Below are 56,974 nucleotides of genomic sequence, written 5' to 3' on the forward strand. Positions count from 1 at the left end.
GACGAAGGAACAGGTCTGGGCCTGCCCATCGTCAAGAAGATCATCGAAGAACATGGCGGAGCGCTGTCCCTAGAAGACGCGCCCGTATTCGACGGACAGGACCATTTCGGCGCGATGGCCGTGATCCGTTTGCCAGGGGCAGAATTTTCCCCAGCTGTCGCGCCACAAAAGCAGACAATTAAAACCAACAAACTGAAAGCAGGCCAAAGATGAGCGACATTCTGATCGTAGATGACGAACGCGATATTCGCGAACTGGTGTCCGACATTCTCGAGGACGAAGGCTATTCAACCCGGCGGGCCGGAAACTCGGACGAGTGTATGGCGGCCATCAATTCCGAGCCACCGGGACTGTTGATTCTGGATATCTGGCTGAAAGACAGCCGCATGGATGGGATCGACATCTTGAAGGCGGTCAAACGCGACAACCCCGATGTGCCGGTGGTGATCATTTCGGGTCACGGCAACATCGAAATCGCCGTGGCGGCGATCAAACAGGGGGCTTATGATTTTATCGAGAAGCCCTTTAACATTGATCAGTTGATGGTGGTGATCCGCCGCGCGATGGAAACCTCGCGCCTGCGTCGCGAGAACGCCTCGCTCAAGCGGAAAGAGGTCAGCAATTCGGATATGATCGGTAAGTCCGCCTCGTTCCGCGCGATGCAGGGGCAGTTGGACAAGGTGACGAAATCGAACGGGCGCGTGATGCTGAGCGGCCCCGCCGGGTCCGGTAAGGAAATCGCCGCACGCTACATTCACGCCCATTCCAACCGCGCCAATGCGCCTTTCGTGACGGTGAATTGCGCGGGGGTTGAACCGGAACGGATGGAAGAGGTTCTGTTCGGGCGGGAATCGGCGGAACGTGGCGTTGAATCCGGCCTGCTGGAAGAAGCCCATGGCGGCGTGATCTATTTTGATGAGGTCGCGGATATGCCACTGGGTACCCAGTCGAAAATCCTGCGGGTACTGGTCGATCAGCAATTCCAGCGGGTTGGTGGCACCGACAAGGTCCGCGTTGATCTGCGCGTGATATCCTCGACCAACCGGGATCTTGAGGCCGAAATCAGCGCAGACCGCTTTCGCGAAGAACTGTATCACCGCCTGAATGTCGTTCCGATCGACGTGCCCTCGCTTGAGGACCGGCGTGAGGATATTCCGGTTCTGGCGCAACATTTCATTGAAGTATGCAACGAATCCCAGGGCTTGCCGATCCGCGACCTGTCCGAGGAAGCCGTCGCTCTGCTTCAGACGATGACATGGCCCGGCAACGTGCGGCAGTTGAAGAACCTGATCGAGCGTGTGCTGATCCTGGGCGACGGAAGCGGCCCCATCGAGGCCCGCGAACTGCCCAGTGAGGAAGACAAATCCGTCGAATCCGGTCGCGTGGTCCTGTCGGGCGCGCTGGCGACCCTGCCGCTGCGCGAAGCGCGCGAGGCGTTCGAGCGGGAGTATCTGCTGACCCAGATCAACCGTTTCGGTGGCAATATCAGCCGCACCGCCAGCTTTGTCGGGATGGAGCGCAGCGCGCTGCATCGCAAGCTGAAATCGCTGGGCGTTGTCACTTCGAACAAATCCGGTGCGCGTGTGGCGCAGATTGACGAACCGGAACCGGCAGAGTGATCTGCCGGGCAGCGTGATGGCCAAGGCCAATCTGACGCAAGCACGGGCCTATCCGGCCTTTGGCAGACGTCTCAGGCGTCTCCGCCGGTCGGTCGGTCTGAAACAGTCGGCTTTGGCCGATCTGTTAGAGGTGGATCAAACCACGATCTCAAGGTGGGAGAGCGGTCGCCAAACGCCGTCGCCCGACCAACAGCAGGCGGTCTTTTCGGTACTTGGTCCGGCGCGGGCGGATGATGGGGCTTTAAGGCGGCTGGTCATGGGCTCGAGCGACTGCGTGCATCTGGTGGAAGAGGCCAGCCATAGATGTCTGGCATATTCCCCCAGCCGGGCGCGGGATTGGAAGACCAGCCAGCGGGCGCTGCTGGGCGTGTCCCTGTGGCAGTTTGCAACCGATGAAATCCGTCAGGCGGAAGGCGAGTTGAAGGACGAGGGCTGGTGGGACCTGCACACCCCAAGCCCCAAGGCGTTTCTGACGTCTGAGGCGGTGCATGACCGCATCCGGATCAGCGCTGGTGAGATCACCTGGGAACGGCTCTATCTGGCGGATGGAACACCGGTGCGGCTGGTCAGCGGATCACGCGCATAATTTATGCGTTCCTGAACCGCCGCAGCCCCGATAGAACCATGGCATGATTAGCTTTTTGAAGGTCGTCCTGCTGTGGTGCGCGGGCTTGGGCGCGGCCACTCAGTTCGCCAAAATCGCGGTGCCGTTCCCCGAGGTCGCCTTGCTGTACCCGGAACAGGCGGGGTCGATTGGCTGGCTTTTGTCGATCATCAGCCTGATTGGGGCCGTTCTGGGTGCGATGTCCGGGGCCATTGCGGGCCGCATCGGGCCCTCGCGGTTGCTGATTGCCGGGCTTGTTCTGGGCGGCGGTCTTTCGCTGTTTCAGGCGAGTGTGCCGGGTTTCGCGTTGATGCTGACCAGCCGTGTTATCGAAGGGTTGTCGCATCTGGCGATCGTCGTCGCGGCACCGACCCTGATCGCGCAGATCACTGAAGGTCGGGCAAGAAACGTCGCCATGGTTCTGTGGAGCAGCTTCTTCGGTGTAGCCTTCGCCCTGAATGCGTGGATCGGATTGCCCTTGGTTGCCCAATTTGGCCTGCCTGTTTTCTTTGTGCTGCACGGGGTTTCTATGCTGCTGATCGCCGGGTTAATTGCAGCCTGCCGCATTCATGTCGATCTGAGCCATCCGGGGACCCTCGATTGGGGACCGGCGGCGTTCATCACAGCGCATGTGCAGACCTATCGCTCGGCCTTCATTTCGGCCCCGGCGATAGGCTGGTTCTTTTACACACTGACCTTCGTGTCGCTGCTGGCCATCCTGCCCGGTCGACTGCCCGAGGGCGTTGGCGGTCCGGTCGCGGGGCTGATGCCTCTGGCGGGTATCGTCGTTTCATGGCTGGCGGTGCCCTTGCTATCGACGTTCATGTCCTGCGTTGCGGTCACGGTTCTGGGCTTTGGTCTGGGCATCGGGGCGATCATCGGCGCGTTTCTGGGCCTGCCGTTGCCAATGGTCTGCATCGCCCTGTTCGCGGTTCTGGGCCTTGTGCAGGGCGGAAGTTTTGCCGCTGTGCCGGAACTGAATTCAACGGCAGGGGCGCAGGCCCTCAGCTATGGTGCCATGGCGCAGATGGGGAATGCGGGGAACCTGCTGGGCACGCCGGTTTTGCTGGCCATTCTGTGGCGGGGCGGCGAGGGCGGGATGCTCGGGGCCGTAATCGTGTTCTACGCCGCCGCGATCATTGCCCATCTATGGTTGGCGCAGAGACGCTTGACCCAGCAAGCTGCCCCCCCGAAACACCGGGCGAGATGATCTGAAACGAGCCGTCCTGGAACTTGACGAAACAGGATTGCGATCCAAGCGGCGGCAGCGTGGTTGTCGGGCGCGCGGGCACCTGCGATTTCACCCGGCTTTTGCAGGGCGGCAGGCTGATCGGGCGGTAGCCTTTCTGGGCCATGCATTGTGCCTCGACCGTGCTGCGCAGGCCCTGGTTCACATCGACCGTGTAGATCTGGCCGGGCTGCCACCAGCCGCCGGTGCGGTGGCACCTGCCACGGCTGTCGCAATAGGTACGACCGGGCCAATAGGTGGGCGGGCCTTGGCGGACCTGATTGGCCACGGGCGCGTCCTTTAAAGCCTCGACCTGACATTTCGTGGTCTCGGCCTGCATCCGCGAAACGCTTTCGCCCTCGCGGTAATACAGTGACAGCGGCCCGCACGAGGACAGGATCATCACAGGAACAAGCAGACGAAGCAGTGTTTTCATGCGCTTATCTTGCCCCACCTAAACGGGCATGACAAATCAATTGACCGTCTTGGGGGCATCTGTCATTCAAACATTTCAGGCAGAAGGGCCAGGGATATGAAGGTCATTATTTGCGGTGCGGGTCAGGTCGGCTGGCAGATCGCCCGGCATCTTTCAGGCGAACTGAACGATGTGACCGTGGTGGACAACAACCCCGATCTGGTGCGCCGCGCGACCGAAACGCTGGACGTGCAGGGGATCGCAGGCTTTGCCAGCTATCCTGATGTGCTGGAACGGGCCGGGGCCCGTGACGCCGACATGATCATCGCCGCGACCCATTCGGACGAGGTCAATATGGTCACGTGCCAGATGGCGCATTCTGTGTTCTCGATCCAGCGCAAGATCGCGCGCCTGCGGTCGAAATCCTATCTTCAGGCGATCCACTCGGACCTCTATCGCCGCGACCACCTGCCCATCGACGTGGTAATCAGCCCCGAGCGCGAGGTGGCCGCAGCCGCGATGCAACGCCTGTCGGCCCCCTCGGCCTTTGACACCGAGGTTTTCATGGAGGGTAAGGCGCAACTGCTGGGGATACGGGTCGAGGAGGACTGCCCGATTGTGAACACCCCTCTGCGGCAGTTGACCGACCTGTTCTCGACGCTTAGCTCCATCGTGGTGGGCGTGCGGCGTGAAGGGACCCTGTTTGCGCCGGAATCCGAAGATCAGCTGTTTGTCGGCGATGAATGTTACGTCTTTACCAACGTCAAAGACGTGGACCGCACCATCGAGGTGTTCGGCAAAACCCAAAAGCGGCAGGACCGCGTGGTGATTGTTGGCGGCGGCAATGTCGGGCTGGAAGTTGCGCGCACGCTGGAAGAGCGGGAAAGCCGGGTCCGAGCCAAGATCGTTGAACGCGACCGGCATTGCGCGGAACTGGCCGCCGAGGCATTGGAGCGCACGATTGTCCTGAATGGCGACGGGTTGGATGCCGGGTTGCTGAGCGAGGCCGGTATCGACCGCGCCGACGCAATGCTGGCCGTGACCGACGATGACCGCACCAACATGTTGGCCGCCGTGCGCGCCAAGGCCGAAGGCTGCGCGCTGGCGATTGCGCTGATCAATGATCCCAGCATGGTGGCTCTGATGGGGCCGCTGGGCATCGACGCCTATATCAACCCGCGCGCAACAACCGTCAGTTCGATCCTGCGCCATATCCGTCATGGCCGCGTGCGTCAGGTCTATTCCATCGGCGATGCCGAGGCCGAGGTGATCGAGGCCGAGGTCCTGTCGACCTCGCCCATGGCCGGGCAGAAGCTGCGCGACATCGACTTTCCCGAAGGCGTGCTGGTTGGTGCCGTGCGCAAGGGCGACGAGGTGCTGCGGCCAACCGGCAGCCTGCGCATTGACGAGAAAGACGTTATTGCGATCTTTGCCATGGCCAAGGATGTGCCCGAGGTCGAGCGTCTGATGCAGGTCTCGATCGATTTCTTCTGATGGCTATCGCGAGACAACAGCAGATCGGGTTACTTCGGCGGTTGCCGCTGTTTCTGCTGATCTGGGGGATTGTCTCGGTCGCGATGTGGATACCAGCGGTTTATGCGCTGGTGCTGGATGATCACGACACATCCCGGTCCTTCTTCTATTCGGGTCTACTGGGCGTGTTTTTGGTGTCGATCATCGCGCTTGCGTCCTCGAATCGTGTGCCCCGGCGCGGGACATTGGGGCAACTGGCGGTTCTGCTGGGCTGTTTCACCGTTCTACCGCTGTTTCTGGCGATCCCGTTTCACGATGCGCTTGGCACCACGACCTTTCTGAACGCCTATTTCGACATGGTCAGCGCACTGACAACGACCGGGGCCGATTTGTTTCCCGATCCTAACCGCCTGACCGCACCGCTTCATTTATGGCGGGCGTTGGTGGGCTGGATGGGCGGTCTGCTTATGTGGATTTCGGCCGCTGCTATTCTGGCACCTCTTTCTCTGGGCGGGTTCGAGGTCACCGCCCGTGGTCAGCCCGGTCGCCCGGTTTCGGGTGTTGCCCAAAGTGAGCGGGTTGATCCGCGGGGCCGGTTGTTGCGCGTGACGCGCACTTTGGCACCGGTCTATGCCGGTTTGACCGGCGTCGTCTGTATTCTACTCATGATCGCTGGCGAGCAGGGGCTGACGGCGGTGTGCCATGCCATGTCCGTCATGGCGACCTCGGGCATTTCACCCGTTGGCGGATTGGAAGGCGCGCAATCCGGGATCACGGGTGAGGCGATCTTGTTCCTGTTCCTGTTTTTTGCCCTGTCGCGCCTGACCTTCTCGGCGGATACAGCAACAACAGGGTATGCCCGTCTGGACAAAGACCCCGAGTTTCGAATTGGCCTGATGATTGTTCTGGGCGTTGCGCTGCTACTGTTTTTCCGGGTGCTGGCCGGTGTGGCCGAGATCGGCGGGCAGGTGCAGCCGCTACAGGCCGCGCAGGTGATCTGGGGGATGCTGTTCACGGCTCTTGCGTTTCTGACCACCGCTGGTTTCGAAAGCGCGAACTGGAACGATGCGCAGCAATTGTCGGGGTTGGGCACACCGGGCCTGGTTCTGATGGGGCTGGCCCTGATCGGGGGCGGCGTTGCCACCACCGCCGGAGGGGTCAAGCTGCTGCGGGTCTTCGCGCTCTATCTGAACGGCGCGCGCGAGATTGATCGTCTGATCCATCCGTCATCGGTCAGCGGCGTCGGCGGAGGCAACCGGCGCATTCAAAGCGATGGCGCGTTCATCGCCTGGATCTTCCTGATGATGTTCGCCTTAACGCTGGCCTTGTTCAACCTGCTACTGGCGATGATGGGCGCGGGGTTCGAGCAGGCCATGGTGCTTAGCGTGGCCGCGCTGAGCACGACGGGGCCGTTGATTGAACTGGCCACAGACGTACCGATCCGCCTGATCGATCTGTCGGGCGGGGCCAAGCTGACCATGTGCGCGGCGATGGTGATCGGACGGCTTGAAACGCTGGCGATCATTGCCCTGATCACGCCAAACCTCTGGCGGGATTAGATTAAGGTGTTAATACCTGATTTTTCATCTGGAATATCTCTGCGCAGCACTCCATACTCAGCCGGAGGGAGCGCGTTGGTCCGCAGCGCGTAGCAAGAACAACGGCGAGACTATAAAAATATGGCTTCGGACAGACAGAATCTTCAGGACGCCTTCCTGAACAATGTACGAAAAGCAAAGGTCCCGGTCACAATTTTCCTGATCAATGGCGTTAAATTGCAGGGTGTGATCACTTGGTTCGACAATTTTTGCGTTTTGTTGCGCCGCGACGGGCAGTCGCAATTGGTCTACAAACACGCGATTTCAACCATCATGCCATCGCAGCCGATCAGCTTGTATGAGGGCGAAGACGCCTCTTGATGGAACATGACAGGACGCGCACCCGGGCCTGGGTGTTGCATCCCGAAATCAAGTCAGATGAACAGCGCCGTGTCCCCGAACCGGCGCTGGCCGAGGCGGTTGCACTGGCGGCCGCCTTGCCCGATTTGGATGTGATCGGGTCCGAAATCGTGCGCCTCCAACGCGCCCAGCCGGGGTTGCTGTTCGGCAGTGGCAAGATTGACGAGTTGGGGGAACGTCTGCACGACCACGAGATCGAACTGGTTCTGATCGACGGGCCGGTGACGCCTGTCCAGCAGCGCAACCTTGAGAAAGCGTGGAAGGTCAAAATCCTCGACCGGACCGGGCTGATTTTAGAGATTTTCAGCGACCGCGCCCGCACCCGCGAAGGTGTGCTGCAGGTCGAGATGGCGGCGCTCAGCTATCAGCGCACGCGGCTGGTTCGGGCATGGACGCACCTTGAACGACAGCGGGGTGGATTGGGTTTTGTCGGCGGTCCGGGTGAAACCCAGATCGAGGCTGACCGTCGGGCGATTGACGAACAACTCGTGCGCTTGCGGCGTCAGTTGCAGAAGGTGGTCAAGACCCGCACCCTGCACCGCGCGGCGCGGGCCAAGGTGCCTTATCCGATTGTCGCGCTGGTGGGCTATACCAACGCTGGCAAATCAACGCTGTTCAACCGCCTGACCGGGGCCGAGGTGATGGCCAAGGACATGCTGTTCGCCACGCTCGACCCGACCATGCGCCGGGTCGAATTGCCCGATGGCCCCGAGGTGATCCTGTCGGACACGGTGGGTTTCATCTCGAACCTGCCAACCGAACTGGTCGCCGCCTTCCGCGCCACGCTGGAAGAGGTTCTGGGCGCGGACCTGATCGTGCATGTCCGCGACATCAGCCACGAAGAAACCGAGGCGCAGGCCGAAGATGTGCACGCCATTCTGACCTCGCTGGGTGTGGACGACGAACGCCCGGGGCTGGAGGTCTGGAACAAGATCGATCTGCTTGGCGCAGACGACCGGGATGCAACGCTGGCCCGCGCTGACCGTGACCCGGAAATCTTTGCGATTTCAGCGGTGACGGGTGAAGGGCTCGAGCCCTTGCTGGCCGAAATCGCAACCAAACTGCAGGGCGTTCGGCATGAGGCGACGCTGACTCTGAGCTTTGCCGAGGGCGACAAACGAGCATGGCTCTTCCGACAAGATGTGGTTCGGTCTGAGGAGCAGACCGAGGACGGGTTTGAGATCACGGTGCTGTGGACTGACAAGCAGGCGGCGCAGTACGCGGGTCTTTGATCTACTTACCGTCGATCTGACGCTGATACTCGGCCAGATCGAACCACCAGAGCGACGATTGGATTTTGTGATCCGCATCCAGTTCCCATTCCTCCCAGCCGCGGGTGACGACGGAATTGCCGGTTTTCGCGTGCTGACCCTCAAGCGTCCAGACAAACAGAGCGTGCGTCCCGGCCCATCGCAGCATGTCACAGCGCAGGTCCAGTTCGGGAAGTTCTGAAAACAGATCGCGCGCCATTTCAGCAATCGCTGCGCGGCCCTGAATGGGTGTGTCACCGTTGATGGTCATCTGGCAATCGGGGGCAAAGAACTCGGCCACGGCGTCGGCATCGCCCGAGCTCCAGGCGATGGCGTAATCGCGCGCAAGATTGTTCAGAACATCCCGAATACTGGCCATTTCCGCCCCCTTGGTCCCACATAATCGGCGCGCCAATGGTAGGCGAAAACCGGTAGGGTCGTCCACGACGCCCCGTTGAGCAGGGCGGGGAGTCGCCGAATGGGCGGATTATTGCGGGACCAGGTGCGTCACGCCAACCGCTGCCGCGCGGGCCAGATCAATGTCCAGTGACATTGGGATGTACTCTCCGCGCCGCCATAGCTGGGCCTGATCGTCATAGTAGCGCGACAGGAAGTGGCCGGACTGACCCGTGGCCGTGATGAAAACAGAACTGTCGGGATCGGCAAAGTCATACACCCCGCGATAGCCCGCGCCATGCACGTTTTGGAACGGATCGGGGCCTTCGCCCGAGGTGCGACCGCGCAGCAAGGTATTGTCTCCGCCGCTGGTCGACTGGCGGATGTTCACAAAGAACCGCAGCACAGGGACATTTCCCAGAACCGGATGGTCATGCGTTGCCTGATGGGCATCGCCCCACCGCAGGGATTCCAGAGCATCGCCATACTCCTCGGCGATCCAGATCAGCGCGTCATCCAGCGCCAGTTGCGCCATGTCGGTGCAGGTCTCGACCGGCGCGCTTTGGCGCACGTCGCACCAGACCGAGGCTCCGTCGATGTCGCGGTACACACGTTCGATGAACAGGGGCTGGACATGTTTGTAGTCGCTGGCCAAGGGGCCAAGTTCGTCAGAAATCAACCTGATCTGCAGGGCGCGCAGCCATGCGGCGTAGATCAGCGGCTCGGGCAGATGCTCGTTCATCTCGCCATTCCATTCCGCCAGCAGGGACAGCGCGATCTGGCGCTGGCTTTCCAGAGTGCCTTCGGGGGCAGACGCTCCGGTAAACCACAGATCGGCCCCGATCAACGGCAGCAGAGACCGGGCGGTGAAGCTGACCGTGTCCAGCTGCGCCTCGATGAAACTGTCGCGGGTATGCACCTCGCGCGATTGCATCAGGCGTTCCCAACGGTGGACGCGCTGGGTGTCGCCCCATTCATAGGACACATGTTCAGGGAACGGGCGGTCGATGATCTTGTTATTGGTGTTGCCAAGTACACCGCCGACAGGGGCCACGAATTCCGGGTTGTCGGCATAGGGTAGGCGGCCGCTCCAGCGGTTTTCGGTTAGCCAGCCGGGTGTCGGGATGCGTCCGCGGCTTTGGTTTTGCAGATCGCGCCGGGGCATCGCGCCGATCAGCTTCATCCCGATTGTGCTCTTGTCGACCAGCGACAGGTTCTGCGAAGGCGCGATGAACTTCTCGCCGACCTCAATTGCTTCTTGCACCGTGTCCGAATTCATCAGCGCCATCGACGCGGTCATCGACGTATCCTGCGGGCTGAGCGCTGTCCATGACAGCGATGCGACATGGCCCGGCGGTGTGATCGTCTCCAGATCGTAATGCGTGCCGGGCAGGACAGGGCCGTTTTCCGTCCAGCGCAGGGTCAGGGTAATCGGGGCTTCGTCCTTGATTTCGATGATCGAAGGCTGAGTCTGGAATTCCTTATACCCATCCGGGGTCAGATATTCCTCGGGGTTGTCCGGGTTCAACTGTTCGATATGCACGTCCTGATCGTCCAGATAGGACGAGGTCAGCCCCCATCCCAGCCGGTCACTGCGCCCCGACATCACAGCCGGGACGCCCGGAATGGTCGCGCCGATCACACCGCCCTTGGCCAGCCCCAGATGGGCCAGATACCACACACCCGGTGCGGTAAAGCCCAGATGCGGGTCATTGGCCAAAAGCGTTCCACCACTGGCCGAGCGCGAGGGCGCAGCGGTCCAGGCGTTCGATGCGCCAGCCAGCCCGCGCTTGGGAAAGGGCGACAGGGGCGTGTCGGGCATATCCGTTCCGGCGGCATAGCGGGGCAGGTTGGGAAACAGCGCGGCGTATTCCGGCAGAGCGGCGATGCCGGGGCCGGGGACGTCGGGCAGGATATCCGCCAGCCGCGCGGGATCGTTCAGCATCAACGAGGTGCGGGCGCGCAGAACTTCATCCTGCAGATGGCCCGAGAGTTGCAGCCCCATCAGCTTGATCACCGCGATACTGTCGCCCGGTTGCCAGGGGGAGACCGGCGCGTTGAACAGGAACATCTCTGGCGCGCCGCGGCCCAGAGCTTCTTCGTTGATCTCGGTCAGGCGAGCGTTCACCCCGGCGGCGTATGCCTGCAGCGCTGCCTTGGTGTAATCGTCCTGCACCTCGACCGAGCGGTGGGCCAGCCCGTACAGATCAAACCGGCGCAGCAGCTTGTCGATATGCACGGTGCGCGGACCGAAGACTTCGGACAAGCGGCCCTGTGCGGTGCGGCGCAGAACCGTCATCTGCCACAGGCGATCCTGCGCGTGGGCGTAGCCGAGGCCAAAGAACACGTCCGGGTCGTTGTCGGCCAGAATATGCGGCACGTTGGCGGTGTCGCGGATGATCTCGACCGGGGCGGTTAACCCTGCGACATCAAGGGTTTGATCATAGTCGGGCAGGGATTGGTTGGCCAGAAAATACACAAGGCCTACCGCTGCCAGAACCAGCAGGATCAACCCCGATGCAATCCGCACCAGCCAGCGAAACACAAGACCCATCGACGCCCCACATTCTTGGTCATTTATCGTTTGCGCCGAGAGTAAAGGATGCAACCGCAGACCGAAAGAGGAACGCCGCAGGAACCTTTGCCGTGAGGCGCAAAGAACAACCCCGCCGCACTTGATTCAACTGCGACGGGGTCCGTAGGGGGTGGTATTTTGGTGCTACGGAATAATGCGGGTATATTTGGTACCGTCCACGGTCGCGCCGATCTGCAGACCGGCCTGCCCGAACACGGCGGCCAGAACCGGCGTGCGCAAGGTTGTGGTGTCGGTCGACAACTGATCGCCCTGATCGCTGACCACATAGCCGATATCGGCCCCGGCGGTCCAACCGCTGGAGCGGCGGAAATCGTTCAGCGCGTCCTCGGTCATGAAGAACAGAACGTGTGCATATTGCTGCGCACCGATCTGAAAACCAGCGGTGCCTTTGACCGCCGAGTAGTAATCGACCGTGGCCCCATTGATGCGCAACGCGCCACGACCGTAGCCGCCGCCGAAGACGAAACCGGCCTCGGTGATCAGAGGCATCACCAGCATGCCATTGGCTTTGTTGGCGATTTCAACGGTGTTGGGATAGCGCGAATACATCTCGGTCAGCGTCGCATCGACACGCGCGTCGATTGTCGCCGCGTTCGAGTTGCCGACGCCGTTGCCGCAAGCGGCGGTCAGGGTCAGCCCGGCCATGCCAAAGGAAAAGCCGCGACGGCTCAGTCGTGGGGATTGGGAACTGCTCATGTTTCCTGTCTCTTGATATATGTGCCTGATTTGCCGGGTGATCCCGATCTTATGTGCGAGAATACGCCGATTGCCGCCTCGTGTCACGGGAAAGCTGCGGGCGCAGGCGCTTCAATAGGCGATAAATCGCGACAATCTGGGGTTTTAGCCTTGCAGCGCGCGCGCAACCCGAGGCGCGAAATAGGTCAGGATGCCATCGCAACCCGCCCGCTTGAAGGCCAGCAGGCTCTCCGCCATCACCTTGTCACCATCAATCCAACCATTCTGGGCCGCCGCCTGGATCATCGCGTATTCGCCGGAGACCTGATAGGCATAGGTCGGCGCGCCGAACGTGTCTTTCACGCGGCGGCAGATGTCCAGATAGGGCATGCCCGGTTTGATCATCACCATATCCGCGCCCTCGGTCAGGTCGCGTTCGATCAGGCGCAGCGCCTCGTCCGAGTTCGCCGGGTCCATCTGATAGGTATTCTTGTCCCCGGTCAAAGCGCCAGAGGCTCCCACCGCATCGCGGAACGGGCCATAAAACGCGCTGGCGTATTTTGCGGCATAGCTAAGGATCATCACGTTGTGGTGGCCCGCGCTTTCCAGCGCGCGGCGCATCTCGCCAATGCGGCCGTCCATCATGTCCGAGGGTCCGATGATATCCGCCCCGGCCTCGGCCTGCGCAAGGGTCATTTTCACCAGCGCTTCGACCGTTTGATCGTTCACGATCTCGCCATCCACGACATAGCCGTCATGGCCGTTGATGTTGTATGGGTCCAGCGCCACGTCTGTCATCACGGCGATATCCGGCGCCGCCGCCTTGATCGCGCGGATCGCACGGTTGGACAGGTTATCGGGGTTCCACGCCTCGGCACAGTCTTCGGTCTTCAGGCTGGGATCAGTGTAGGGAAAGATGCAAATCGCGGGGATTCCAAGCGTTTGCGCCTCGACCGCTGCTTTGGCGATCAGATCAACCGAGCGGCGCACGACGCCGGGCATCGAGGGGACGGGCTCTTCAATCCCTTCGCCATCGCGCACAAAGACCGGCCAGATCAGGTCATCGGTGGTCAGGGTATTTTCGCGCACCAGCCCCCGGATGGCCTGAGACTGACGGGCGCGGCGAAAGCGGGTCAGAGGATAGGGGGCGATGGTCGGTTTCATGGCGCGTTCTCCTTGAACATTGCCGCATTGGGTGGCATGAATTTGCCGAAGGCTCAAGGGTACCAATGGCCGCGCCGGCGCAACAGAACCCACTGAGAATGTAACAAGGGACAGGGTTTGGACTGGTACGCTTCGATCTTCGAACTCATTGATATGCGCAGCTTTTCGAACCTGTGGTTCTGGATCGTGCTGGCGGTGATGTGGTCCTCGGCCAGTCATTGGTCGATGGGCGTTCCTTACGATCTGGTGATCCGCGCGCGGCGCATCCGGGGGCAGAGCGAAAGCGATCTGCTGGATCTGGTGCGGATCAATACCAACCGTATCCTGTATATTGTCCAGATGTCGGGAACGATCCTGCTGGCTCTGCTGTGTTTTGCCTTCACCGGCCTTGCGATGCTGGGTTTTTATTACGGGATGGAGTTCGCGCAGGCCGTGTTTCTGCTGCTGTTTCCCATGGTGATCGTGACACTGGTCAACGTCTTTCATGCCCGACGGCTGCGGCAGCATGAACTGACGCTGGAACGCGTGGCCAAGACTCTTTTGCGCTGCAGGCTGTATACCCAGATCATCGGCATGATCTCGGTACTGGTCACTGCGCTTTGGGGGATGTATCAGAACATCTCTATCGGCGTTCTGGGATAGCAAAATCTGAAAGGCAAGGCGATGAAGGCTCCGAACCATGTCACGGTTGGCGGTGCCCCCGAGGGGTTTGATGCGCAACTTGTCCTGAACGAGGTCGCCCGGTCCGGACGTGTGTGCCATATCGCCCGCGACGACAAACGGCTCGAGGCGATGCGTGCGGCGCTGGCCTTCTTTGCGCCCGACATGCCCGTCTTTGTGTTTCCGGGCTGGGATTGTCTGCCCTACGACCGGGTGTCGCCTAATGCCGATATCGCGGCGGCGCGGGTGGCGACGCTGGCCGCTTTGGTGCATCAGATGCCGGATCGGTTTGTCCTGCTGACCACGCTGAACGCAGCGACCCAGCGTGTTCCTGCGCGCGAAGTGCTGCGCGAGGCGGCGTTTACTGCCCGTGTCGATCACCGTATCGACGAAGACGCGCTGCGCAACTTCCTTGTTCGCATGGGCTTTACCCAAAGCCCCACGGTGATGGAGCCCGGCGACTACGCGATCCGGGGCGGGATCATTGATATCTTCCCGCCGGGTGAATCCGGCCCCGTCCGGCTGGACCTGTTCGGCGACGTTCTGGACGGCGCGCGCCGCTTTGATCCGGTCTCGCAGCGCACCACCGAAAAGCTGCAGGTGGTGGAACTCGCGCCGGTCTCCGAGGTCATTCTGGACGACGCGGCGATCACTCGGTTCCGCCAGAACTATCGCATCGAGTTCGGCGCGGCGGGAACGGACGATCCGCTCTACGAGGCGGTCAGCGCGGGCCGCAAGCATCAGGGAATCGAACACTGGCTGCCCTTTTTCCATGAAAAGCTGGAAACCCTGTTCGACTATCTGCCGGATGCAACGGTCTCGGTCGACGATCAGGTCACGCCCGCACGGCTTGCGCGATGGGATACGATTGCCGATCAGTATGAAACCCGGCGTTTGGCGCTGGAAAACCGCTCGCGCATGGACACGGTCTACAAACCGACCCCACCCGGATTGCTGTATCTGGACGATGCGGCGTGGGAAGCGGCTGTGGGCGATCGTCGGGTGCTGCAATTCAGCCCTTTGCCGCAAGCCAGCGGGCCGGGTGTGATCGACGCAGGCGGGCGGATCGGGCGGAACTTTGCGCCTGAACGGCAGCAGGAAAGCATCAGCCTGTTTGGTGCTCTGGCCGCGCATATCACGGACAAGATGGCCAAGGGGCCGGTGCTGATCGCTTCCTATTCCGAAGGCGCGCGCGAACGTCTGACGGGCCTGATTGAAGACGAAGGTCTGGCCGAGGCGATCCCAGTCGCCGATGGAACCCGCGTCGGCAAACGCGGTCTGCATCTGGCGGTCTGGGCGTTGGAGCACGGGTTTGAAACCCCCGACCTGACCGTTATTGCCGAGCAAGACGTTCTCGGCGACCGCCTGATCCGCCAGCCCAAGAAACGCCGCAAGGCCGAGAATTTCCTGACCGAAACTCAATCGCTCTCGCCCGGCGATCTGGTTGTGCATGTGGACCACGGCATAGGCCGCTATCAGGGGATGGAGGTCGTCACCGCCGCCGGGGCCGCGCATGAGTGCCTTCTGTTGGAATATGCGGAACAGGCCAAGCTGTACCTGCCGGTCGAAAACATCGAACTGCTGTCGAAATATGGACATGACGAAGGCTTGCTGGACCGTCTGGGCGGTGGCGCATGGCAGGCCAAGAAAGCCAAGCTGAAAGAGCGCATCCGAGAGATGGCGGACAAGCTGATCCGCATCGCCGCCGAACGCGCCCTGCGCAAAGCTCCGGTCATGGACCCGCCGCCCCACGCGTGGGAAGAGTTCAGCGCGCGGTTCCCTTATCAGGAAACCGACGACCAGCTGCGCGCGATTTCCGAGGTGATGGAGGATATGCATTCCGGCGCTCCGATGGATCGTCTGATCTGCGGCGATGTGGGCTTCGGCAAGACCGAAGTGGCCATGCGCGCGGCTTTTGTCGCCGCCATGTCCGGTGTTCAGGTGGCGGTGGTTGCGCCGACCACTCTGCTGGCCCGCCAACACGCGGCCAGCTTCAAGGATCGGTTCCGGGGTTTTCCGCTGGAGGTTCGTCAACTCTCGCGTTTCGTCTCGGGCAAAGAGGCGCAACAGACCCGCGACGGGCTGGCGCGCGGCACGGTGGATATTGTCATCGGCACCCATGCCTTGCTGGCCAAAGGCATTCGATTCAACAATCTGGGTCTGCTGATCATTGACGAGGAACAGCATTTCGGAGTGGGCCACAAGGAACAGCTGAAGCAACTGCGCAGTGACGTCCACGTCCTGACCCTGACCGCCACGCCGATCCCGCGTACACTGCAACTGTCGCTGACTGGGGTGCGCGACCTGTCGATCATCGGCACGCCGCCCATAGACCGTCTGGCGATCCGCACCTATGTCAGCGAGTTTGATGCCGTGACAGTCCGCGAGGCGTTGCTTCGTGAACACTATCGCGGTGGGCAGAGTTTCTATGTGGTCCCGCGCATCTCGGACCTGCCCGAGATTGAGGAATTTCTGAAAGAACAATTGCCGGAACTGACCTATGTCGTGGCGCATGGGCAGATGGCGGCGGGCGAACTCGACGACCGGATGAACGCCTTTTACGACGGCAAGTATGATGTCCTGCTGGCCACGACGATTGTCGAAAGCGGGCTGGATATCCCGACCGCGAACACGATGGTCGTGCATCGGGCGGATATGTTCGGGTTGGCGCAGCTCTATCAAATCCGCGGACGGGTAGGGCGGTCCAAGACACGTGCCTACGCCTATCTCACCACCAAGCCCCGCGCGCGTCTGACCGCGACGGCCGAGAAACGCCTGCGGGTTCTGGGCTCGCTGGATACGCTTGGGGCCGGGTTCACGCTGGCCAGCCAAGACCTCGACATTCGCGGCGCGGGCAACCTGCTGGGCGAGGAGCAGTCGGGTCAAATGCGCGACGTGGGCTATGAACTCTACCAGTCGATGCTGGAAGAGGCGATTGCGAAGATCAAAGCCGGCGAGATGGAGGGGCTGTCGGATGCCGACGACCAATGGGCGCCGCAGATCAATCTGGGCGTGCCGGTTCTGATCCCCGAAGATTACGTGCCCGATCTGGATGTGCGCCTCGGCCTCTATCGTCGTCTCTCGTCGCTGTCGACCAAGGTGGAATTGGAAGGCTTCGCCGCCGAATTGATCGACCGTTTTGGCACCTTGCCGAAAGAGGTCAACACCCTGATGCTGGTCGTGCGCATCAAAGCCATGTGCAAACGGGCAGGTATCGCGAAACTGGACGGCGGGCCGAAGGGCGCGACGATCCAGTTTCATAACGACAAGTTCGCCTCACCCGAAGGACTGGTCGAATTCATCCAGAACCAGCGCGGGCTGGCCAAGGTCAAGGACAACAAGATCGTTGTGCGGCGCGACTGGAAGAAGGACAGTGACAAGATCAAGGGGGCCTTTGCCATCGCCCGTGATCTGGCGGAAAAGGTTGTAGCCCAGAAGAAAAAGGCCAAAGCCTAGTCACCGCTGACGAACGTACAAAGTTGCCATGTGCCCGCGTCCGACTTCACCAGTGCTGCGCGATATCCAGTCATGGACCACAGAAAGTCGCTGTGAATATACCCCGGCGCGCCATCGGTCAGGCGCACCTGCTGGTACTCGGCGCCTTCCTGATAGTCGGAGATCAGAACAACCTCGTGGCTGATTGCGCCCAGCCGCTCCCCATCGCGCGACGGGGCCTGGCGGAGTGAGACATTCTCGCCGGTCACGAAATATGCAACCGTCGGATCGAGTGATGCGGGCAGGGTGATCTGCCATTGATGCGGCATCCAGAATTCGCCCTGATCATCGAAGTAGCCGGGCTGCGACAGGGTGTTTTCCAGCGCGGCCCAGCGAGCGTCGCGGATGGCATCTGCCTGATCGCGGTCTTCCTCGGGTAGCGTCTCGGGCGGGACGATCAGGCTGGTGCGGAACGCGTCGGGGCCGCTTTCTTCGACATGGCTGAAATAGATATCCGGGCAGGCCGCCGCGACGACGGCCTCACGATCACGCGCGGCGACTTTGGCCAGAAGGTCATCGCGAAAAGCGACCAACGTGGGATCGCGGCTGGACTGATCCTCGGGCGGGAAAGACTGCCGATCCGCCCAGACCGGCCCGCAGAGGATGATGGCCAGCAGCGCGGCCGCCCTCATTCCGCCGCCTTCATCGCCGCCTGAGCGCAGAAACACGACGCGCCAACGGCCCGGTCCGCGCGGGCCAGCGCCAGATCGAGCCTTTGTTTGATCAATGTGGTTTCCGCGCTATCCCCGCGCGCTTTCAGGCAGTCGTGCAGTCCCTTCAGGCTCCAGACATTGTCGGGATGGATCGAGGCGCGGCTGAGGGTGCCGCCCATGCCGAGGTCTTCGCGATAGACGGCTTCGGCCTCGGCCACATGACCCTGTTCAAAAAGCAGCGCACCAAGCGCGTGGCGGGTGGGTTGCATCCAGCCCCATGGCTCGTCATAGGGCAATGTGTCGTCCAACTCGACCGAGCGGCGCAAGTGGGCAAAGGCGGCCTCGTAGTTTTCTTTGCGATATTCGATCTCACCGCGCAGCATTTCCGCCGCAATGTCCAACAGGTCGATGACCCGATTGTTATGCAACCGGCGTGTTTCCGGCACGCAGGTTTTTGCGGCGAGGAACAGTTGCTCTTCGGCTTCCGCCTCGGCCACTTGCCCGGTTGCAGCATGGGCAATGGCGCGGGCGTAGTGGGTCGTCGCGGTCAGAGTGCGGTACAGGTCGGGGTCCGAGGGCAGGTCCAGCGCCTTGGCCTCTTCCCAGCGGCCAAAGCGGATCAGGATGTGCGGGCCCATCGACATGTAGCTTTCGAAATAATCCGCCATGGGCGGGCTTTCGATGCGCAGCATATCCTCGGGCGTGGTGTCCCAGATGCCCTGATTGGCCCGCAGCGCCGGTTCCATCTGGCCAAGAAACAGCGCGCCGTAGATGACGAAATGGTAATTGTGCTGGCGATAGCCGGTGTAGATGTTGAACGCGCCCTCGCGCTCGTAGTATTTCAGGTCGGCCTCTGACGCCTTTTCGTTCCAGTGAACGACATTCTGATAATGGCCGCACAGCACGTCGATATGGGTCGGCATATGCACCAGATGCCCGGCATCCGGCACCAGAGTGCGCAGGACATCCCCGGCCTTCAGCGCCTTTTCCGGGGTGGGCGACATCTCCATCAGGTGGACATAAAGATGCAGCAGGCCGGGATGAGACATGGCTGCCGGATCATGGTCCATCGCCCATTCCAGCGCTTCCTGTGCCTCAAGCGTGGCGGCCCCTTCGGCGGGCTGGCCGGTTTTCAAGTCCCACATCTGCCAGGGGGTTAGGTTCATCAGCGCTTCGACATAGATCGTGCGCAGGTCCAGTTGATCGGGCTGCGCCGCAAAGGCCGCGCGCATGGCGTCAGCGAAGTCATAGTCCCAGCGGTGCATGTCCTCAGCCGGATCGCGTTGCGGATACCGCGCGGGCAGGGCGCTTATCAGGGCTTGTTCGGCCGGGGTGCAACCCTCGGTTAAGGCCAGCGCCTTTTGGGTTGCGTCATAGGCAGTGGCCAGCGATTTCTGCTGTCCGTTTTCGTCGCGCAACTCCCATGGCAGGTTGTAGTTCGGACCTGCGGCATAGGCGACGCCCCAATGGGCCATGGCGCAGTTGGGGTCAATCTCGGCGGCGCGCTGGAAACAGACCACAGCCTCGTCATGGTTATAGCCATAGGTCCAGACCAGCCCCCGGTCGAACCACATCTGCGCCTCGGGCGACGCAGTTGTTAGGGCGCAGGAATAGGTGCCCAGATCATAATAATCGCTCATCAAAGCCTCCCCCAGAAATTGGGGGCAGGCTAGCGCTTTTCAGACAGGTTGCACAGGCTCAAACCAGCAGCCGGTTCTCGATCCGGCCCATATGCAGCATCAGGCCAAAGCCCAGCACGCACATGGTGAGAACTCCGGTCGTCAGCGGCGTGATCGATCCGTCGAACAGCAGTCCGACCGGGGCGGCAATCGCTGCCGCTAGAACCGTGGCGATTGAGCCGATGACCGAGGCCGCCATGCCCGCGATATGGCCCATCGGCTCCATTGCGATGGCGTTCAGATTGCCCATGGTGACCCCGGCCATGAAGAACACCGTGGTCTGCCACATGACGAACAGGGCAAACGAGGCGTCGGGTGACAGCGGGGTCATGTTCAGGATAATAACGCCGCTTGTGATCACGATTTGCGCGCCAAGCGCCCAGGTCACGATCCGCCGCATGCCAAGGCGCACCACCAGCGCGGCGTTCAGCAGGCTGGCTGAACCTGAAATCAGAGCCACGAAACCGAACCAGAAGGGGAAGCTTTCGGCCCGGCCATGCACAACGTCAAAGATCGGCTGCACCATGGTAAGCATTGTGAACAGCAGCCCCATGCACAGCGTCTGCACAAGGATCGAGAGGCGCACGGTGGGGTGGGCAAACATCTCTTGCATCGCGGCGATCATCAGGGGCAGGCGGAAGGGGCGGCGGTTTTCGACAGCAAGGGATTCGGGCAGGCGGAAAGCCATCCAGATCACGATGACCGAAGCGAACAGGATGAAGGACACGAAGATGCCGCGCCAGCCGACCAGTGCGATAACGCCTGCGCCCAGCAGCGGTGCAATCGCCGGAACCAGCGTGAAGATCATCATCGCGATGGAGATGATGCGCGCCATCTCGCGGCCCGAGAACAGGTCTCGGATGATCGCCATCGCAACCACGCGCGGCCCCGCCGCGCCCAGACCCTGAGCGATACGCGCGGCCAGCACCAGTTCCAGCGAGGAACTGGCCCATGCCACGGCGGAGGCAAGAATGTACAAGGCCGCACCGCCATAGATCACCGGTTTGCGCCCGACCGCATCCGAAATCGGCCCTGTGAAAAACGTGCCGATCCCCATGCCCAGCACAAAGGACGTCAGGATCAGCTGCGCCTTGTTGAGGTCGGTCGGGCTGAGCTCGGCCCCGATTTCGGGCAGGGCGGGCAGCATGGAGTCGATCGAAAAGGCAATGGTGGCGAACATCATCGCGATGAGCGCGATGAATTCCGCCCTGGACATGCGGTCAGCCATAAAGGTCTCCTTACCCGTTCGCGCTATCACGGCGGATGGGGTTGCACCAGACCTGAATTTTGCACAGACCTATGTGCTATTCTGCAGGGGAAGCCTCAAGTTGAGACATGATCTCGCCAATCACTTTCTCCCATAATTCAGGAGGTTGCGCGCCCGGAACGGCGTGTTGATTGGCAACGATGAAGGTGGGAACTGAATTCACGCCCATCTCTCGTGAATGGGTGTCGCGTTGGCGGATATCCTCGCGGTCGGCGTCGGATTTCAGCAGTTTCAGGACCACGGCGGCGTCCATCCCGACGCTGTCGGCGATGTCGGCCAGAACCTCCGGGTCGCCGATATCGCGGGTCTGAACGAAATAGGCATCGAACAGCGCGTCCACGACGGCACCCTGTTTGCCTTCGATCCCCGCCCAGTGGATCAGGCGGTGGGCGTTCAGAGTGTTTGGTGTGCGCTTCATCCCCTCGAAGTCGATCTTCAGGCCCGCATTCTCGGCATGTTCCACAACCGGCGCATAGGCGCGAACTGCGCCCTCCTTGCCGCCGAACTTGCGTTCAAGATACTCCCGCCGGTCCATACCACCGTCCGGCATGTCCGGGTTTAGCTGGAACGGATGCCATTCAATGACGAACGGATGATCAGGCACAGCAGCCAGCGCCTTGTCCAAATGAGTCTTGCCGATATAGCACCACGGGCAAATCGGGTCGGACATGATATCGAGCTTTACGGTCTGGGTCATTCGGTCGACGCCTTGAAATAGGCCGGCAGGACGCGGCGCAGGAGTTTGCCATTGCCGCCAGTGGGCAGGGCGGGAAGATGAACAAAGGCACGCGGTTGCTTGTAGCGGGCCAGATTGGCTTCCACATAGGCGCGCAGGGCCATTTCGTCCAGTTTTTCCGGCCCGGTGTAGAAAGCCGCGATGATAAACGTGTCTTCTTTGACCTCGACTGCGGCGGCACCGACCTGCGTGATGCCGGGATAGCGGGACAGGACAGCTTCGACCTCGACCGGGGAAACGCGGTAGCCGCCTGCGTTCATCATATCGTCGTCGCGGCCCAGATAGGTGATCTGCCCGTCGATGGCCATCGCGCCCTGATCGCCGGTCAGGAACCAGTCGCCCTGCATGCGCGATTGGGCCTCGTCGGGGGCGTTGAGGTAGGTCATCATCAGGCCGGGGTCAGAGCGGTGAATGGCAATCGTGCCCTCTTGCCCCTGCGGAACGGGGCCGTCCGGTCCCAAGATCGCCACGCGCCGACCTTTTTGCGGTTGCCCCAGCGCATCGCCCCGCGCCGGATGGTCCGGGCTGGACGAGATGAAGGTCGAGCATTCGGACATCCCATAGGCCTCGTACAGCTCGGTTCCGGTGGCCTGTTGCCAATGCTCGTGAAGATGGCGCGACAGCTTCTCTCCGGCGCATAGGCCGTGGCGCAGGGCGGGTAGGTCGATCCGGTCCACGCCCTGCAGCATCTTGCGGTAAACGCCGGGGGCGGCAGCGAAGATCGTTGCGCGATGTTGGCGCAGCTGGGCGGGCAAGGTTGAGATATCCGTGCCCGGTTCGGGGATCAGCGCCGTCGCGCCAATGGTCCAGGGGTCCATAAGGCCGGTGCCCAAAGTGTACGTCCAGTTAAACGCGCCCGCATGGCATAACCGGTCGCTTTGGCGCAGGCTGTACCACCCATCGACCATCATCTGCCGCGCCCAGATCGCCCGGTGTGCATGCGCAACCGCGCGCGGCTTGCCGGATGTGCCCGAGGTGTAGACGACATAGGCCAGCCGCTCAGGATCACCCATCTGGAAATTGGCAGGCGGCAGGTCTCGCATCGCGGTCAGATCCGCCAAATTGATCTGGTTGGGGTGTGGCGCGCAGGCGACTGTCGGGTCTCGTAGCACGGCGGCGGGCGACAAATCCTCGATCATCCGGGCGGTTTCCGGCTCGGTCAGTTGCGATGAGGTCGGGACCGGCACGATGCCCACGGCAATTGCGCCCAGGTAGGCGATCGGAAAATCCACCGTATTCCCCAGCCGCATCAGGGCAATGTCGCCGGGTTTCAGGCCAGCCTGCAACAGCCCGGCCCCGGTACCCAGAATAGCCGCCTGCAACGCGCCATAGGCCCAGTCGTCGGACCCGTCCGCGCGCAAAACCGACAGGGCGGTTTTGTCAGGGCAACGCTCGGCGTGCCGCAAGACGTGCGCGGCCAGATTGAACGGTGAGGGGCAGGGCGGCGGTGGCCCCTGATCAAAGATCGAAAGCATTGTGTCTGGCTATCGTGGCGCATGGCGCGTTGCAAGCGGGACCGGCTGGCCCTATAGACAGGACCATGAGCACGCAGGACCCAAGATCACTTATCCGCATCGCCCGAGATTCAGGCGTTCACACGGAACTCGAGCCGCTTGACCTTGGCGCGCGGGTGCGGGAACTGCGCAAGGCACGCAACTGGACGCTGGAACAGGCCGCCACGCAGGCCGGGCTGGCGCGATCAACGCTAAGCAAGATCGAAAACGGGCAGATGTCGCCGACCTACGACGCTTTGAAGAAGCTGGCCACGGGGTTGGAGATTTCGGTTCCTCAGCTTTTCACACCACCCCAACGGGATCAGGTGATTGGCCGTATGGCCATCACCCGGACCGGCGAAGGCACAGCGCATGCCACGACGACCTACGAGCACGAGCTGTTGGCGGAAACGTTGACGAAGAAGCAAATGTTGCCCTACCGAGCCCGGGTCCGCGCCCGGTCGATGGACGAGTTCGACGGCTGGGTACGCCACGACGGGGAAGAGTTTCTTTACGTCCTGACGGGGGTCGTGAAGCTATTTACCGAGTTTTACGAACCGGTCGAAATGCGCCGGGGCGACAGCGCTTATTACGATGGCAGTATGGGGCACAACGTGATCTCGGTTAGCCCCGAGGATGCGACGATCCTGTGGGTTACGTCACTTGCTTAAAGCTTCGCGGTGCAATTCCCGGTTCAGACCTTCCGTAAATAGAAAATCCTCAACCTCTTCACGGGCCTCGTTGACCGTAAGTTGATGGCGCTCGGCCAGGTAAGCCTCAAAGCGCTTTCGGTCATTTCGAACGCGCGCCATATCCTTGTCGCGCAGGTTCGGAAAACGGCGCTTTGCGCGTGCGTAGGACGCATCCCAGTCCTGCGTCAGATCTGTCCATTTCAGCATATGCGAGCTTTCCATTTTGCGGTTTCAGGACTGCTCTCCCCACAACAGGGTACGTATTGGTCAGCGCAGGGGAAGACATGACAAAATGTCGCAGACCAAAGGCAAGGCCCGACAGATTGGCCAAACGCGGCTGGGCCGCGGTGGATGCGCAAGGTCCACCGCCATTTCCCGGCAGGCGGTGGTAAAGCCGAATTGCGCCTAGCTATTGAGCAAAAAGAAGATTTTAAACTACATGTTTAGCGCCAACTGCGTTGGATCCCGTGCCGGGCCCCTAATTGGTGAACCGATTGTATATTTTCTGCCCAATTCAACGAAGCATTGCTGACAAGTCCAAAAATTGCGGAGTTTGCGCTATCACACCTCAATAAATAGTGCGATTTAGCGCGTGTGCCGATTTCCGCCGATTATTGGGCCGTCAGTTTTCACAACGGGAGGGGCCAGCGATTTGCACCGCGGTCGGCGTCCGGCAGGCGGAGGATGAGGCATGGAATCGCAGCGCGGTGGGTTGGGTCATTCTTCGTACCACCAAACCTCGGGCATGTACTGAGGGCCATCGCCATAGATCGGCAGCGTTTCAGGGAATTTTAGCGTACTGGAATGGGCAATGCGCCCCACGTCAAAGTTCCAGATCGGGATCACGTAGCGCCCGGCGGTCAGAACCCTGTCCAGCGCGCGGGTGGCCGCGACAAAATCCTCGTGCGTTTCCGAGGCCAGCATGGCGTCGATTACCCCGTCCACCGCAGGCGACGCGACACCCATCAGGTTCCGCGTGCCTTGAATGTCTGCGCCTTCGCTTCCCCAATACAGCCGTTGTTCGTTGCCAGGGGACAGGGACAGCGCGCGGCGGAAGGGGGTCATGTCGAAGTCCAACTCGGCGGTTCGACCGGAGTATTGGGCGTTGTCCACCTGCTCGGTAGTGACCTGAATGCCCAGACGTTCCAGCGCGCGCTTGTAGATTTCCACGGCGGTCTGCATGTCGCTGTCGCCCTGCTGCAGCAGAACCGTCATCTGGAACGCGTCACCGTCTGGGTTGCGCAAAACGCCGTCCTGAATAGTCCAGCCTGCCTCGGCCAACAAAGCCGCAGCCTGACGCAGGTTCTTGCGGTTGCGGGCCGACCCGTCGCCTTGGGGCTGGGTGTAGCCCTCAAGCGTGCCGGGCAGAAGGTCATCGGCGTAGGGCTGCAACAACTCGGCGACGCGCCCCGTGGCCGGGCCGGGTTGCATGGCCAGATCAGAGCCCGAGAAATACGAGGTGATCCTTGGCTGCGCGCCGCCGGTGATGGTGTCGTTGATGAATTCGAAATTGAAGGCCAGCGCCAGCGCCTCGCGCACGCGCCAGTCATCGAACGGAGCCTTGCGGGTGTTCATGACAAATCCCGTCATGCCCGAAGGTTTGCCGTGCGGTATCTCGGTTTTGACAACTTCTCCCCGTTGAACGGCGGGGAAGCCGTATTGGTTGTCCCATTTGTCGGCGTTGAACTCGCGTACGGCAGACAGTTCTCCGGCCTTGAACGCCTCGAACAGGACCGTGGCGTCGCCGTAAAACTCGATCCGCATGTCGTCCAGGTTCATCGTGCCGCGCCGGAAGGGGATATCCTCGCCCCAGTAGTCCGGACTCCGGCGCAGGTTCACGTAGCGCCCGGCCTCGTAGTCTTCGATCACATAGGGGCCGCTGCCGATTGGCACGTCATGCAACTGGGCGTCGGCGAAAGACTTCCCCTCCCACTGCGCCTTTTGCAGGATCGGGCGCAGTCCGGCGATCAGGGCCAGTTCCCGGTCGGGTTCGTTGAAGGTGATCCGGACCGAGCGCGGGCCGGTCTGTTCGATGCTGTCGATCTTCCCCCAAAGCCCGCGATAGCGCAGATGCCCCTCGGTCCCCAGCGTCTCATACGACCAGATCACGTCATCGACCGTAACCGGGGTGCCATCCGAGAATCGGGCCTCCTCCCGCAGGGTGAATTCGACCCAAGACCGGTCTTCTGCAGTCTCAACTGATTCGGCTAACAACCCGTAAAGAGTGAAAGGTTCGTCCCAGGACCGGCCCATCAGGCCTTCGTGGGTCCAAAATCGTAACTGCCACGGAGAGGTGCCTTTTTGCACAAACGGGTTCAGACTGTTATAGCCGCCGGTATTTCCGAAAACGACCTTGCCGCCCTTGGGCGCGTCCGGGTTGGCGTATGGCAGCGACACAAAATCCGGTGGTAGGGCCGGGTCGCCATACATAGCTATGCCATGAGCCGATTCTGCATGGGCCATCGAAGTTGCAAAAACAGTGGCGATTCCCCCGATCAAATAGCGAACGGGGCGAAGAAAATCCGGGCTCATTTTGGAAACAATCCTGCTCTGGCCTTATTTTGTTGGGATTCATCGTACCGATGATTTTTCTTGTTTTCAAACTTTTAGCTTGGACGAAGGCGCGGAATTGCTTATAAAGGTCTCACTGCTCGATAGGTTTCTTGCCTGTATGAAACCTGCCTCAATAACTTAACGCCCGCTTCGTGCGGGCGTTTTTTTTCGTCCCAATTGCAGCCGGGCGCGACGTGTTTCCCAGTTTTCTTTGCAGGTGCAGCATGGCACTGTGGCACCGACAGAATGTTAAGGGAGAGCGGTCATGAGCCTGTCTGGAAGAACGGCAATCATCACGGGATCGAATTCGGGGATTGGACTGGGCGTGGCCCGGGAATTGGCAAAAGCCGGGGCCGACGTGGTTCTGAACTCGTTCACGGATCGTGACGAAGATCACGCGCTAGCCGCCGAAATCGCGAAGGAGACCGGGACGAAGGCGCGCTACATCAAGGCGGACATGTCCAAAGGGGATGAGTGCCGCGCGCTGATCGAGCAGACCGGGGCCTGCGATATTCTGGTCAACAACGCAGGTATCCAGCACGTCTCGCCGATTGATCAGTTTCCGGTCGACAAATGGGACGCGATCATTGCGATCAACATGAACTCGGCCTTTCACACCTCGGCGGCGGCGCTGCCGATGATGCGGAAAAAGGGCTGGGGCCGGATCGTCAACATCGCCTCGGCGCATGGTCTGACCGCATCGCCTTACAAGGCGGCCTACATTGCGGCCAAGCACGGGGTGGTCGGGATGACGAAGACTGTGGCGCTGGAAACGGCGCAAGAACCGATCACCTGCAACGCGATCTGTCCGGGCTATGTGCTGACGCCGTTGGTCGAGGCGCAGATCCCCGACACGATGAAGGAATACAACATGAGCCGCGAGGATGTGGTGAAAAACGTCATGTTGCAGCGGCAGCCCTCGAAAGAGTTTGCGACGGTTGAGCAACTAGGCGGGACGACTGTGTTCCTGTGCTCGGACGCGGCGGCTCAGATTACCGGGACGACTATTTCCGTGGATGGGGGCTGGACGGCTTTGTGACGGTCATGGGGGCGCTGCCCCCACACCCCCGAGGTATTTTTGAACAGAAGAAGGGGCGGGCGTTGTGAAACGGATCAATCTGGCTTTGCAAGGCGGCGGGGCGCATGGGGCGTTTACCTGGGGTGTTCTGGACCGGCTGCTGGATGAAGAGGATATCGAAGTTGCAGCGATTACCGGCACCTCGGCGGGCGCCCTGAACGGGGCGGCGTTCAAGTCCGGGATGGTGCACAACGGGCGCGACGGCGCGCGGGAGCGGTTGAACGAGGTCTGGAAGCGGATGGGCGCGATTGGCGACATGCGCATTGCCAATTGGTTTCGCGGGGTCGAGCCTGCTCATATCGCGCAGGCGATGGAGTATTCGCTGCCATTTTCCATAGGCGATGCGTGGTCACGGATGGTGTCGCCCTATGCTTACGGGCCGTTTTATTCGAACCCGCTGGAATCTGTGGTGGACCGGTTCAACTTTGACGAGGTCTGTGCCGATCAGGGTCCGCAACTGTTTGTCTGCGCCACCTGCGTGCGCAGCGGCAAGATCCGGGTGTTTACCGGTGAGGAGATTTCGACCCAGGCGATTTTGGCCTCGGCTTGCTTGCCGACGCTGTTTAAGGCGGTGGAGATTTACGACCCCGAAGCCCAGAGGACCGAGGCGTATTGGGATGGCGGCTATACCGGCAACCCGGCTTTGTACCCTTTGTTCAACGACGATCTGCCGGACGATGTGGTGATCGTGAACATCAATCCGCTGGAGCGGGATGAACTTCCGGTAACACCGCAGCAGATACAGAACCGGATCAACGAGATCAGCTTCAACTCATCCCTGTTCCGCGAGCTGCGCGCGATCAACTTCGTTCAACGCCTGTTGGAAGAGGGCAAGCTGAAGGCCGGTGAGATGAGCCGGGTTCTGGTGCATATGATTGCCGACAATGAGCTGATGAACAGCCTATCGGTCGCCACCAAAACCGTGCCGAACCCGGTGATCCTGCATAAGCTCAAGCAGGCTGGGCGGGATGCGGCGGATGGGTTTCTGGTCAGACACAAAGGTGATCTGGGGCAGAACAGTACCGTCGATCTGCCGGCGATGTTCGGCTGATCACTCGGGCGGCTGGGTTGGGTCTTTGTCGTTGGGGTAAACGAGACCGGCGGAAATCACCAGCTTGGCGGCTTCTTCAATGGTCATGTCCAGAAGGATCACATCTTCGGCGGGGAAGAACAGCAGGAAGCCCGATGTGGGGTTGGGCGTTGTAGGGACGAAGATACTGAGCAATTCTCCGGCGGTTTCCGCGCGTTCGCTGACTTCGCCCCTTGCGGTGGTCGAGACGAAGCCGATCGCCCAGATGCCCCGGCGCGGGTATTGGATCAGGCAGGCTTTTTCAAACGACCGCTCCGTCTGGGCAAAGACCGTCTCGGATATCTGCTTGATGCCGGAATAGACCGAGCGGACGACGGGCATCCGGTCCACAAGGCTTTCGGTAAAGGAAATGAAAGACCGGCCCAGAATGCCCTTGGCGACCCAACCCACGAGGATCGTGAAGATCAGGAAGATAACAACGCCAACGCCACGCAGGTTGATGCCCACATATTCGTGAGGCTGGAACCTTTGTGGGATCAAAGGCAGAACCGCGCTGTCGATCCAGCCGACGACCGACCAGATCAGCCAGATCGTCAGCCACACTGGCGCAATGACGACGATGCCCGTCAGAAAGGACGCGCGCAGCCGTGAAAACAGGCCGGGGCGGCGGTGAGGCTCTTCGTCGAAGGGTGTGTTCATTGCGCTTCCGAGTGGTTTGCGGAATTAGTTAAGCAATCCGGGGCGTTGGTACAATAGGGCAGGTTTACACACCTTTCACAAGTGCTTTGGCAATCCCGGCTGCCAGACGCGCGTTGTTGCGCACAAGCGCGATATTTGCGGTCAGGGAACGGCCCTCGGTCAACTCGAAAATTCGTTGCAGCAGGTAGGGCGTGACGGCTTTGCCGGTGATCCGGTGTTCTTCGGCATCGGCCTGGGCCGAGGCGATGATCGGGGCCAGCTCCTCAGCTGCGATCTGATCTTCTGCAGGGATCGGATTGGCGATCAGTTGTCCGCCGGGCAGCCCCAGCGCGCGGCGGGTTGCATGGGCTTTGGCTATGGCCTCGGGGCTGTCCATGCGCAGCGGGGCGCCGTAGGGGGATTTGGCGGACCAGAAGGCGGGGAATTCGTCCTGACCGAAGGCGATGACCGGGACGCCCAGTGTTTCCAGCACCTCAAGCGTTTTTGCGAGGTCCAGAATGGCTTTGGCCCCGGCAGCGACCACTGTGACCGGGGTTTGGCCCAACTCGTGCAGGTCAGCCGAGATATCGAATGAGGTTTCGGCCCCCTGATGGACGCCGCCGATACCGCCGGTAGCAAACACCTCGATCCCTGCGTAGTCCGCGGCGATCATGGTGGCTGCCACGGTGGTCGCCCCGGTGCCGCCGGTCGAAATGCAGGCGGCCATATCTGCGCGCGAGATTTTGGCGACGCCCTGCGCTTGCCCAAGGGCTTTCAACTGATCTGCTTCAAGGCCCACGTTCAACACGCCGTCAATCACTGCCATCGTGGCCGGGATTGCTCCGGCGTCGCGGATGTCCTGTTCGACCTGCGCCGCAACCTCGATGTTTTGCGGGTAGGGCATGCCGTGCGTGATTATCGTGCTTTCCAGCGCAACGATGGGTTGGCCTGCATCTTTGGCCGCGCGGACCTCGGCTGAGTAATGGATGTCGATCACAGTGGGGTCTCTCCGGAAACGTAGGTTGCGGCGGCGCGCAGGGCGCGGGTCAGGGCCGTTTCGTCATCCGCGCCGCTGGCCTCGGACGCGATATGGGCCGCCATGAAGGTGTCGCCCGCACCCGTCACGCGGGTGACAAGCACGGATGGGGGTGTCTGGGTCAACACACCAGAGGCCGAGCCGACGGTGGCCGAGCTGCCGCCATCCGTCACCAGCACGCGCAGAGCACCGCGATCCAGCAGGCCCTTGGCGGCGCTTTCGGAATCCGCGAAGTCGCGCTGGCACAGCAACCCGGCCTCTTCTAGGTTCACATACAGCGTCGCGCGGGCGTGTTTCAGGAAGGGCAGCAACCGCTCGGCCTTACCGGGCGAGGCCGGGGCGACCCGCAGATCGGCGCGGGCGAAGGCCGGGCTTTGTGCGATCTCTTCCAGCAGGGTCAGGGTCAGGTTGCCGTCCAGCGCGATGGGGCCGTCGAACGGGGTGTTTTCATAGCCCAGAGGTCCATGCAACAAAGGGCGCAGGATTTTCGCACCCGCCGCCTCAAGCGAATGGGCGTCGGCGATGGCGGCGATCAGGCCGTTGGCCCCTTCGACTGCCATGTAGCGGTCGGTGGGCAGGTCTTGTGAGCGGTAAATGTGGTCCGTCACCATGCCCAGTCTGGAACAGGCGTGCACAAGCTCATCGCCTTCGGGGTCGCGGCCTATTGCGGTCAGCAGCGTCGGGGTCATGCCGAACCGGACCAGAGTCATGGCGATGTTCATGGCCACACCGCCGGGCAGGCGGGTGATGCGCCCGGGCACGTCCGATCCCTGCCGCATGGCGCTGGCTGAACGACCGATCACGTCCCAAAGGACAGACCCGATACACAGGATTTCGCTGTTCTTCGTCATGGCGCAGTCATGCCGCAGCCCCGGTGTCCGCGCAAGGGCGAAGCGGTGCCATAGGGCAGAATCCCGGCAACGCCTGATTTGACTTGCCATCCTGCGGATTCGGCTGAACTATCGGTTCAAATGATTGGTATTGTGATTTGTTTGGTGGAGAGGTTTTAATGGCGGGTGGTGTCGTTTCGACCATCCTCAATCGCATTACGGGTTTTCTGTTTGGTCTTTTTGTGGCGTTTGCAGCGCTTCCGGAGCAAAGCGTCGCGCAAGGCTCGGGGCCGACGGTCATTGATTTCTGGACCAAATCCGACACACTGTTTCTGGAACTCAGCCTGAATGCCGAGGCGCTTTTGGCCGGGGTCGACCCCACCGAGCCTGTAGACAACGCGCAATATCGAAACCTGCGCAGGCTGGTGTCGTCTGAGTTGGAACCACAGATCAGAGAGTTTGTCCTGCCGTGGATGCAAACCTTGCAGGTTGATGCCGCAGGGCCCGTCGCGCTGTCTTACGAGGGGGTGCGTATTCCGGTGGTCGGTGATCCACAGACCGCGCGGGTTTCAAAGCTGCTTTTGACCGGCGCGTTGCCGGATGGGGCGGCGAGCCTGCGCCTGCACTGGCCCGAGGGGTTTGGACCTGCCGTTTTGCGACAACAGAATGTCTCGGCCCCGTACACGGCCTATCTTGCTGCTGGAGAGACTAGCCCCCAGATACCGCTGCACGGCGGAGCCTCGCTGAGTGTGGAACAGACCTTGCGGGTGTTCTTCGCAGAAGGGGTCACACGCGTTTTTCCGAATGGGCCAAAACTGATCCTGCTCGCCCTGACGCTGGTATTTCTGTCGCTGCGTGTCAGGCCGGTTTTAACTCAGTTGGTGACACTGTCTTTGGGTGTTTTGGTGGGTCTGGGAGTGGCGGTTTATGAGGTCGCGACGCTGCCGCTCGTCATCGACGCGCAAACGTTTACCGCAGCCATTGTGGTTCTTGCCCTCTGGAACCTGATCTGGCGACGGTTGCAGATTTGGCGGGTTTTGGCGGTTTTGGCGGTTGGTTTTTTTGCTGGTTTCGGTCTGGCGCAATCCCTTGCTGCGGTCGGAGTGCCACCCGATCATTTGCCCCCGACCATTCTGGGATACTGGGCCGGAGTTGCAGGGACAACCATAGCAATAGCCGTGGGTGTATTTGCCGTTGCTTCGCTGATCTCCGGCAATTCGCACCGTTTGCGGGGCCGAATCTCGGTTCTGGCCTCGATGCTCATCGCGGGTGTCGGCGTTTATTGGATCGTCAAACCGCTTCTGTTCGCTTAGGACATCGCGGAAGTCAGCGTTTTCAACGCGGCCAAAGGATCGTCGCCCGACCAGATCTCATCCCCGATGCCGAAGAAATCGGTGCAGGGGGCAAGGTCGCGGATCAGGTCAGGGGTCAGGCCGCCTTCGGCAACAACGGGCACCTCGATCATCTCGGACCACCATTGGAACAAGTCTTTCTCGGCCAGTGTTCCATCGCCCAGCGACGAGGCCCCGACCGGACCGAAGGCAACATAGTCAACGCCGATCTCACCAGCGGTCATGCCGTCATGGCTGGACGCACCACAAAAGCTTCCGACAATGGCATCCGCGCCCAGCTCTTTCCGCGCGGCCCGGACCGAGCGCGCGGCATCGTCCAGATGCACGCCATCCAACCCCAGCCGTTGCGCCAGCAGGACATGGTTCGAGATAACCAGCGCTATATCGCGGGCGTGGGCCACTTCGCGGCAGGCATCGGCGGCGCGGGCGATGGTGTCCTCGTCATTGCCCGCCAGCGCCAGACGGATACACGCAATCTCGGCCCCGTCCAGAACGCGGGCCAGTTGATCGGGGAAACTGCTGAGCGTGATCGTCGGAGGCGTGATCAGGTAAATCTGCGGCTGCTCGGGGGTATCCATGGCGCGTCCTTCGGGTTTTTCGTCTTGGGCGGGGTTTAGCGGATTGCGTCGGGGAAGCAAACTTTAATGCCTCCAGCGGAGGTATTTGGGAACAGAAGAAGGGATCGGGTTGCTCTATGCGGATACGGGGATTAGAGCAGGCGCAGTTTTTCGGAGTAGACCATGCCCAGCGATACATCCCAGCCGTCTTTCGTGCTTGTGCGCCCGCAGATGGGCGAGAACATCGGCGCCGCCGCGCGGGCGATGTGGAATTTCGGGCTGGACCGGATGCGGATCGTGGCCCCGCGCGACGGGTGGCCGAACCCCAAAGCCGTGGCGATGTCCAGCGGGGCGGGGCGTCTGCTGGATGAAGCACAATTGTTTGACGATCTGGCGGGCGCTTTGGGGGATCGCACCTATGTCTTTGCCACAACCGCGCGGCAGCGCGGCCTGACCAAGCCGGTTTTCAGCCCCGAGCGTGCGATGCAGATCGCGGCTGAAAAAGTCGCGGCGGGTGAGAAGGTGGCCGTTCTGTTTGGTCCCGAACGGGCAGGGCTTGAGAATGAGGATATTGCCAAGGCCAACGCCATCATCTCGGTCCCGGTGAACCCGGAATATGCCTCATTAAACCTTGGACAATGCGTTTTGCTGACCGCCTATGAGTGGATGCGCCAGACCGGGGATGTGGTGCATGAGGCGACCGATCTGGGTAAGGGCGACTGGGCCACGGGGATCGAGGTTGAGAAGCTGGTTGAACACTACGAGGACCGGCTGGACGAGGCCGGGTTCTTCTACCCACCCGAAAAGGCCGAAGGGATGAAGGTCAACCTGCGCAACCTGTGGTCTCGGATGCGCATGACGCGGGCGGATGTGCAGATGCTGCACGGGATCATGCGGCAGATGGTCCGCTGGAAGGAGAAGGGCTGAGGCTGGACGTTATCCCGCCATGGCCCTAGCGTGCAGGCGATTCAAAGACATGAGGACGGCATGAGCGGTAAGCGCAGCATCTTCGAAGAGGTCTCGGAAACCGAGAAGCAACAGGCGGTGCAACCCGGCATGATCGACCGGGGAAGGCGCGGCGCGCGCGGCGCCATTCGCGCCTGGCTGATGATCCTTTTCGCGCTGGTTGTGGTGATGATTGCTGTGGGCGGGTTGACGCGCCTGACCGACAGTGGCCTCTCGATCACCGAGTGGCGTCCGATCACCGGGGCGATCCCGCCGATGAGCCAAGCCGACTGGCAGGCTGAGTTCGACAAATACAAAGAGATCGACCAGTGGCGCATCCAGAACCAGTGGATGGAACTGGAGGACTTCAAGACGATCTACTGGTGGGAATGGGGCCATCGTCAACTGGGCCGGGTGATCGGTCTGGTCTGGGCCGTAGGGTTCTTTGGCTTCCTTGCAGCACGGAAAATCCCGACCGGGTGGATCGGCAAACTGTTGATCCCCGGCATCCTCGGCGGCGTGCAGGGCGCGGTTGGCTGGTGGATGGTCGCCTCAGGCGTCACACAGGGCGAGGGGATGACCGCCGTAGCCAGCTATCGGTTGGCGATCCACCTTGGGCTGGCCTTCGTGATCCTCGGCTTCCTTGCGTGGTACATCTTTGAACTGGGCCGGGACGAGCGCGACCTGATGCAGGCCCGCCGCGCTAAGGAGGCGAAACTGTTCTCGCTGTCGACCGGCCTGATGCACTTCGCCTTTTTACAAATTCTCATTGGCGCGCTTGTCGCCGGAATCGACGCCGGGCGGTCTTACACCGACTGGCCGCTGATCGGCGGGCAACTCCTGCCGCCTGACGCGACGATGCTGGAGCCGATGTGGCGGAACTTCTTCGAAAGCCCCGGCTTGGTCCAGTTCATACACCGCTGTGGCGGGTATCTGCTGCTGGCTTTCGGTGTCGTCGTGTGGCGGCGCGGCGGCACCAGCGCCCATCCGCAGACGCGCTTCGCCTTCAACGCCGCTTTTGCCGCACTGTCGCTGCAGGTTGTGGTGGGGATCGTGACGGTCGTCTACGGCGCGCCGTGGCAGATCGCCATTCTGCATCAGTTTCTGGCGGTGATCGTCTGGACCCTGATCCTGCGCGCGCGGTTCCTAACCGCGTATCCCATTGCAACCTCGCTTCGTGGAGCCTGACCCGATGACAGCTTTTGACGATCTGATGGCGTTTCAGCGCGAAACCTCGGCCCTTGGCCAGATCGCCGGGCGGCTGGGATGGGATCAGGAAACGGTCATGCCGCGCGGTGCGGCCCCGCAACGGGCCGAGGAAATGGCGGCGATCGAGGCGGTGCTGCACGCCCGCCGATCCGACCCGCGCGTGGCGGAGTGGCTGGATAAGGCGGAACCCGAGGATCAAGCCGGGCAGGCGCAACTGCGCGAAATCCGCCGCTCTTACGAGCGCACCATCAAGGTCCCGGCCGATCTGGCCAAAGCCATCGCCCGCGTCACGTCGGCTGCGCAGGGAATATGGGCACAGGCCCGCGCGGCTGAGGACGTCGCCGCCTTCCTGCCGGTGCTGGAAGAAGTGGTTGCGCTCAGGCGTGAGGAAGGGGCCGCGCTGGCGCAGGGGGGGGACATCTACGACGCTCTGGTCGAGGATTATGAGCCCTACACAACCGGCACCCAGATCGCCGCGATCTTCGATCAGATGCGCCCGCGCCTTGTGGCGTTGCGGGGGGCTCTGCTCGACCGTCCCGCGCCGCCTGCGCTTGACAGGTCTTTCAATGAGATGGACCAGATGCGCCTGTCTCAGAAACTGGCGACCACATTCGGCTACGACCTGAACCGGGGGCGCGTCGACAAGGCCGTACACCCGTTCAGTTCCGGCAGCGGGTCCGATGTGCGGATCACCACGCGCACCAGCGAGACCGATCCGTTCAACTGCTTCTACTCGACCATTCACGAGGTCGGCCATGCTGCCTATGAACAGGGCATCAATCCGGCCTATGCGCTGACGCCGCTGGGCAGCGGGGTTTCCATGGGCGTGCATGAAAGCCAAAGCCGGATTTACGAGAACCAGTTGGGCCGGTCCCGCGCCTTCACTGGCTGGCTGTTCGGCCAGATGCGCGACGTATTCGGCGATTTCGGCATTGCGGATGCCGATATCTTCTACGCCACGGTCAACCGGGTCCACAACGGCTACATCCGGACCGAGGCGGATGAGGTGCAGTACAACCTCCACATAATGCTGCGATTCGATCTGGAACGCGCGCTGATGGCGGGTGATCTGCAGGTCGGCGATCTGGAGGCCGTGTGGAATGACCGGTTCAAGGCCGATTTCGGTTATGCGGTTGATAAGCCTTCGAACGGGTGTCTGCAGGATGTGCACTGGTCGGTCGGGCTGTTCGGGTACTTCCCGACCTACTCGCTGGGCAACGTCTATGCCGGATGCCTGCATCAGGCGCTGCGCAAGGCTTTGCCTGATCTGGACGCGCAACTGGCGCTGGGAGACACATCCGGCGCGACCTGTTGGCTGCGCGAAAACGTGCAGCAATTCGGTGGCCTGTATGCCCCGCGCGAGGTGATCGCACGCGCCAGCGGGATAGAGCCGGGGCCCGAACCTTTGCTGGACTATCTGGAAGCGAAGTTCGGGGCGCTTTACGGGCTTTAATCGCTGGCTGTCAGTGCCACGTCACCGGGTCCAGGCGGAACAGTTTGGACAATTGGACGTAAACATCCGGGGCTTCGGCCTTTAGGGCGCGGGGGCGTTCGAAGAAGATCTCGACCGAGACGGCAAAGAACTCTTCATGACCAACCGCGCCGTAAGGGTCGATAACCGTCGGTTGCCCGGCCTCGACAGCGCGCACATGGGCGTCGTAGGCGGTCAGGAACACGCGCTCCCATTCCGCGAAACTCTGCCCTTCGCCAAGGATCGGAACCCCATTTGTGCCACCGGACAAATCGTCAATCTGATGCGCGAACTCGTGCAGCACAACATTCTGCCCGTCCCGATCATTCATCGCGCCCATTTTGCTGTGTGCCCAGGATAGAATCACCGGCCCGCGATCCCAGCTTTCGCCGGTGCGCACGATCTCTTTCTCGGTGACGACATAACCGCTGTGACGTTGCTGGCGGGATTTGAAGGCGTTGGGGTAGATAAGTATCGTAGTCAGGTTGTCGTACCACAGATCACTGTTCACGACGAGCAGACAGGCCTGCGCCGCGATGGACAGCTCCATCTCTTCGGTCACCTCCAGCCCATCGCAACCAAAGTAGTGGACTTGATCCAGAAAGAGGTTCACTTTGCCCTCCAGCGCTGTCCGAAAGCGCGGCGGAAGGCGTTTGATCATGGGCACTTCGGCGTCAATGATCGCACGCTGGTGGTCGGTCAGAGGCGACACCAGCAGTTTCGACAGCGCATGTTGTCTGGACCAATAGCGGTAGCCAAAGATCCCTGCGACGAGCAGCAGAATTGCGATGAACACGTACATGCGAGAACCATAGCCGGGTCAGGCAAGGCTGAAAACCCGTGTGGCTTCATGGGTTTGCCCAACTGAGCCACACGAAGACCTATTCTTCGTCTTCCTCGCCCTGATCTGCGATCCAGGCGACGCTGACGACCTCTTCACCTTTGCCGGTGTTGAAAACCTTGACCCCACCAGCCGAGCGGGAGCGGAACGATATCCCATCCACCGGCACCCGGATTGACTGGCCTTTGGAGGTGGCCAGCATGATCTGGTCGTCGATCTCAACCGGGAAGGATGCCACCAGTTCACCGCCCCGCATCGCCTTGTCCATCGCGGCCACACCCATACCGCCGCGCCCTCGGACCGGATAGTCGTGGCTTGAGCTCAACTTGCCTGCACCGCCGGACGTGATGGTCAGGATCAGGTTCTCGGCGGCCGACATCTCGGCATAGCGTTCCTGCGTGATCGAGCCGGGGGTGCCTTCATCCTCGTCCGTTTCTCCGTCATCGGCGATACCGGCCACGGCACGGCGCATCTTGAGATAAGCGGCGCGTTCGTCCGGTCCGGCCTCGAAATGACGGATGACGGACATCGAGACGACGCGATCACCATTGGTCAGCTTGATACCGCGTACACCGGTCGACTCGCGCGAGTTGAAGACCCGAACATCGGTGGTACGGAAGCGGATCGCACGGCCCGAATTGGTGACCAGCATCACGTCTTCGTCTTCCGAGCAGATGCGGGCGTTTACCAGTTCCACGTCCTCGGGCAGTTTCATGGCGATCTTGCCGTTGCGGCGGACATTGGTGAAGTCCGACAGGCGGTTACGCCGCACGTCGCCCGCGCTGGTGGCGAAGACGATCTGCAGGTTTTCCCATTCTTCATCCGGCACATCGACGGGCATGATCGCCGCAATGGAAACGCCGGTCGGGATCGGCAGGATGTTGACGATCGCCTTGCCCTTGCCGGTGCGCCCCGACTGCGGCAGGCGCCAGGTCTTGAGCTTGTAGACCATGCCATCGGTGGTGAAGAACAGCAGTTGCGTATGGGTGTTGGCCACGAAAAGGGTGGTAACAACATCCTCTTCCTTGGTCTGCATCCCCGACAGGCCCTTGCCGCCGCGTTTCTGCGCCCGGAAATCGGCCAGCGGCGTGCGCTTGATATAGCCACCCGAGGTGACGGTCACGACCATGTCTTCGCGTTCGATCAGGTCTTCGTCTTCCATGTCGCCGGACCAGTCGACGATCTCGGTGCGGCGTGGCACGGCGAACTGATCGCGCACTTCGCGCAGCTCATCGCCGATGATTGACATGATGCGTTCACGCGAGGACAGGATATCAAGGTATTCCTTGATCTTGGCGGCCAGTTGCTCCAGCTCGTCCGTGACCTCTTTGACGCCCAGTTGGGTCAGGCGCTGCAGGCGCAGTTCCAGAATGGCGCGGGCCTGAACCTCGGTCAGGTTATAGGTGCCGTCGTCGTTCATCTTGGACAGAGGATCGTCGATCAGGCGCAGATAGCCTTCAATCTCAGCCGCAGGCCAGCGGCGGGTCATCAGTTTCTCGCGCGCCTCGGCGGCGTCGGCGGATGAACGGATCGTTGCGACCACTTCGTCCACGTTCGAGACCGCCACGGCCAGACCACACAGGATGTGGCTACGCTCGCGCGCTTTGCGCAGGTCATAGGCGGTGCGGCGGGCGACGACATCCTCGCGGAAGTCGATGAACGAGGTCAGGAAGCGGCGCAGGGTCAGCTGCTCGGGGCGGCCACCGTTTAGGGCCAGCATGTTGCAGCCGAAGGACGTCTGCATCGGCGAGAACCGATAAAGCTGGTTCAGCACCACCTCGGGCGTTGCGTCGCGTTTCAGTTCCACAACCACGCGCACGCCGTTCCGGTCGGATTCGTCCTGCACGTGGGCGACACCTTCGATGCGTTTTTCACGCACGGCTTCGGCAATCTTTTCGATCATCGAGGCCTTGTTCACCTGGTAAGGGATCTCGTTGACGACGATAGCGTAACGGTCGCGGCGGATTTCTTCCACGCGGGTCTTGGCGCGGATGATGACGCTGCCACGACCCTCAAGATAGGCCTTGCGCGCGCCCGAACGGCCCAGCATCACACCGCCGGTCGGGAAGTCGGGGCCAGGGACGTATTCGATCAGTTGTTCCGAGGTCAGGTCGGGGTCGTCGATCAGGGCCAGCGTGGCGTCGACCACCTCTCCCAGATTGTGCGGGGGAATGTTTGTGGCCATACCGACGGCGATACCACCGGCACCATTGACCAGCATGTTCGGGAAACGTGCGGGCAGGACGGTTGGTTCCTGATCCTTGCCGTCATAGTTGTCCTGAAAATCGACCGTCTCTTTTTCGATATCCGCCAGCAAGGATGCGGCGGGTTTGTCCATCCGCACTTCGGTATACCGCATGGCCGCCGGGTTATCGCCGTCCATCGAGCCAAAGTTGCCCTGACCATCCAGCAGCGGCAGAGACATAGAGAAATCCTGCGCCATCCGCACCAGCGCGTCATAGATCGCGCTGTCGCCGTGCGGGTGGTATTTACCCATCACGTCGCCGACCGGACGGGCCGATTTGCGGTATGCCTTGTCATGCGTGTTGCCGGTTTCGTGCATGGCGTACAAAATCCGCCGATGCACAGGCTTCAAGCCATCGCGTAGATCGGGGATCGCGCGGGAGACGATGACCGACATCGCATAGTCCAGATAGGACGTGCGCATCTCGGATTCGATGGACACCGTCGGGCCGTCGTAAACGGGGCGCTCGGGCGGGGTTTCATCCATGTTTTCTGGGGTTTCTGGCGTATCGCTCACGTAAACGGCCCGATCTTTGGCTTGGGTCTATATCTTGTGGATACACCTTATCAGACCCGGCACATAAGGTGCAAGCAAGCAACCTAATTGGGGGCCATTATCATTGTTCACGTAACGTTAACACATTGTTTTAATAAGAGTTAGGCCGGTTTCATGCTAGTCTGAAGAGACCTTGAACGAAATTGGAGGTCTGAATGGAGCAAAGCGAAACAGAATTGATGCTCAAAGGGTACGGGCTGACGACGGCGGAATTCTTCTATCACATGCCCGATTACATTCACGTATTGAACACGTTTATCTGGCAGGATTACGATCTGGCGCCGGACCATCCAAAGCTGTTCGATTTCATCGATTTCTGGCAGCGAGAGATCGAAGGACCGCTGCATTCGGTCCGCTTCACCCATCGCAAGATGATCGCGCCCGGGGAATGGCGTAACATGGTGGGTGAGTTTCGGGTGAGTTAAACCTTTACCCAACCCGCCAGGCGTAGACCGAGCACCCGGTTGAGCCCTGTCCAGTAAAGCTGCTGCCGTCCTCGGCCAGCCTGCCGCGCCAATTGACGGTGATCGCGGGGAAGTAGTCCGTTCCGTTCAATTCCTGTTCGTTCAGGTACACAACCGTATTTGCTTTTTGCCCGAGAGAGTCCGTCAGGCTGCCGGTGTATTTATTGTCACCCGCGCGGGTGTATCGCACCGAACCCGTGACCTTGACCACCAGGGCGCAGGTTGCCTTGAAACTCCAGCTTCCGGTCAGTGATACGCCTGTGGTTCTGGACGCTGCTGTGGTCGGTGCCGGTGTGGTGCAGATGACGCCGCTTTTGCTTTCCAGTTCTTCCAATGCATGTTGGGTGCCCAGATCGTCGGCCCCGAGATTGGATTTGCTGGCCTTGCGGTAATTCGCAAAAGCCTGTCGGGTCCGGGGACCTGCAACCCCGTCAGCCCCACCGGCGCTGCATCCCAACGCGTTCAGGGCGGTTTGGGTGGCGCGCATGACCTCTTTGGAATCCGTGATCACTTTGGCGGCGGGTACGGGTTTTTCGGGTTTGGGCGCGGCGACAGGCTCACCCAGACCGGCGCGCAGCTGCAGGGCGATTTCATAGGTATAGTCGGTGGACTGGTCCGCGTATTTCTCAAGAAACGTGTCCAGAGCCGAGGCCGTGCCGACGGATCGGGCCAGTTCCAGATCGGCGCGCATTTTTTCGACTGGTCGAGGCGCAATCTCGGCACCGGGCACAGTTCCAACGGCGGGCGTAAAGTAGAACTCACCCAGCAACTCGTCATAATACGCTGGAATCTGAGTATGTTGCACGGTTCGGGACAAATCCCGCACCTCGCGCCGAAGGTCGGCTACCATGCTGCGCAGTTCCAGCCCCGGCTCGCTCAGGCGCGGCAGAAGGGCGCGGGTGAAGACCGAGTTCGGCTCGGCCTCGTCATCGTGCAACCGGTCCAGGGCCATCTGGCCCGCGCCGGCTGAGAATATCACGAACATCCCCTGCGGCGCGTTGATCCGGCCCAGACCGCGCGTGCCGCCGATGCTGCGCCCGGCGGTGGTTTCAAACGGGTTGTCGCGGCAAGCGTCGATGATCGCGATCGAGGTCCGCGCCCCGGTGGCCCGCACCCGGTCCAGCAGGTTCGACAGCGCGATGGATTCGGATTTGACGAAATCCGTTTCGCCAGACGAGGGCGTTTCGATATCGGTGGGCAGAAGATAGTTCTCACCGTCAATTTCGACCCCGTGACCGGCGAAGAAGACGAAGGCTGTATCTCCGGCCTCAAGCCGCGAGGTAAACTCGGAAATCCGTTGGTTCATGCCTCGCCGGTCAAGGTTCAGCCCTTCGATGGTTTCAAACCCAAGGCCGCGAAGGCGCTGCGACACGGCCTCGGCATCGGCCACAGCCTTTTGCAGGGTCGACACCGAATCGTACTGGTTATTGCCGATGACCAACGCTAGCCTCTCTTGCGCCCAAAGCGGCGCGGCAAGCATTGTGAAACAAATAACCCAAAACCATCTCATCTTGGCAGCCTTCCCAACGTCAATCTATGCGAAACATAGCGATATATTGCCCGATCGTTCAGTGATTTCGGTTACAGTCACGATATTCCCTGCGAATGGATGAAAGCATGTGATCGTAGCTTTTAAAGCTGGCTTGTTTATGATCGCGCGACATGAGCAGTTTTGGGGGGAACACCAAATGATCAGGCTTTGTTTCGCGGCGGTTGCCGCATGTGCGCTTTGTGGCTCGGCGCTGGCCGAGGGGCTTCTTGGAAACCTGAAAAAAGGCGCTGAACAGATTGGGCAGACTGTCGGCAAAGGGGTAGATGCGGTTGGGAATACCGTCGACTCTACAGCCGATCTGGTCACAAACGAAGCGACGGCAGAGGAAACCCGCGCCAAGCTGGATCTTATGGCGGATGAGGTGCTCGCGCAGTTGTTGGCCGAAAATCCCGAAGCGGATGCGCTGTATCAGGTCAGCGCTGGATATGCGGTGTTCGATTCCCGCAAGGTCACGATTTTTCCCGTCTCAGCAGGGTATGGTCGCGGTGTGGCGGTGTCGATGGAAACCGATCAGCACACCTACATGAACATGGGTACAGGCGGGGTCGGCGCGGCGGTTGGCATCGGTGGTTTTGAGACCAAGTTCGTCATCCTGTTCGAAACAACGGCGGATTTGGAGAAATTTATCGCACACGGCTATGACGCCACAGCGGAAACCGGGGCGATGTATGGAGACGATAGCAGCGCCGATACCATCAGGTTCACCGATGGACGATCGTTCTTTGTTCTCAGTAAAAAAGGCTGGCGCGTTTCTGCCGGAGCCTCTGGCACAAAATACTGGAAATCGCCGGAACTGAACTGAGGCTCAGCCGGAACAGCTTGCGCCGCCCAACACGCAGAATTTGGCGCAATGGGGGTGGTTCAGGTGCACGTCTGCCTCGGCCTCGGCAAGGGTCGAGCCCATCTCGAACTCGGGCGAATAGGGCAGCAGGGTGCAGGCCAGAACCGCAGGCCTGTCCGCGCCTTTGCGTTTGACGACCATGCGCGCGTTCGAACACATCACGGCGCTTGGGGATTTGTCGAGGATACCCCAGCAGGCGGTGGTGATTTCGGGCACTTCGACGGTCTCGTCCATCTCGGGGAACAGGACGGTCTGGCCCGGATTGTTGGCGTCGATGTCAAAGTCATGTTCGGCGAAGAATGCAGCGTAGCCTTTACGGCTGTCCGAGTCCGTGTCGCCCCAAACGGTGCGCCCGGCGACGGCCATGTTGAAGCCGTTGTCGCGCAACCACTCCATCCCCGTCAGAGTCTTTTCGAAGCTGCCAGCACCGCGTTCTTCATCGTGCAGGTCGGGGCGATAGTGATCGACCGAAATCCGCAGGGTAAGCTTGTCATTGTAGTCGCGCTGCAGATCCAGTAGCCCTTCGCGCATTTTCCGGCGCATCATGGGCTGCATCGCGTTGGTCAGGATCAGAACCTTGTACCCCCGTGCCAACGCCGCGCGGGTCATCTCGATGAACTCGGGGTTCATGAAGGGCTCGCCACCCGTGAAACCGATCTCGCGGATGGGCCAGTTGCGCTGTTCGATTTGGTCCAGATAATCCGAGACTTCTTCGGCGGTGATATAAACCAGCGCATCGTTGGTCGGACTGCTGGCGATATAGCAGTTCACGCATTCGATGTTGCACAACGTGCCGGTGTTGAACCAGAGCGTTTCGGGATTTGTCAGCGCAACCGAGGCCCGGGTTTGGCCATCCGCTGTCACCATTTTGTTTTGAAACTTGCCGACATTAGCAAGCTGAGGGGCGTTGTCTTTCATTCCCGCATCCGGTTCTTTGACGTCATGCCTCTGACTTAGTCGTTTGCGATGGAATTGGTAAGGGCCTCAGGCCGGTCCTGACAGAGTTTTGATGGGCAGAAAATAGCGGACATGATTGCGCTAACATTGGACATGGCGATGGGGGCAAGGTAAGGACAACTCATGGTTTCTCGCGTCATACCCGTTGATCCATTCGATCTGGTCATTTTCGGCGGCACCGGTGATCTGGCGCAGCGAAAGATCCTGCCCGCTTTGTTTCGCAGGTATTGCGCGGGTCAGTGGCCGGATGACGCGCAAATTATCGGTGCGGCGCGCGGGGATCATACACCGGACGCCTTTCGCAAGATGGTCGCCGATTCGCTGGGCCAGCATGCGCCCCGGCGGGCAAAGGACAGCGACGCGCTGAACGGATTCCTGCAGCGGATCGACTACGTGCCGCTGGACGCAATGGCCGGGGATGGGTGGGGCGACCTGGCCGAAAAGCTGCGGGACAACCGCATTCGCGCGTTCTATTTCTCGGTCGGCCCCGGCCTGTTCGGCCCTTTGGCCGAGCGGATCAGGCTGCACGATCTGGCCTCGGACCAGGCGCGGATCGTGGTGGAAAAACCGTTCGGTCATGATCTGGAAAGTGCGCGGGCACTGAACGCGACGCTGGCGGCGCATTTCGATGAAAGCCAGATTTACCGCATCGACCATTATCTGGGTAAGGAAACTGTTCAGAACCTGATGGCGGTTCGCTTCGGAAACATGCTGTTCGAACCGTTGTGGAACAGCCAGTATGTCGACCACATCCAGATCACCGTCGCCGAAACCGTGGGTGTCGACGGGCGCGAGGACTATTACGAACGCGCTGGCGCGATGCGGGACATGATGCAGAACCACCTGATGCAGCTGCTCTGCCTGATCGCAATGGAACCGCCTGCCAAGTTTGACCCCGACGCAGTGCGGGACGAGAAGCTGAAAGTGATCCGGGCGCTGGATCAGGTTGAACCCCATCACATCGTGCGCGGTCAGTTCGCGGCAGGCTCGGACGGGCCGGGCTATCGCGACACCGTGGGCAATCCGCGCTCGACCACCGAAAGCTATGTGGCGCTGCGGGCGCATGTCAGCAACTGGCGGTGGGCGGGCACCCCGTTCTATCTGCGCACCGGCAAGCGGCTGGTGGCGCGGTCGTCGGTCATCAATGTGATGTTCAAGGACGCGCCGCATTCGATCTTTGGGGCAGACGCCGGGCGGCATGCCAACGTGCTGTCGATCCGCTTGCAACCGAACGAGGGGATCACCTTGAAGGTGACCATCAAAGAACCCGGTCAGGGCGGGATGCGGTTGGTTGACGTACCTTTGGACATGAGCTTTGCCGAAGCGCTCGGGCCCGAAAATCAGGACCCGCCCGATGCCTACGAACGGCTGGTGATGGACGTGATCCGGGGCAACCAGACCCTGTTCATGCGCGGGGACGAGGTCGAGGCCGCCTGGGCCTGGACCGATCCGATCATCGCGGGCTGGCAGGCGCGCGGTGATGTGCCCAAACCTTATGACAGCGGCAGTACAGGCCCCGGCGACGCCGAACTGCTGATGAAACGAGACGGTCGCCGCTGGCAGGGAATAAATCCATGAAAATTCAGGAATACGCCGACCAGGACATGTTGGCCATTGATGTCGCAAATGCGCTTGCCGGAGAGCTGGAGGCCGCGTTGCTGCACCACGACAAGGTCGCATTGGCCGTTCCGGGCGGCACGACTCCGGGTCCGGTGTTTGACGTGTTGTGCGCCGCTGACCTGGACTGGGACCGCGTGCGCGTTTTGCCAACAGACGAACGTTGCGTGCCTGCCGACAGCGACCGGTCGAATGAACGCCTGATCCGAGAGAGGTTGCTGACCAACCGGGCCTCGGTTGCGGAATATGTTCCTTTGTACGTGCCGGGTTCCGCCCCTGAATCGGCTTTGGCGGAAATCGAATCCCTGATCGCTCCGGTCATGCCGCTGTCGGTTCTGGTGCTGGGAATGGGTGAGGATATGCACACCGCGTCGCTGTTCCCGGGGATGGAGGGAATACAGGCTGCGTTGGATGCGCATGCGCCGATGCTGGCGGTGGCCCGGACCGATGTTCAACCCGAACCGCGCATCACCCTGACCGCGCCGGTTTTGGATGGGGCCTTGTCGAAACACCTGATCATCTATGGTGCTGCAAAACGCGAGGCCTTGGAACGCGCTATGTCTCTGCCACCTGAACAGGCGCCGATCGCGGCGGTGCTGAGCAGCATGACGGTACATTGGGCGGAGTAGGACCATGCAACTGGACACGTTGAAATCTCTGGCCGCATCTCAGCAAGACCGGCGCTTGCTCGACTTGTTCGATGCCGATCCGAACAGGGCGCAAGGCTTCTCGGCCTCGACCGGTGATTTGCTGTTCGACTATTCGAAAACGCAGATTGATCATGCGGTGCGCGACGCCCTGATCCGGTTGTGCGACGAGGCCGATCTGGCGGGGCGGCGCGAGGCGATGTTCACCGGCCAGAAGATCAATGAAACCGAAGGGCGCGCCGTGCTGCACACCGCGCTGCGCAATCTGGATGGCGGCGCGGTTCAGGTCGATGGACAAAACGTCATGCCGGAGGTTCTGGACACTCTGCAGCGGATGCGGGTCTTCGCCGAAGAGGTGCGCGGCGGGGCGGTTACCGGGGCAGGGGGCAGTTTCACCGATGTTGTGAATATCGGTATAGGCGGCTCCGATCTGGGGCCGGTGATGGCGACCCATGCTTTGGCTCCGTATCACGATGGGCCGCGGCTGCACTATGTATCGAACGTGGACGGGGCGCATATCGCGGATACGTTGCGGCAGTTGGACCCGACGCGGACGCTGGTGATCGTGGCCTCGAAAACCTTCACCACGATTGAGACCATGACCAACGCGCGCAGCGCGCGGGCTTGGATGACGGATGGCGGCGGGGACCCGTCCGCACAATTCGCCGCCGTCTCCAGCGCGCTGGACAAGACGCAGGCCTTCGGCATCCCCGAGGCGCGCGTGTTCGGTTTCGCCGATTGGGTCGGAGGGCGATACTCGGTCTGGGGCCCGGTTGGCCTGCCGGTGATGATTGCCGTCGGCTCTAACGCATTTGATGCGTTCCTGCGCGGTGGTCAGGCGATGGACTTGCATTTCCGGTCTGCCGAATGGGCTGAGAACGTCCCCGTCATGCTGGCCCTCGTCGGGGTCTGGCACCGTCAGGTTCTGGGCCACACCAGCCGGGCCGTTCTACCTTACGATCAACGCTTGCTGCGACTGCCTGCGTATTTTCAGCAGTTAGAGATGGAATCGAACGGCAAGTCCGTCGCGATGGATGGTAGCGCGCTGACCGTGCCATCTGGCCCGGTGGTTTGGGGCGAACCCGGCACAAACGGGCAGCACGCCTTCTACCAACTGATCCATCAGGGGACCGACGTGATCCCCTGCGAATTCATGGTCGCAGCAGAGGGCCACGAGCCCGAATTGGCCCATCATCACCGCCTGTTGCTCGCCAATTGTCTGGCGCAATCCGAGGCGCTGATGCGTGGACGCTCGCTCGACGAGGCGCGTGCCCGCATGGCCGAGAAAGGGCTGCAAAGCGAAGAACTGGAACGGCAGGCGCGCCACCGTGTGTTTCCGGGGAACCGGCCGTCAACGACCTTGATCTACCCCCAACTCACCCCGTTTGTTCTGGGCCAGATTATCGGCCTGTATGAGCACCGTGTGTTTGTCGAAGGCGTTCTGTTGGGCATCAACTCGTTCGATCAGTGGGGCGTGGAATTGGGCAAGGAACTCGCGACCTCATTGGGTCCGATTGTGGATGGGGACGAAAACGCCAGCGATAAGGACGGATCGACCGCCGCGTTGGTGGATTATGCTTTGCGCCATCGCGGCTGACCGCATTCTTATATTGTCAGAAAATTGAAACATTGGCAGGCTCGCGACCAAGGCAGACCGGCGCAGCCACGCGCTGACGATGGGAGGAATGTCCATGCTGGGACAGATGATGACGCAGCCCTTGCTGATTTCGTCGCTGATTGATCACGCCGAACGCTATCACGGTCAGACCGAGATCATCTCGGTTGAAACAGACGGCACTGTGGCTCAGACCAACTGGGCCGGGATTGCGCGCAACGCGCGCCGGATGGGTTCTGCGCTGGTGAAGCTGGGCTTGAAGCCGCAGGATCGCGTCGGCACGCTGGCCTGGAACAACCGTCGGCATTTGGAGATCTACTACGCGGTCTCGGGCGCGGGCTTTGTCTGTCACACGATCAACCCGCGCCTGTTCCCGGAACAACTGACCTATATCATCAACCACGCGCAGGACCGGGTTCTGTTCTTTGATGCAACCTTCCTGCCTCTGGTCGCCGCTCTGCAAGAGCATCTGACCGAGGTGCAGCATTTTGTGCTGATGGGGGCCCGGGACGAGGCCGCGCTGTCTCAGGTGCCGGGGCTGATCTTCTTTGATGAACTGATTGAAACCGGCGATGAAGGTTTTGCGTGGCCCAGCTTTGATGAAAACACGGCCTCGAGCCTGTGTTACACATCGGGTACGACGGGGCATCCCAAGGGTGTTCTTTATTCACACCGATCTACGTTGCTGCACAGCTTTGCGTCGAACACCCGCGATGTGATCGGCTATTCCGCCATGGATGTGGTGATGCCTGTGGTGCCAATGTTCCACGTCAACGCCTGGGGCTCTCCCTATGCCTGCGCCATGTCCGGTTCAAGAATGGTGCTGCCGGGGCCGGACCTGCATGGCGAGGCGCTGGTCAATCTGATCGACACCTACGGCGTGACGCTGGCGATGGGTGTGCCTACTATCTGGCAAGGCCTACTGGCCCATGCCGGAACATGCGGCACCAAGCTTGAAAGCCTTAACCGCACGGTGATCGGCGGCGCGGCGTGCCCGCCCTCGATGATCGAAACTTTCCGTGAGACCTACGGTGTTGACACCGTCCACGCCTGGGGGATGAGTGAAATGAGCCCGCTGGGCACCACGAACTACCCCATGGCCAAGCATCTTGAGATGCCGATTGAGGCCCAGCACAAGCTGCGCGAAAATCAGGGGCGTCCGCCCTTTGGGGTCGAGTTGAAGATCGTCGACGACGACGGTAACGACCTTCCGCATGACGGCGAGACGCAGGGCGACCTGATGGTGCGTGGCCACTGGGTTCTGGACAGCTACTTCCACTTGCAGGATGAGGGCTTGCTGCAAGACGGCTGGTTCGCCACCGGAGACGTGGCGACCCTTGACCCCGATGGCTACATGACGATCCGCGACCGGTCCAAGGACATCATCAAATCGGGCGGCGAATGGATCAGTTCGGTCGAGCTAGAGAACATCGCCGTCGCGCACCCCAAACTCGCCACGGCAGCCGTTGTGGGCGTCCCGCACCCGAAATGGGACGAACGCCCGCTGCTGGTCGCGGTGAAAGCCGAAGGTGAGGATCCGACCGAAGACGAACTGCTGGCCTTTTTCGATGGCAAAATCGCCAAATGGCAGGTGCCGGATAAAGTTGTCTTTGTGGACGCACTGCCGCTGAACGCAACGGGTAAGGTGTTGAAACGTACCCTGCGTGCGGATTTCGAAAGTGCCTTAACTGGCTAGGGTTAAAGGGGAAAATGGCTCCGGCGGTAGGGATCGAACCTACGACCAATTGATTAACAGTCAACTGCTCTACCGCTGAGCTACGCCGGAACGGTTCGCGCCGTATAGCAACCAGATTTCGCGGCGTCCAGAGGGTGGCGGGATGTTTTTTCGGCGATAAAAAACCGGCCTTAGCCAAAGCTAAGAAAATGGGTTCAACTGCTTGGGAAATCTGGCTCCGGCGGTAGGGATCGAACCTACGACCAATTGATTAACAGTCAACTGCTCTACCGCTGAGCTACGCCGGAACTGAGGGGCATATAACAACCCGGATTTTCGGCGTCCAGAGGGGAAAGGCGGGATTCGAGAAAATTTTCTTCGGGTCATGCAGTGCGGTGAAATACGGCAGTTGCAGACAGAGGGCCGTTTGGCGTCACCTGAGATTTTCCTGTCAGATCAACAAGGTGGGCGAAGACGTTGCGCTCGGCTGCGGGCAGAAGGGCGGCTGGGGTGTCGGTGTAGATCCGCTCGGCAAGTTGACGGGCGGTGCCGGGGGCCTGTTCCAAGGCTGCCAGAATTTGCGCCTCGCGCCCCAACCGGTGCTGAATCAGCCAGTCGAGCCGCCCCGCAGGGTCGGTGATCGGTGCGCCGTGCCCGGCATGGAAGACGGACCAGTCTCGCGCCCGCAGGCGGCGGCAGGCGGCCATGAAATCGGTCAGGTCCCCGTCAGGGAGCGAGACCAGTGAACTGGCCCAGCCCATCACGTGATCTGCGGTGAAGCAGGTATCGCCCCAGGCCAGGGCGATGTGGTTGCCCAGATGGCCAGGTGTGTGGATGACCTCTAGCTGCCAGTCATCGCCTTTGATCACCTGTGAATCTGCGACCTCGATATCCGGGCGGAACGCGGTGTCGATGCCCTCGCCACCTCCGGCCAGACCGTTGTGGGCCAGTTGGGTCATGACGTCGCTGCGCCCAGCTTCAGGCCCGCCAAACGCCAGAACCGGAGCACCTGTCCGAGCCGACAGAGGGCCAGCCAGTGGCGAGTGATCCAAATGGCTGTGCGTGACGATGATGTGGCTGATCCGTTGCCCGGGCTGCAGCGCGTCCAGAATCGCCTGCAGATGCGCGTCGTTCAGCGGACCGGGGTCGATCACGGCGATGTCCCGGTCCCCGAGCAGATAGGTGTTGGTGCCGCGATAGGTCATGGGCGATGGGTTCGGTGCAAGAATACGACGCAGCCGGGGTTGCAATTCAATCGCCTGACCCGGCGGCGGGTTGAAATCGTCAGGGGCCTGCATTCTTGTCCTCTTCCTCTCGCCGGGGCAGCCCGTTAGGTTTAGCCTATGTCGTCGCAATGGCTCAAACCCTATATGCCGCGCAGCCTGTACGCACGGGCCGCATTGATTCTGGTTCTGCCGGTGATCGTGCTACTGTTGGTGGTCGGAAATGCCTTCCTGCAGCGGCATTTAGAGGATGTGACAGCGCAGATGGTCCGCGCGACCGTGCGCGAGGTCGATCTGATCACCAACGCCATGGCCGATGTGGAAACGCAGCAGCAGGCGCTGGCCGCCGTGCGCCCCGATCTGGCTGCTTTGGAAATGAAGGTGCGTTTTCTGGGGCTCAACGAAATGCCGGATATCGGCAAACGGCGGTGGTACGATTTCATCGCCCCGCAGGTCGAAATGGACTTGCACTCTCAACTGCCTGACCTGCAGGCCGTGGCGTTGCCCAGCGGTGCGGACGTCCGGTTGTATATCCGGACACATCTGGGCCTGCTCGAACTGACCTTTGACAGGCGACGTTTGTCGCCGACGGCCCCACATCAGTTGATGGTGACGATGGTGTTCTTTGCCATTGTCATGACCTCAATCTCATTCCTTTACATGCGCAACCAGTTGCGCCCGATCACCCGTTTGGCCAACGCGGCGCAGGCGTTTGGGCGGGGGCGCGTCGTTCCCTACACACCCGGTGGCGCGATTGAGGTGAGAGCCGCCGGAAATGCGTTCCTGGATATGCGCGCCCGGATCGAACGGCAGATTGAGCAGCGCACGCTGATGTTGTCCGGTGTCAGCCACGATTTGCGCACCCCGCTGACGCGCCTGAAGCTTGGCCTGTCGATGTTACCCGAGGACGAAGCAGCGCCCTTGCAGCAAGATGTCACAGAGATGCAGTCGCTTCTGGACGCGTTTCTGGAGTTTTCCCGAGGTGCCGCCGAAGGTGCCCCCGAAGAGGTCGAGCCCGAGGCCTTTCTGCGTCAGATCGTCGACGACGCGCAGCGGGCCGGTTATCAGGCCGAACTGGTCAGTGTTCAGGGCGAGGGTACCGCAACTTTTCGCCCCACAGCCATCCGCCGCGCCGTTGAAAACCTGATCGGAAACGCGGTCCGGTATGGCAGCAAGGCGGAGGTCAGCCTGACCCTCAGCGCCAGATCAATGCGCATCCGGGTCGAGGATGACGGCCCCGGCATCCCGCCCGAGCAGCGCACCGAAGCCGTCAAACCCTTTACCCGGCTGGACCCGGCCCGCAATCAGAACAAGGGCAGCGGCGTGGGCCTTGGGCTGGCCATCGTAGCCGACATCGCCCGCGCGCATGGCGGGACATTGCGACTGGCTGAAAGCGAGCGGCTGGGCGGTTTGTGTGCGGATATCGTGATCGGGCGGTAGTCTCCGGTTTCGATCAAGAAGTGCTCTCGAAACCTGTATAAGTATTTGGTTTTATTATCACCATGCGAGCCGCTGCCGGACATGGCATCAGTTTTCAGGGAAAAAGAGAGCGCCGAAATCCGTTTGGAGGCTCATCAAAAGAATGACAAGCGTCAAGAGCACCAAGGTAACAGCGAAGCAGAAGTTGCCCCAGAAGACGGAAGTCTGGATCGTTTTCATCTGCCCCTGATTTCGATCCTTACGGAACGCTGTGCTGTGGCAGATAAAGGCAGTCAGAGCAAAGATGATCGCCATCAAAAAGAAGGCAACCGAAAGCAAAAGCCAGAGTTGATCTGAAATCGCTTCATGGATTTCGTACCACAGCAGCGATCCCAACAAGAATTGAAGAAAGGCGACGAGGAACCAGATGCGGAGCAGAGATTTTGCGACCACAAAACCGAACCTTCGGGCGGAATAGCTGGCCGCAGTAGCGGCCCACGCAAACATCAACGCAACAAATGCCGCCCCGCCATAGACCATCGCTCCAAAGGCGGTGTGCCCGGCTCTCCAAACGTGCCCGGTAAGGTAATCCGACGGAGCTCGGGACCCAAGAGCCACAACTATCAATATCGCCAGGACGCCAGCAAACGGTACCGCCAGCAGGAAAACCCGGTTCAAAAGCGTGACCAATCCGAGAGTGATGACATCCTTGCGCTGCGCACCTATTCGGCTGCGCAAGGTTGCCTCCAACGCGTCAATGCTGTGACCTTTCCCAGCCTCAAGATCCTCGGAACGAAGGTTGTGTGTCTCGAATTCGCTGAACGGCTCTATAACCTCGTCGCTGTCGATCGCGATCGGTATCAGCTTGTTCTCGAAATAGGCGAGGCCGGATTCGGCGATCTGCCAGGGCGAGGGCTTTTCTGGAAAGATGGCAAGCATCAAGTGCGCGTCCAGAACGGATCGCCTGATCTCTTCGCGGAACTTTCGGCCCGCGGTGATCTGTTCGCTCATCCAGACCGACAGGCCCCGGGCATCCAGTATGTCGCGCAGAATGTGCGCGGCTTTCTCGGTTTCCTTGCTCCAGGCAATAAAGACCACGGCCTTGGGCGAGAAGTAGCTTCTTGCGGCAGGCTTTTCAGTTGCTGTCATTTCGGCCCCCTCACGTAAAACCGCGCTGCACGCGCGATGAGTACATGGCTGCCAATCAGAATAGCGTATTTCGGGCCATTTTGCCCGTGCGGCGACCAGCGGGTGCGTCCACGCTTGGAAATGGGGTCTGGAAGTCAGCTCGGACAGCAGTAGGAAGCTTCCATTACGTAGGGAAATCAACGATCTGGCGGTTCTTCTGGTAGGCCCGGAGGGACTCGAACCCCCAACCAAAGCGTTATGAGCGCTCTGCTCTAACCAATTGAGCTACAGGCCCGCCTGAGCGCCTTGGGTATCACGGTGAACGCCCGCGTCAAGCCTGACCGTTGCAACATGTTGCACAATCGACTAACCCGCCCGCAAAGCATTCAAAAGGGATTGGCAATGACAGCGGGCAAGAACGGAATCACCTATGCCGATGCGGGCGTGGATATCGATGCAGGCAACGCGTTGGTAGACCGGATCAAGCCCGCGGCCAAGCGCACCAACCGGCCCGGAGTGATGAGCGGTCTGGGTGGTTTCGGTGCGCTGTTTGACCTAAAGGCCGCCGGGTATGACGACCCGATCCTTGTGGGGGCGACCGACGGGGTCGGCACAAAGCTGCGGATCGCGATTGATACCGGCGTGGTGGATGGCGTTGGCATTGATCTGGTGGCGATGTGCGTGAATGACTTGATCTGTCAGGGGGCCGAACCGCTGTTCTTCCTTGACTACTTCGCGACTGGCAAGCTGGACACCGATACCGCTGCGCGGATCATCGAAGGGATTGCCGAAGGCTGCGCGCAGTCTGGCTGCGCCCTGATCGGCGGTGAAACGGCTGAAATGCCGGGCATGTATCCCGATGGCGATTTCGATCTGGCCGGGTTCTCGGTCGGGGCGATGGAACGTGGCGGCGACCTGCCGGATGGCGTTCAGGCGGGCGATGTGCTGCTGGGGCTGGCGTCGAACGGGGTGCACTCGAACGGATACTCACTGGTGCGCAAGCTGGTGGAGATATCGGGCCTGAACTGGGATGATGCCTCGCCCTTTGGCGAGGGGTCGTTGGGTGAGGCGTTGCTGACGCCGACGCGCCTGTATGTGAAGCCCGCTCTGGCCGCGATCCGGGCAGGGGGCGTGCATGCGTTGGCCCATATTACCGGCGGCGGCCTGACCGAAAACCTGCCGCGTGTTCTGCCCGAAGGGCTGGGCGCGCAGATCGACCTTAACGCCTGGAACCTGCCGCCGGTCTTTGGCTGGATGGCGCAGACCGGCGGGATTGCCGAGGCAGAGATGCTCAAGACCTTCAACTGCGGCATTGGCATGATCGTCGTCTGTGCCGAGGATCGGGCAGATGACCTGGCGGGTCTGCTGTCCGCGGCGGGCGAAACCGTCTCGCGCATCGGGGCCGTGAGGGACAACCCCGGCGTCGCCTATTCGGGCAAGCTGTTGTGAGCCACAAGCGCGTCGCGATCCTGCTTTCGGGTGGCGGGTCCAACATGGTGTCGCTGGTCGACAGCATGCAAGGTGACCACCCGGCGCGGCCCTGTCTGGTGCTGTCGAATGACCCGCAGGCCGGGGGGCTGAAGAAGGCGGCGGATCGGGGCATCGCAACGGCAGTTGTCGACCATCGCCCCTTCAAGGGCGACCGAGCGGCGTTTGAAGCCGAACTGCTGAAACCGTTGCTTCAGGCGCAACCGGATATCGTCTGTCTGGCCGGCTTCATGCGGGTTCTCACCGGCGATTTCGTCCGACAATTTCAGGGGAGAATGCTGAATATTCACCCCTCGCTGTTGCCAAAATACAAGGGGTTGCGCACCCATGCCCGCGCGATTGAGGCGGGTGACGCGGAACATGGCTGTACCGTGCACGAGGTGACTGCCGCTCTGGATGACGGCCCAATTCTGGGTCAGGCCCGTGTAAACATTGAATCCGGCGACACGCCCGATGCCTTGGCGGCCCGCGTTCTGGTGTGGGAACACAAGCTGTACCCCGCCGTCTTGCGCCATTTTGCGAATGGAGACAGGTCGCCTGTTCTGCTGCCCTGATCGCCCGAGGGTGATTTACACTTGGCCGCTATTCGTCCTATGGTCGCGCTTACCGCTCGGGACGAGGAAAAATCGGGCAAACCCCAAGAACAAAAGCAAGACTAGTACGGCGCATGAAAACCCTGACGACGACGCAAGAGCTGGCCGATTTCTGCAAGGCCGCTTCGGACCATCCCTATGTCACTGTAGATACCGAGTTCCTGCGCGAACGCACCTATTACTCGAAGCTATGTTTGGTGCAACTTGCCGTCCCGTCCGAGGGTGAAGGCAACGCGGTTCTGGTTGATCCTTTGGCCGATGGGCTGTCACTGGACCCGCTTTATGACCTGTTCCGGGATGAAAGCGTGGTCAAAGTGTTCCACGCCGCACGGCAGGATCTTGAGATTTTCTGGGTCGAGGCTAACGTTTTCCCCAAACCGCTGTTCGACACGCAGGTCGCCGCGATGGTCTGCGGCTTTGGCGAGCAGGTCGGGTACGAGACGCTGGTACGCAAGATTTGCAAGCAGGGGGTGGACAAAACCTCGCGCTTTACCGACTGGTCGCGGCGTCCTCTGACGGATGCGCAGAAAACCTATGCGCTGGCGGATGTGACCCATCTGCGAAAAATCTACGAACATCTGGCGGCGGAACTGGAAAAGACGCGCCGCAGCCATTGGGTGGCCGAGGAACTGCATATTCTGACCCAGTCCGGCACCTATGACATCCAGCCCGCCGATGCGTGGAAGCGGATCAAAACCCGGACCAACTCGGCCAAGTTTCTGGCGGTCGTGCGCGAGTTGGCGCATTTCCGTGAAGCCTATGCGCAGGAAAACAACGTCCCCCGCAACCGGGTTTTCAAGGATGATGCGCTGATCGAACTGGCCTCGACCAAGCCCAAATCGCAGTCCGACCTTGGCGGGTCCCGCCTGTTGCTGCGCGAGGCGCGCAAGGGCGCGATTGCCGATGGCATTCTGACTGCGGTCAAAAAAGGCGTGAATTGCCCTGCGGATGATCTGCCCCGGGTCGACAACAGCCGTGACAAGCTGAAGGTCAATCCGGCGCTGGCGGATTTGCTGCGGGTCCTGCTGAAATCAAAAACCGAAAGCTCGGGCGTCGCCGCCAAGCTGATCGCTACAAGCGCCGAACTGGATCAAATCGCGGCGGGTGAGCGCGCGGTTCCGGCCATGTCCGGCTGGCGGTTCGAGGTTTTTGGCGAAGACGCGCTGAAACTTTGCGAAGGCAAGATCGCCCTGGCGGCAAAAGGGCAGGCGGTCAAGGTCGTCGCGCTTTAACGCCGCCGCGATTCCAGCGCGTTTTGCTGCCCGACAACGCGCACAAGCCGAACGCTTTCCAATTCCTGCCTTGAGATATTGATGGCGTCC

General features: G+C 60.9%; 50 protein-coding genes and 3 tRNA genes (2 of these 53 cut by a window edge). 27 read left to right on the forward strand and 26 right to left on the reverse strand.

All coding sequences use genetic code 11. From position 1 onward, the window contains the following. The 4 genes in view from ACR0NJ_RS01985 to ACR0NJ_RS02000 are tightly spaced (at most 43 nt apart) and all read left to right on the forward strand, a layout consistent with a single transcriptional unit that may run on beyond the window. Positions 1–213 carry the 3' portion of a sensor histidine kinase NtrY-like gene (locus tag ACR0NJ_RS01985; RefSeq protein WP_480815449.1) on the forward strand. It extends 2,076 nt beyond the left edge of the window, so only the last 213 of its 2,289 coding nucleotides appear in the window; the start codon falls outside the window, past its left edge; its stop codon occupies positions 211–213. Continuing rightward, the gene (gene ntrX, locus ACR0NJ_RS01990; protein WP_480815450.1) at positions 210–1,619 is read left to right on the forward strand and encodes a nitrogen assimilation response regulator NtrX; all 1,410 of its coding nucleotides are present in this window, start codon (positions 210–212) and stop codon (positions 1,617–1,619) included. The genes ACR0NJ_RS01985 and ntrX overlap by 4 nt, the downstream gene beginning before the upstream one ends. Next, positions 1,594–2,205, forward strand: coding sequence for a helix-turn-helix transcriptional regulator (locus ACR0NJ_RS01995; RefSeq protein ID WP_480815451.1), 612 nt, complete (start codon positions 1,594–1,596; stop codon positions 2,203–2,205). The genes ntrX and ACR0NJ_RS01995 overlap by 26 nt, the downstream gene beginning before the upstream one ends. 43 nt (positions 2,206–2,248) lie before the next feature. Next, on the forward strand, positions 2,249–3,433 hold the full coding sequence (locus tag ACR0NJ_RS02000) for an MFS transporter (RefSeq protein WP_480815452.1): 1,185 nt from the start codon (positions 2,249–2,251) through the stop codon (positions 3,431–3,433). Here the strand turns inward: ACR0NJ_RS02000 and ACR0NJ_RS02005 are convergent. After that, entirely contained in the window at positions 3,360–3,887 is a 528-nt protein-coding gene (locus tag ACR0NJ_RS02005; RefSeq protein WP_480815453.1) for a hypothetical protein, read from the reverse strand. The genes ACR0NJ_RS02000 and ACR0NJ_RS02005 overlap by 74 nt on opposite strands. 96 nt (positions 3,888–3,983) lie before the next feature. Between ACR0NJ_RS02005 and trkA the strand changes: the two genes are divergently transcribed. From trkA to hflX, 4 genes are all read left to right on the forward strand, one after another. Then, positions 3,984–5,360, forward strand: coding sequence for a Trk system potassium transporter TrkA (gene trkA, locus ACR0NJ_RS02010; RefSeq protein ID WP_480815454.1), 1,377 nt, complete (start codon positions 3,984–3,986; stop codon positions 5,358–5,360). Further along, entirely contained in the window at positions 5,360–6,898 is a 1,539-nt protein-coding gene (locus ACR0NJ_RS02015) for a TrkH family potassium uptake protein (RefSeq protein WP_480815455.1), read from the forward strand. The genes trkA and ACR0NJ_RS02015 overlap by 1 nt, the downstream gene beginning before the upstream one ends. A 120-nt stretch (positions 6,899–7,018) precedes the next feature. Next, positions 7,019–7,258, forward strand: a complete 240-nt coding sequence (gene hfq / locus ACR0NJ_RS02020) for an RNA chaperone Hfq (RefSeq protein ID WP_010440340.1) — start codon at positions 7,019–7,021, stop codon at positions 7,256–7,258. Then, positions 7,258–8,529: a GTPase HflX gene (hflX, locus tag ACR0NJ_RS02025; protein WP_480815456.1), complete on the forward strand. Its 1,272-nt coding sequence runs from the start codon at positions 7,258–7,260 to the stop codon at positions 8,527–8,529. Before hfq ends, hflX begins: the two co-directional genes overlap by 1 nt. 1 nt (position 8,530) lies before the next feature. Here hflX and ACR0NJ_RS02030 read toward each other — a convergent pair whose 3' ends face one another. The 4 genes from ACR0NJ_RS02030 to hemB all read right to left on the reverse strand — a co-directional run bounded on the left by ACR0NJ_RS02030 (position 8,531) and on the right by hemB (position 13,378). Beyond that, on the reverse strand, positions 8,531–8,926 hold the full coding sequence (locus ACR0NJ_RS02030) for a nuclear transport factor 2 family protein (protein WP_480815457.1): 396 nt from the start codon (positions 8,924–8,926) through the stop codon (positions 8,531–8,533). A 108-nt stretch (positions 8,927–9,034) separates the two neighbouring features. Beyond that, positions 9,035–11,497, reverse strand: a complete 2,463-nt coding sequence (locus ACR0NJ_RS02035; RefSeq protein WP_480815458.1) for a penicillin acylase family protein — start codon at positions 11,495–11,497, stop codon at positions 9,035–9,037. A gap of 165 nt (positions 11,498–11,662) precedes the next feature. Beyond that, complete coding sequence (locus ACR0NJ_RS02040; protein ID WP_480815459.1) at positions 11,663–12,235, reverse strand: lipid-binding SYLF domain-containing protein; 573 nt, start codon at positions 12,233–12,235, stop codon at positions 11,663–11,665. Positions 12,236–12,379: 144 nt separating this feature from the next. Next, positions 12,380–13,378 carry a porphobilinogen synthase gene (gene hemB / locus ACR0NJ_RS02045; RefSeq protein WP_480815460.1) on the reverse strand — a complete coding sequence of 333 codons (999 nt, stop codon included), beginning with the start codon at positions 13,376–13,378 and terminating at the stop codon, positions 12,380–12,382. Between the two features lie 117 nt (positions 13,379–13,495). Between hemB and ACR0NJ_RS02050 the strand changes: the two genes are divergently transcribed. Both ACR0NJ_RS02050 and mfd read left to right on the forward strand, forming a co-directional pair. After that, positions 13,496–14,020: a component of SufBCD complex gene (locus ACR0NJ_RS02050; RefSeq protein ID WP_480815461.1), complete on the forward strand. Its 525-nt coding sequence runs from the start codon at positions 13,496–13,498 to the stop codon at positions 14,018–14,020. A gap of 21 nt (positions 14,021–14,041) precedes the next feature. Beyond that, entirely contained in the window at positions 14,042–17,494 is a 3,453-nt protein-coding gene (mfd, locus tag ACR0NJ_RS02055) for a transcription-repair coupling factor (protein ID WP_480815462.1), read from the forward strand. On the opposite strand, the gene ACR0NJ_RS02060 is transcribed toward mfd, so the two are convergent. The 5 genes from ACR0NJ_RS02060 to ACR0NJ_RS02080 all read right to left on the reverse strand — a co-directional run bounded on the left by ACR0NJ_RS02060 (position 17,491) and on the right by ACR0NJ_RS02080 (position 23,343). Continuing rightward, positions 17,491–18,165, reverse strand: a complete 675-nt coding sequence (locus ACR0NJ_RS02060) for an SH3 domain-containing protein (protein ID WP_480815463.1) — start codon at positions 18,163–18,165, stop codon at positions 17,491–17,493. The genes mfd and ACR0NJ_RS02060 overlap by 4 nt on opposite strands. After that, the gene (locus ACR0NJ_RS02065; RefSeq protein WP_480815464.1) at positions 18,162–19,826 is read right to left on the reverse strand and encodes a tetratricopeptide repeat protein; all 1,665 of its coding nucleotides are present in this window, start codon (positions 19,824–19,826) and stop codon (positions 18,162–18,164) included. The genes ACR0NJ_RS02060 and ACR0NJ_RS02065 overlap by 4 nt, the downstream gene beginning before the upstream one ends. Positions 19,827–19,884: 58 nt before the next feature. Beyond that, the gene (locus ACR0NJ_RS02070) at positions 19,885–21,093 is read right to left on the reverse strand and encodes an MFS transporter (protein ID WP_480815465.1); all 1,209 of its coding nucleotides are present in this window, start codon (positions 21,091–21,093) and stop codon (positions 19,885–19,887) included. 76 nt (positions 21,094–21,169) lie between these two features. Further along, positions 21,170–21,829 (reverse strand): DsbA family oxidoreductase, encoded by a 660-nt coding sequence (locus ACR0NJ_RS02075; RefSeq protein ID WP_480815466.1) that lies wholly within the window; start codon positions 21,827–21,829, stop codon positions 21,170–21,172. Then, positions 21,826–23,343 (reverse strand): class I adenylate-forming enzyme family protein, encoded by a 1,518-nt coding sequence (locus ACR0NJ_RS02080; protein WP_480815467.1) that lies wholly within the window; start codon positions 23,341–23,343, stop codon positions 21,826–21,828. Before ACR0NJ_RS02080 ends, ACR0NJ_RS02075 begins: the two co-directional genes overlap by 4 nt. A 65-nt stretch (positions 23,344–23,408) precedes the next feature. Here ACR0NJ_RS02080 and ACR0NJ_RS02085 point away from each other — a divergent pair, with 65 nt between their 5' ends. Next, the gene (locus ACR0NJ_RS02085; protein ID WP_480815468.1) at positions 23,409–24,032 is read left to right on the forward strand and encodes a helix-turn-helix domain-containing protein; all 624 of its coding nucleotides are present in this window, start codon (positions 23,409–23,411) and stop codon (positions 24,030–24,032) included. Here the strand turns inward: ACR0NJ_RS02085 and ACR0NJ_RS02090 are convergent. Further along, positions 24,021–24,260, reverse strand: a complete 240-nt coding sequence (locus ACR0NJ_RS02090; protein WP_480815469.1) for a hypothetical protein — start codon at positions 24,258–24,260, stop codon at positions 24,021–24,023. The genes ACR0NJ_RS02085 and ACR0NJ_RS02090 overlap by 12 nt on opposite strands. A 510-nt stretch (positions 24,261–24,770) precedes the next feature. Beyond that, positions 24,771–26,585, reverse strand: a complete 1,815-nt coding sequence (locus ACR0NJ_RS02095) for an extracellular solute-binding protein (protein ID WP_480815470.1) — start codon at positions 26,583–26,585, stop codon at positions 24,771–24,773. A 286-nt stretch (positions 26,586–26,871) separates the two neighbouring features. On the opposite strand from ACR0NJ_RS02095, the gene ACR0NJ_RS02100 reads away from it, so the two are divergent. Next, positions 26,872–27,645, forward strand: a complete 774-nt coding sequence (locus ACR0NJ_RS02100) for a 3-hydroxybutyrate dehydrogenase (RefSeq protein ID WP_480815471.1) — start codon at positions 26,872–26,874, stop codon at positions 27,643–27,645. A gap of 64 nt (positions 27,646–27,709) precedes the next feature. Next, positions 27,710–28,735 (forward strand): patatin-like phospholipase family protein, encoded by a 1,026-nt coding sequence (locus ACR0NJ_RS02105; protein WP_480815472.1) that lies wholly within the window; start codon positions 27,710–27,712, stop codon positions 28,733–28,735. On the opposite strand, the gene ACR0NJ_RS02110 is transcribed toward ACR0NJ_RS02105, so the two are convergent. The 3 genes from ACR0NJ_RS02110 to ACR0NJ_RS02120 form a co-directional block, all read right to left on the reverse strand. After that, positions 28,736–29,413 (reverse strand): DUF502 domain-containing protein, encoded by a 678-nt coding sequence (locus ACR0NJ_RS02110; RefSeq protein WP_480815473.1) that lies wholly within the window; start codon positions 29,411–29,413, stop codon positions 28,736–28,738. 64 nt (positions 29,414–29,477) lie between these two features. Next, positions 29,478–30,389 (reverse strand): pseudouridine-5'-phosphate glycosidase, encoded by a 912-nt coding sequence (locus tag ACR0NJ_RS02115; RefSeq protein ID WP_480815474.1) that lies wholly within the window; start codon positions 30,387–30,389, stop codon positions 29,478–29,480. Then, a complete protein-coding gene (locus ACR0NJ_RS02120; protein WP_480815475.1) occupies positions 30,386–31,279 on the reverse strand; it encodes a PfkB family carbohydrate kinase in 894 nt (297 codons plus the stop codon). Before ACR0NJ_RS02120 ends, ACR0NJ_RS02115 begins: the two co-directional genes overlap by 4 nt. Before the next feature lie 158 nt (positions 31,280–31,437). On the opposite strand from ACR0NJ_RS02120, the gene ACR0NJ_RS02125 reads away from it, so the two are divergent. Beyond that, positions 31,438–32,571 carry a HupE/UreJ family protein gene (locus tag ACR0NJ_RS02125; protein WP_480815476.1) on the forward strand — a complete coding sequence of 378 codons (1,134 nt, stop codon included), beginning with the start codon at positions 31,438–31,440 and terminating at the stop codon, positions 32,569–32,571. Here ACR0NJ_RS02125 and ACR0NJ_RS02130 read toward each other — a convergent pair. After that, complete coding sequence (locus ACR0NJ_RS02130) at positions 32,568–33,188, reverse strand: thiamine phosphate synthase (RefSeq protein ID WP_480815477.1); 621 nt, start codon at positions 33,186–33,188, stop codon at positions 32,568–32,570. The genes ACR0NJ_RS02125 and ACR0NJ_RS02130 overlap by 4 nt on opposite strands. Positions 33,189–33,350: 162 nt before the next feature. Here ACR0NJ_RS02130 and ACR0NJ_RS02135 point away from each other — a divergent pair, with 162 nt between their 5' ends. From ACR0NJ_RS02135 to ACR0NJ_RS02145, 3 genes are read left to right on the forward strand one after another with little or no spacing between them, the layout of a single operon-like run. Beyond that, positions 33,351–34,094 (forward strand): RNA methyltransferase, encoded by a 744-nt coding sequence (locus ACR0NJ_RS02135; RefSeq protein ID WP_480815478.1) that lies wholly within the window; start codon positions 33,351–33,353, stop codon positions 34,092–34,094. 60 nt (positions 34,095–34,154) lie between these two features. Then, positions 34,155–35,300: a heme A synthase gene (gene ctaA / locus ACR0NJ_RS02140; RefSeq protein WP_480815479.1), complete on the forward strand. Its 1,146-nt coding sequence runs from the start codon at positions 34,155–34,157 to the stop codon at positions 35,298–35,300. 4 nt (positions 35,301–35,304) lie between these two features. Beyond that, positions 35,305–36,774, forward strand: coding sequence for a carboxypeptidase M32 (locus tag ACR0NJ_RS02145; protein ID WP_480815480.1), 1,470 nt, complete (start codon positions 35,305–35,307; stop codon positions 36,772–36,774). 10 nt (positions 36,775–36,784) lie between these two features. On the opposite strand, the gene ACR0NJ_RS02150 is transcribed toward ACR0NJ_RS02145, so the two are convergent. Both ACR0NJ_RS02150 and gyrA read right to left on the reverse strand, forming a co-directional pair. After that, a complete protein-coding gene (locus ACR0NJ_RS02150) occupies positions 36,785–37,594 on the reverse strand; it encodes a M90 family metallopeptidase (protein WP_480815481.1) in 810 nt (269 codons plus the stop codon). 79 nt (positions 37,595–37,673) lie between these two features. Next, complete coding sequence (gene gyrA, locus ACR0NJ_RS02155; protein ID WP_480815482.1) at positions 37,674–40,394, reverse strand: DNA gyrase subunit A; 2,721 nt, start codon at positions 40,392–40,394, stop codon at positions 37,674–37,676. Between the two features lie 194 nt (positions 40,395–40,588). Here gyrA and ACR0NJ_RS02160 point away from each other — a divergent pair, with 194 nt between their 5' ends. Then, positions 40,589–40,858, forward strand: coding sequence for an usg protein (locus ACR0NJ_RS02160; RefSeq protein ID WP_480614810.1), 270 nt, complete (start codon positions 40,589–40,591; stop codon positions 40,856–40,858). Positions 40,859–40,862: 4 nt separating this feature from the next. On the opposite strand, the gene ACR0NJ_RS02165 is transcribed toward ACR0NJ_RS02160, so the two are convergent. Next, the gene (locus ACR0NJ_RS02165) at positions 40,863–42,407 is read right to left on the reverse strand and encodes a caspase family protein (RefSeq protein ID WP_480815483.1); all 1,545 of its coding nucleotides are present in this window, start codon (positions 42,405–42,407) and stop codon (positions 40,863–40,865) included. Positions 42,408–42,585: 178 nt separating this feature from the next. On the opposite strand from ACR0NJ_RS02165, the gene ACR0NJ_RS02170 reads away from it, so the two are divergent. After that, positions 42,586–43,251, forward strand: coding sequence for a lipid-binding SYLF domain-containing protein (locus ACR0NJ_RS02170; RefSeq protein ID WP_480815484.1), 666 nt, complete (start codon positions 42,586–42,588; stop codon positions 43,249–43,251). Between the two features lie 3 nt (positions 43,252–43,254). Here ACR0NJ_RS02170 and ACR0NJ_RS02175 read toward each other — a convergent pair whose 3' ends face one another. After that, positions 43,255–44,208 (reverse strand): radical SAM protein, encoded by a 954-nt coding sequence (locus ACR0NJ_RS02175; RefSeq protein WP_480815485.1) that lies wholly within the window; start codon positions 44,206–44,208, stop codon positions 43,255–43,257. Between the two features lie 162 nt (positions 44,209–44,370). On the opposite strand from ACR0NJ_RS02175, the gene zwf reads away from it, so the two are divergent. From zwf to ACR0NJ_RS02195, 4 genes are all read left to right on the forward strand, one after another. Continuing rightward, on the forward strand, positions 44,371–45,825 hold the full coding sequence (gene zwf / locus ACR0NJ_RS02180) for a glucose-6-phosphate dehydrogenase (protein WP_480815486.1): 1,455 nt from the start codon (positions 44,371–44,373) through the stop codon (positions 45,823–45,825). Next, the gene (gene pgl / locus ACR0NJ_RS02185; RefSeq protein WP_480815487.1) at positions 45,822–46,493 is read left to right on the forward strand and encodes a 6-phosphogluconolactonase; all 672 of its coding nucleotides are present in this window, start codon (positions 45,822–45,824) and stop codon (positions 46,491–46,493) included. Before zwf ends, pgl begins: the two co-directional genes overlap by 4 nt. A 4-nt stretch (positions 46,494–46,497) precedes the next feature. After that, complete coding sequence (pgi, locus tag ACR0NJ_RS02190) at positions 46,498–48,108, forward strand: glucose-6-phosphate isomerase (RefSeq protein WP_480815488.1); 1,611 nt, start codon at positions 46,498–46,500, stop codon at positions 48,106–48,108. A gap of 94 nt (positions 48,109–48,202) precedes the next feature. Beyond that, entirely contained in the window at positions 48,203–49,822 is a 1,620-nt protein-coding gene (locus ACR0NJ_RS02195) for a long-chain-fatty-acid--CoA ligase (protein WP_480815489.1), read from the forward strand. Between the two features lie 15 nt (positions 49,823–49,837). On the opposite strand, the gene ACR0NJ_RS02200 is transcribed toward ACR0NJ_RS02195, so the two are convergent. The 3 genes from ACR0NJ_RS02200 to ACR0NJ_RS02210 all read right to left on the reverse strand — a co-directional run bounded on the left by ACR0NJ_RS02200 (position 49,838) and on the right by ACR0NJ_RS02210 (position 51,099). After that, positions 49,838–49,912, reverse strand: a tRNA-Asn gene (locus ACR0NJ_RS02200). Positions 49,913–50,034: 122 nt separating this feature from the next. Continuing rightward, positions 50,035–50,109: transfer RNA gene (locus ACR0NJ_RS02205), tRNA-Asn, on the reverse strand. Positions 50,110–50,184: 75 nt separating this feature from the next. Next, complete coding sequence (locus tag ACR0NJ_RS02210) at positions 50,185–51,099, reverse strand: MBL fold metallo-hydrolase (RefSeq protein WP_480815490.1); 915 nt, start codon at positions 51,097–51,099, stop codon at positions 50,185–50,187. 45 nt (positions 51,100–51,144) lie between these two features. Between ACR0NJ_RS02210 and ACR0NJ_RS02215 the strand changes: the two genes are divergently transcribed. After that, a complete protein-coding gene (locus ACR0NJ_RS02215; RefSeq protein WP_480815491.1) occupies positions 51,145–52,464 on the forward strand; it encodes an ATP-binding protein in 1,320 nt (439 codons plus the stop codon). An 87-nt stretch (positions 52,465–52,551) separates the two neighbouring features. Here the strand turns inward: ACR0NJ_RS02215 and ACR0NJ_RS02220 are convergent, their stop codons facing one another. After that, positions 52,552–53,592 carry a toll/interleukin-1 receptor domain-containing protein gene (locus ACR0NJ_RS02220; protein WP_480815492.1) on the reverse strand — a complete coding sequence of 347 codons (1,041 nt, stop codon included), beginning with the start codon at positions 53,590–53,592 and terminating at the stop codon, positions 52,552–52,554. A gap of 197 nt (positions 53,593–53,789) precedes the next feature. Next, positions 53,790–53,866: transfer RNA gene (locus ACR0NJ_RS02225), tRNA-Ile, on the reverse strand. A gap of 107 nt (positions 53,867–53,973) precedes the next feature. Here ACR0NJ_RS02225 and purM point away from each other — a divergent pair. From purM to rnd, 3 genes are all read left to right on the forward strand, one after another. Beyond that, positions 53,974–55,020 (forward strand): phosphoribosylformylglycinamidine cyclo-ligase, encoded by a 1,047-nt coding sequence (gene purM / locus ACR0NJ_RS02230; protein WP_480815493.1) that lies wholly within the window; start codon positions 53,974–53,976, stop codon positions 55,018–55,020. Then, complete coding sequence (gene purN, locus ACR0NJ_RS02235) at positions 55,017–55,613, forward strand: phosphoribosylglycinamide formyltransferase (protein ID WP_480815494.1); 597 nt, start codon at positions 55,017–55,019, stop codon at positions 55,611–55,613. Before purM ends, purN begins: the two co-directional genes overlap by 4 nt. 113 nt (positions 55,614–55,726) lie before the next feature. Continuing rightward, on the forward strand, positions 55,727–56,884 hold the full coding sequence (gene rnd, locus ACR0NJ_RS02240) for a ribonuclease D (RefSeq protein WP_480815495.1): 1,158 nt from the start codon (positions 55,727–55,729) through the stop codon (positions 56,882–56,884). Here the strand turns inward: rnd and ACR0NJ_RS02245 are convergent. Then, positions 56,881–56,974, reverse strand: the end of a protein-coding gene (locus tag ACR0NJ_RS02245) for a hypothetical protein (RefSeq protein ID WP_480815496.1). 431 nt of this gene lie beyond the right edge of the window; only the last 94 of its 525 coding nucleotides appear in the window; the start codon falls outside the window, past its right edge — the gene reads right to left on this strand; its stop codon occupies positions 56,881–56,883. The genes rnd and ACR0NJ_RS02245 overlap by 4 nt on opposite strands.

It is taken from the genome of Ruegeria sp. F11 (assembly GCF_056533855.1).

Excerpts from the sequence above, each read along its gene's own strand:
- ACR0NJ_RS02000 (WP_480815452.1), top strand. The coding sequence starts at position 2,249 with ATGATTAGCTTTTTGAAGGTCGTCCTGCTGTGGTGCGCGGGCTTGGGC.
- ACR0NJ_RS02075 (WP_480815466.1), bottom strand. The coding sequence starts at position 21,829 with ATGACCCAGACCGTAAAGCTCGATATCATGTCCGACCCGATTTGCCCG.
- zwf (WP_480815486.1), top strand. The coding sequence starts at position 44,371 with ATGGTTTCTCGCGTCATACCCGTTGATCCATTCGATCTGGTCATTTTC.
- pgi (WP_480815488.1), top strand. The coding sequence starts at position 46,498 with ATGCAACTGGACACGTTGAAATCTCTGGCCGCATCTCAGCAAGACCGG.
- rnd (WP_480815495.1), top strand. The coding sequence starts at position 55,727 with ATGAAAACCCTGACGACGACGCAAGAGCTGGCCGATTTCTGCAAGGCC.
- ACR0NJ_RS02215 (WP_480815491.1), top strand. The coding sequence starts at position 51,145 with ATGTCGTCGCAATGGCTCAAACCCTATATGCCGCGCAGCCTGTACGCA.
- ACR0NJ_RS02095 (WP_480815470.1), bottom strand. The coding sequence starts at position 26,585 with ATGAGCCCGGATTTTCTTCGCCCCGTTCGCTATTTGATCGGGGGAATC.
- ACR0NJ_RS02165 (WP_480815483.1), bottom strand. The coding sequence starts at position 42,407 with ATGAGATGGTTTTGGGTTATTTGTTTCACAATGCTTGCCGCGCCGCTT.
- ACR0NJ_RS02080 (WP_480815467.1), bottom strand. The coding sequence starts at position 23,343 with ATGCTTTCGATCTTTGATCAGGGGCCACCGCCGCCCTGCCCCTCACCG.
- ACR0NJ_RS02035 (WP_480815458.1), bottom strand. The coding sequence starts at position 11,497 with ATGGGTCTTGTGTTTCGCTGGCTGGTGCGGATTGCATCGGGGTTGATC.
- ACR0NJ_RS02120 (WP_480815475.1), bottom strand. The coding sequence starts at position 31,279 with ATGACGAAGAACAGCGAAATCCTGTGTATCGGGTCTGTCCTTTGGGAC.
- pgl (WP_480815487.1), top strand. The coding sequence starts at position 45,822 with ATGAAAATTCAGGAATACGCCGACCAGGACATGTTGGCCATTGATGTC.
- ACR0NJ_RS02175 (WP_480815485.1), bottom strand. The coding sequence starts at position 44,208 with ATGAAAGACAACGCCCCTCAGCTTGCTAATGTCGGCAAGTTTCAAAAC.
- ACR0NJ_RS02090 (WP_480815469.1), bottom strand. The coding sequence starts at position 24,260 with ATGCTGAAATGGACAGATCTGACGCAGGACTGGGATGCGTCCTACGCA.
- ACR0NJ_RS02015 (WP_480815455.1), top strand. The coding sequence starts at position 5,360 with ATGGCTATCGCGAGACAACAGCAGATCGGGTTACTTCGGCGGTTGCCG.
- ACR0NJ_RS02135 (WP_480815478.1), top strand. The coding sequence starts at position 33,351 with ATGCCCAGCGATACATCCCAGCCGTCTTTCGTGCTTGTGCGCCCGCAG.
- ACR0NJ_RS02220 (WP_480815492.1), bottom strand. The coding sequence starts at position 53,592 with ATGACAGCAACTGAAAAGCCTGCCGCAAGAAGCTACTTCTCGCCCAAG.
- hflX (WP_480815456.1), top strand. The coding sequence starts at position 7,258 with ATGGAACATGACAGGACGCGCACCCGGGCCTGGGTGTTGCATCCCGAA.
- ACR0NJ_RS02030 (WP_480815457.1), bottom strand. The coding sequence starts at position 8,926 with ATGGCCAGTATTCGGGATGTTCTGAACAATCTTGCGCGCGATTACGCC.
- ACR0NJ_RS02145 (WP_480815480.1), top strand. The coding sequence starts at position 35,305 with ATGACAGCTTTTGACGATCTGATGGCGTTTCAGCGCGAAACCTCGGCC.
- ACR0NJ_RS02160 (WP_480614810.1), top strand. The coding sequence starts at position 40,589 with ATGGAGCAAAGCGAAACAGAATTGATGCTCAAAGGGTACGGGCTGACG.
- ACR0NJ_RS02210 (WP_480815490.1), bottom strand. The coding sequence starts at position 51,099 with ATGCAGGCCCCTGACGATTTCAACCCGCCGCCGGGTCAGGCGATTGAA.
- ACR0NJ_RS02005 (WP_480815453.1), bottom strand. The coding sequence starts at position 3,887 with ATGAAAACACTGCTTCGTCTGCTTGTTCCTGTGATGATCCTGTCCTCG.
- ctaA (WP_480815479.1), top strand. The coding sequence starts at position 34,155 with ATGAGCGGTAAGCGCAGCATCTTCGAAGAGGTCTCGGAAACCGAGAAG.
- ACR0NJ_RS02150 (WP_480815481.1), bottom strand. The coding sequence starts at position 37,594 with ATGTACGTGTTCATCGCAATTCTGCTGCTCGTCGCAGGGATCTTTGGC.
- ACR0NJ_RS02070 (WP_480815465.1), bottom strand. The coding sequence starts at position 21,093 with ATGGCTGACCGCATGTCCAGGGCGGAATTCATCGCGCTCATCGCGATG.
- ACR0NJ_RS02110 (WP_480815473.1), bottom strand. The coding sequence starts at position 29,413 with ATGAACACACCCTTCGACGAAGAGCCTCACCGCCGCCCCGGCCTGTTT.
- ACR0NJ_RS02040 (WP_480815459.1), bottom strand. The coding sequence starts at position 12,235 with ATGAGCAGTTCCCAATCCCCACGACTGAGCCGTCGCGGCTTTTCCTTT.
- purM (WP_480815493.1), top strand. The coding sequence starts at position 53,974 with ATGACAGCGGGCAAGAACGGAATCACCTATGCCGATGCGGGCGTGGAT.
- ACR0NJ_RS02060 (WP_480815463.1), bottom strand. The coding sequence starts at position 18,165 with ATGAGGGCGGCCGCGCTGCTGGCCATCATCCTCTGCGGGCCGGTCTGG.
- ACR0NJ_RS02125 (WP_480815476.1), top strand. The coding sequence starts at position 31,438 with ATGGCGGGTGGTGTCGTTTCGACCATCCTCAATCGCATTACGGGTTTT.
- hfq (WP_010440340.1), top strand. The coding sequence starts at position 7,019 with ATGGCTTCGGACAGACAGAATCTTCAGGACGCCTTCCTGAACAATGTA.
- ntrX (WP_480815450.1), top strand. The coding sequence starts at position 210 with ATGAGCGACATTCTGATCGTAGATGACGAACGCGATATTCGCGAACTG.
- trkA (WP_480815454.1), top strand. The coding sequence starts at position 3,984 with ATGAAGGTCATTATTTGCGGTGCGGGTCAGGTCGGCTGGCAGATCGCC.
- hemB (WP_480815460.1), bottom strand. The coding sequence starts at position 13,378 with ATGAAACCGACCATCGCCCCCTATCCTCTGACCCGCTTTCGCCGCGCC.
- ACR0NJ_RS02100 (WP_480815471.1), top strand. The coding sequence starts at position 26,872 with ATGAGCCTGTCTGGAAGAACGGCAATCATCACGGGATCGAATTCGGGG.
- ACR0NJ_RS02085 (WP_480815468.1), top strand. The coding sequence starts at position 23,409 with ATGAGCACGCAGGACCCAAGATCACTTATCCGCATCGCCCGAGATTCA.
- mfd (WP_480815462.1), top strand. The coding sequence starts at position 14,042 with ATGAAGGCTCCGAACCATGTCACGGTTGGCGGTGCCCCCGAGGGGTTT.
- ACR0NJ_RS02170 (WP_480815484.1), top strand. The coding sequence starts at position 42,586 with ATGATCAGGCTTTGTTTCGCGGCGGTTGCCGCATGTGCGCTTTGTGGC.
- ACR0NJ_RS02130 (WP_480815477.1), bottom strand. The coding sequence starts at position 33,188 with ATGGATACCCCCGAGCAGCCGCAGATTTACCTGATCACGCCTCCGACG.
- ACR0NJ_RS02195 (WP_480815489.1), top strand. The coding sequence starts at position 48,203 with ATGCTGGGACAGATGATGACGCAGCCCTTGCTGATTTCGTCGCTGATT.
- ACR0NJ_RS02065 (WP_480815464.1), bottom strand. The coding sequence starts at position 19,826 with ATGAGCGATTATTATGATCTGGGCACCTATTCCTGCGCCCTAACAACT.